The 46,225-nt window shown below is 66.0% G+C and carries 43 protein-coding genes, 1 tRNA gene, 2 rRNA genes, 1 pseudogene and 1 riboswitch; of the genes and pseudogenes, 21 read left to right on the top strand and 26 right to left on the bottom strand.

All coding sequences use genetic code 11. The annotated features are described in order from the left end of the window. The 3 genes from EAH68_RS13125 to EAH68_RS13115 all read left to right on the top strand — a co-directional run. Positions 1-1,967: ribosomal RNA gene (locus EAH68_RS13125) — 23S ribosomal RNA — on the top strand; the annotation flags it as partial. Positions 1,968-2,129: 162 nt separating this feature from the next. Further along, a 5S ribosomal RNA gene (gene rrf / locus EAH68_RS13120) occupies positions 2,130-2,247 on the top strand. Positions 2,248-2,534: 287 nt separating this feature from the next. Further along, positions 2,535-5,066 (top strand): ABC transporter permease, encoded by a 2,532-nt coding sequence (locus EAH68_RS13115; protein ID WP_126121792.1) that lies wholly within the window; start codon positions 2,535-2,537, stop codon positions 5,064-5,066. On the opposite strand, the gene EAH68_RS13110 is transcribed toward EAH68_RS13115, so the two are convergent. From EAH68_RS13110 to EAH68_RS13075, 8 genes and pseudogenes are all read right to left on the bottom strand, one after another. After that, a complete protein-coding gene (locus EAH68_RS13110; RefSeq protein WP_241228464.1) occupies positions 5,063-6,166 on the bottom strand; it encodes a pyridoxal phosphate-dependent aminotransferase in 1,104 nt (367 codons plus the stop codon). The two genes, EAH68_RS13115 and EAH68_RS13110, sit on opposite strands and share 4 nt — an antisense overlap. A 44-nt stretch (positions 6,167-6,210) precedes the next feature. Next, positions 6,211-6,858, bottom strand: a complete 648-nt coding sequence (locus EAH68_RS13105) for a DUF3239 domain-containing protein (protein WP_126121790.1) — start codon at positions 6,856-6,858, stop codon at positions 6,211-6,213. A 10-nt stretch (positions 6,859-6,868) separates the two neighbouring features. Beyond that, entirely contained in the window at positions 6,869-8,527 is a 1,659-nt protein-coding gene (locus EAH68_RS13100; RefSeq protein WP_126121789.1) for a DNA repair helicase XPB, read from the bottom strand. Between the two features lie 57 nt (positions 8,528-8,584). Beyond that, positions 8,585-9,754, bottom strand: a complete 1,170-nt coding sequence (locus EAH68_RS13095) for an ABC transporter permease (RefSeq protein ID WP_126121788.1) — start codon at positions 9,752-9,754, stop codon at positions 8,585-8,587. Continuing rightward, positions 9,751-10,632: an ABC transporter ATP-binding protein gene (locus EAH68_RS13090; protein ID WP_126121787.1), complete on the bottom strand. Its 882-nt coding sequence runs from the start codon at positions 10,630-10,632 to the stop codon at positions 9,751-9,753. The genes EAH68_RS13095 and EAH68_RS13090 overlap by 4 nt, the downstream gene beginning before the upstream one ends. 5 nt (positions 10,633-10,637) lie before the next feature. Then, positions 10,638-10,982 carry a hypothetical protein gene (locus tag EAH68_RS13085; RefSeq protein WP_126121786.1) on the bottom strand — a complete coding sequence of 115 codons (345 nt, stop codon included), beginning with the start codon at positions 10,980-10,982 and terminating at the stop codon, positions 10,638-10,640. A gap of 154 nt (positions 10,983-11,136) precedes the next feature. After that, positions 11,137-11,378: pseudogene (locus EAH68_RS13080) on the bottom strand (helix-turn-helix transcriptional regulator). A gap of 41 nt (positions 11,379-11,419) precedes the next feature. Beyond that, positions 11,420-13,678, bottom strand: coding sequence for a helicase-associated domain-containing protein (locus EAH68_RS13075; protein WP_164546501.1), 2,259 nt, complete (start codon positions 13,676-13,678; stop codon positions 11,420-11,422). 64 nt (positions 13,679-13,742) lie between these two features. On the opposite strand from EAH68_RS13075, the gene EAH68_RS13070 reads away from it, so the two are divergent. Continuing rightward, positions 13,743-13,937 (top strand): hypothetical protein, encoded by a 195-nt coding sequence (locus EAH68_RS13070; protein WP_126121783.1) that lies wholly within the window; start codon positions 13,743-13,745, stop codon positions 13,935-13,937. 134 nt (positions 13,938-14,071) lie between these two features. On the opposite strand, the gene EAH68_RS13065 is transcribed toward EAH68_RS13070, so the two are convergent. Beyond that, positions 14,072-14,704: a resuscitation-promoting factor Rpf1 domain-containing protein gene (locus EAH68_RS13065; protein ID WP_126121782.1), complete on the bottom strand. Its 633-nt coding sequence runs from the start codon at positions 14,702-14,704 to the stop codon at positions 14,072-14,074. Between the two features lie 8 nt (positions 14,705-14,712). After that, a riboswitch (cyclic di-AMP (ydaO/yuaA leader) is annotated at positions 14,713-14,908 on the bottom strand. Between the two features lie 328 nt (positions 14,909-15,236). Here EAH68_RS13065 and EAH68_RS13060 point away from each other — a divergent pair. Continuing rightward, complete coding sequence (locus EAH68_RS13060) at positions 15,237-15,620, top strand: cold-shock protein (protein ID WP_126121797.1); 384 nt, start codon at positions 15,237-15,239, stop codon at positions 15,618-15,620. Here EAH68_RS13060 and EAH68_RS13055 read toward each other — a convergent pair. Continuing rightward, positions 15,617-16,159 carry a DUF2771 domain-containing protein gene (locus EAH68_RS13055; protein ID WP_126121781.1) on the bottom strand — a complete coding sequence of 181 codons (543 nt, stop codon included), beginning with the start codon at positions 16,157-16,159 and terminating at the stop codon, positions 15,617-15,619. The two genes, EAH68_RS13060 and EAH68_RS13055, sit on opposite strands and share 4 nt — an antisense overlap. Before the next feature lie 11 nt (positions 16,160-16,170). Then, positions 16,171-16,944 (bottom strand): glutaminyl-peptide cyclotransferase, encoded by a 774-nt coding sequence (locus EAH68_RS13050; RefSeq protein WP_126121780.1) that lies wholly within the window; start codon positions 16,942-16,944, stop codon positions 16,171-16,173. On the opposite strand from EAH68_RS13050, the gene EAH68_RS13045 reads away from it, so the two are divergent. Then, positions 16,943-17,683, top strand: a complete 741-nt coding sequence (locus tag EAH68_RS13045) for a DUF3027 domain-containing protein (RefSeq protein WP_439647637.1) — start codon at positions 16,943-16,945, stop codon at positions 17,681-17,683. The two genes, EAH68_RS13050 and EAH68_RS13045, sit on opposite strands and share 2 nt — an antisense overlap. Positions 17,684-17,931: 248 nt before the next feature. Here EAH68_RS13045 and EAH68_RS13040 read toward each other — a convergent pair whose 3' ends face one another. Further along, a complete protein-coding gene (locus EAH68_RS13040; RefSeq protein WP_126121779.1) occupies positions 17,932-18,291 on the bottom strand; it encodes a WhiB family transcriptional regulator in 360 nt (119 codons plus the stop codon). A gap of 726 nt (positions 18,292-19,017) precedes the next feature. Between EAH68_RS13040 and EAH68_RS14790 the strand changes: the two genes are divergently transcribed. Continuing rightward, positions 19,018-19,185, top strand: a complete 168-nt coding sequence (locus EAH68_RS14790; RefSeq protein WP_164546500.1) for a hypothetical protein — start codon at positions 19,018-19,020, stop codon at positions 19,183-19,185. Positions 19,186-19,359: 174 nt separating this feature from the next. After that, positions 19,360-19,683 carry a hypothetical protein gene (locus EAH68_RS13035; protein WP_126121778.1) on the top strand — a complete coding sequence of 108 codons (324 nt, stop codon included), beginning with the start codon at positions 19,360-19,362 and terminating at the stop codon, positions 19,681-19,683. Positions 19,684-19,892: 209 nt separating this feature from the next. On the opposite strand, the gene EAH68_RS13030 is transcribed toward EAH68_RS13035, so the two are convergent. Together EAH68_RS13030 and EAH68_RS13025 are read right to left on the bottom strand one after the other, a co-directional pair. Beyond that, positions 19,893-20,993 (bottom strand): methyltransferase, encoded by a 1,101-nt coding sequence (locus EAH68_RS13030; protein WP_241228462.1) that lies wholly within the window; start codon positions 20,991-20,993, stop codon positions 19,893-19,895. Between the two features lie 451 nt (positions 20,994-21,444). Then, positions 21,445-22,155 carry an aminotransferase class IV gene (locus tag EAH68_RS13025; protein ID WP_164546499.1) on the bottom strand — a complete coding sequence of 237 codons (711 nt, stop codon included), beginning with the start codon at positions 22,153-22,155 and terminating at the stop codon, positions 21,445-21,447. 121 nt (positions 22,156-22,276) lie between these two features. On the opposite strand from EAH68_RS13025, the gene EAH68_RS13020 reads away from it, so the two are divergent. Together EAH68_RS13020 and EAH68_RS13015 are read left to right on the top strand one after the other, a co-directional pair. Then, entirely contained in the window at positions 22,277-23,737 is a 1,461-nt protein-coding gene (locus EAH68_RS13020; protein WP_126121775.1) for an NCS2 family permease, read from the top strand. Beyond that, a complete protein-coding gene (locus EAH68_RS13015) occupies positions 23,737-24,570 on the top strand; it encodes a TrmH family RNA methyltransferase (protein WP_126121774.1) in 834 nt (277 codons plus the stop codon). The genes EAH68_RS13020 and EAH68_RS13015 overlap by 1 nt, the downstream gene beginning before the upstream one ends. Here EAH68_RS13015 and EAH68_RS13010 read toward each other — a convergent pair. From EAH68_RS13010 to serC, 3 genes are all read right to left on the bottom strand, one after another. Beyond that, positions 24,552-25,391, bottom strand: coding sequence for a DUF6928 family protein (locus EAH68_RS13010; RefSeq protein ID WP_126121773.1), 840 nt, complete (start codon positions 25,389-25,391; stop codon positions 24,552-24,554). The two genes, EAH68_RS13015 and EAH68_RS13010, sit on opposite strands and share 19 nt — an antisense overlap. 12 nt (positions 25,392-25,403) lie before the next feature. Beyond that, positions 25,404-26,321, bottom strand: a complete 918-nt coding sequence (gene sepH / locus EAH68_RS13005) for a septation protein SepH (protein WP_126121772.1) — start codon at positions 26,319-26,321, stop codon at positions 25,404-25,406. A 102-nt stretch (positions 26,322-26,423) separates the two neighbouring features. Further along, a complete protein-coding gene (gene serC / locus EAH68_RS13000; RefSeq protein WP_126121771.1) occupies positions 26,424-27,554 on the bottom strand; it encodes a phosphoserine transaminase in 1,131 nt (376 codons plus the stop codon). Positions 27,555-28,059: 505 nt separating this feature from the next. Here serC and EAH68_RS12995 point away from each other — a divergent pair. The 6 genes from EAH68_RS12995 to EAH68_RS12970 all read left to right on the top strand — a co-directional run bounded on the left by EAH68_RS12995 (position 28,060) and on the right by EAH68_RS12970 (position 34,034). Further along, complete coding sequence (locus tag EAH68_RS12995; protein WP_126121770.1) at positions 28,060-29,352, top strand: citrate synthase; 1,293 nt, start codon at positions 28,060-28,062, stop codon at positions 29,350-29,352. 107 nt (positions 29,353-29,459) lie between these two features. Continuing rightward, positions 29,460-29,819 (top strand): FKBP-type peptidyl-prolyl cis-trans isomerase FkpA, encoded by a 360-nt coding sequence (gene fkpA, locus EAH68_RS12990; RefSeq protein WP_126121769.1) that lies wholly within the window; start codon positions 29,460-29,462, stop codon positions 29,817-29,819. 130 nt (positions 29,820-29,949) lie between these two features. Continuing rightward, entirely contained in the window at positions 29,950-30,798 is an 849-nt protein-coding gene (locus EAH68_RS12985) for an aldo/keto reductase (RefSeq protein WP_126121768.1), read from the top strand. A gap of 422 nt (positions 30,799-31,220) precedes the next feature. Then, entirely contained in the window at positions 31,221-31,502 is a 282-nt protein-coding gene (locus EAH68_RS12980) for a DUF485 domain-containing protein (RefSeq protein WP_126121767.1), read from the top strand. Positions 31,503-31,505: 3 nt separating this feature from the next. Then, complete coding sequence (locus EAH68_RS12975) at positions 31,506-33,146, top strand: monocarboxylic acid transporter (protein ID WP_126121766.1); 1,641 nt, start codon at positions 31,506-31,508, stop codon at positions 33,144-33,146. A gap of 90 nt (positions 33,147-33,236) precedes the next feature. After that, positions 33,237-34,034, top strand: coding sequence for a hypothetical protein (locus EAH68_RS12970; RefSeq protein WP_241228461.1), 798 nt, complete (start codon positions 33,237-33,239; stop codon positions 34,032-34,034). On the opposite strand, the gene EAH68_RS12965 is transcribed toward EAH68_RS12970, so the two are convergent. Next, positions 34,012-34,818 carry a DUF1906 domain-containing protein gene (locus EAH68_RS12965; RefSeq protein WP_126121795.1) on the bottom strand — a complete coding sequence of 269 codons (807 nt, stop codon included), beginning with the start codon at positions 34,816-34,818 and terminating at the stop codon, positions 34,012-34,014. The genes EAH68_RS12970 and EAH68_RS12965 overlap by 23 nt on opposite strands. A 146-nt stretch (positions 34,819-34,964) precedes the next feature. Continuing rightward, positions 34,965-35,037, bottom strand: a tRNA-Arg gene (locus EAH68_RS12960). Between the two features lie 104 nt (positions 35,038-35,141). On the opposite strand from EAH68_RS12960, the gene EAH68_RS12955 reads away from it, so the two are divergent. Continuing rightward, the gene (locus EAH68_RS12955; protein WP_126121764.1) at positions 35,142-35,426 is read left to right on the top strand and encodes a cg0963 family protein; all 285 of its coding nucleotides are present in this window, start codon (positions 35,142-35,144) and stop codon (positions 35,424-35,426) included. Here EAH68_RS12955 and EAH68_RS12950 read toward each other — a convergent pair. From EAH68_RS12950 to EAH68_RS12935, 4 genes are read right to left on the bottom strand one after another with little or no spacing between them, the layout of a single operon-like run. Continuing rightward, positions 35,423-35,695: a mycoredoxin gene (locus EAH68_RS12950; RefSeq protein ID WP_126121763.1), complete on the bottom strand. Its 273-nt coding sequence runs from the start codon at positions 35,693-35,695 to the stop codon at positions 35,423-35,425. The two genes, EAH68_RS12955 and EAH68_RS12950, sit on opposite strands and share 4 nt — an antisense overlap. After that, positions 35,692-36,228 carry a dihydrofolate reductase gene (locus tag EAH68_RS12945; protein WP_126121794.1) on the bottom strand — a complete coding sequence of 179 codons (537 nt, stop codon included), beginning with the start codon at positions 36,226-36,228 and terminating at the stop codon, positions 35,692-35,694. The genes EAH68_RS12950 and EAH68_RS12945 overlap by 4 nt, the downstream gene beginning before the upstream one ends. 5 nt (positions 36,229-36,233) lie before the next feature. Next, positions 36,234-37,040: a thymidylate synthase gene (locus EAH68_RS12940; protein ID WP_126121762.1), complete on the bottom strand. Its 807-nt coding sequence runs from the start codon at positions 37,038-37,040 to the stop codon at positions 36,234-36,236. Positions 37,041-37,050: 10 nt separating this feature from the next. After that, positions 37,051-37,809, bottom strand: coding sequence for a 3'(2'),5'-bisphosphate nucleotidase CysQ (locus EAH68_RS12935; protein WP_126121761.1), 759 nt, complete (start codon positions 37,807-37,809; stop codon positions 37,051-37,053). A gap of 34 nt (positions 37,810-37,843) precedes the next feature. Here EAH68_RS12935 and EAH68_RS12930 point away from each other — a divergent pair, with 34 nt between their 5' ends. Further along, positions 37,844-42,409, top strand: a complete 4,566-nt coding sequence (locus EAH68_RS12930; protein ID WP_206436420.1) for an ATP-dependent helicase — start codon at positions 37,844-37,846, stop codon at positions 42,407-42,409. Between the two features lie 183 nt (positions 42,410-42,592). After that, positions 42,593-43,432 (top strand): DNA-formamidopyrimidine glycosylase family protein, encoded by an 840-nt coding sequence (locus tag EAH68_RS12925; protein ID WP_126121760.1) that lies wholly within the window; start codon positions 42,593-42,595, stop codon positions 43,430-43,432. Here EAH68_RS12925 and EAH68_RS12920 read toward each other — a convergent pair. Then, on the bottom strand, positions 43,329-43,979 hold the full coding sequence (locus tag EAH68_RS12920; protein ID WP_126121759.1) for a DedA family protein: 651 nt from the start codon (positions 43,977-43,979) through the stop codon (positions 43,329-43,331). The genes EAH68_RS12925 and EAH68_RS12920 overlap by 104 nt on opposite strands. Positions 43,980-43,989: 10 nt before the next feature. After that, entirely contained in the window at positions 43,990-44,511 is a 522-nt protein-coding gene (locus tag EAH68_RS12915) for a DUF1707 SHOCT-like domain-containing protein (RefSeq protein WP_126121758.1), read from the bottom strand. A gap of 58 nt (positions 44,512-44,569) precedes the next feature. Between EAH68_RS12915 and EAH68_RS12910 the strand changes: the two genes are divergently transcribed. Together EAH68_RS12910 and EAH68_RS12905 are read left to right on the top strand one after the other, a co-directional pair. Continuing rightward, complete coding sequence (locus EAH68_RS12910) at positions 44,570-44,983, top strand: YccF domain-containing protein (protein ID WP_126121757.1); 414 nt, start codon at positions 44,570-44,572, stop codon at positions 44,981-44,983. Next, positions 44,878-45,558: a class I SAM-dependent methyltransferase gene (locus EAH68_RS12905; protein ID WP_126121756.1), complete on the top strand. Its 681-nt coding sequence runs from the start codon at positions 44,878-44,880 to the stop codon at positions 45,556-45,558. Before EAH68_RS12910 ends, EAH68_RS12905 begins: the two co-directional genes overlap by 106 nt. Here EAH68_RS12905 and EAH68_RS12900 read toward each other — a convergent pair. Next, on the bottom strand, positions 45,555-46,225 hold a 671-nt coding region (locus EAH68_RS12900), incomplete at its 5' end, for an HNH endonuclease (protein ID WP_164546498.1). The two genes, EAH68_RS12905 and EAH68_RS12900, sit on opposite strands and share 4 nt — an antisense overlap.

Here is a 46,225-nt window from a genome sequence, read left to right as displayed (position 1 = left end):
GTGGGATCGCGAAGACAGCCAGGAGGTTGGCTTAGAAGCAGCCATCCTTGAAAGAGTGCGTAATAGCTCACTGGTCGAGTGGTTCTGCGCCGACAATGTAATGGGGCTCAAGTACACCGCCGAAGCCGCGGCAACGACCCTTTGATGGGCGTTGGGTAGGGGAGCGTCGTGCATGGGGTGAAGCCATACCGTGAGGGGTGGTGGACTGTGTGCGAGTGAGAATGCAGGCATGAGTAACGATTTGGAAAGTGAGAATCTTTCCCGCCGGATGACTAAGGGTTCCTGGGTCAAGTTCGTCTTCCCAGGGTGAGTCGGGACCTAAGGCGAGGCCGACAGGCGTAGTCGATGGATAACGGGTTGATATTCCCGTACCCGTGTGTGTGCGACCAGTGGTGAATCAGTGATACTAACCACCCACAATCCTTCCGGGTCAGGCTTTGCCTGGTCTGGTTGGGGCGTGCGTGGGGCCTGAACTGGTAGTAGCCAAGTGATGGGGTGACGCAGTGGGGTAGCCGTGCCACTTATTGGATTGTGGTGTAAGCGTGTAGCACGAGGGGAGTGGTAAATCCGCCCCTCACATAAAGTGTGAGACGTGATGCGTAGCCCTTTTGGGGTGATGTCGGTGATCCCGTGCTGTCGAGAAAAGCCTCTAGCGATGTACATGCATGGCCCGTACCCTAAACCGACACAGGTGGTCAGGTAGAGAATACTAAGGCGTTCGGGTGAACTGTGGTTAAGGAACTCGGCAAAATGCCCCCGTAACTTCGGGAGAAGGGGGGCCCACACCGGTGACGGACTTTACGTCCTTGAGCTGGGGTGGGTCGCAGAGAATAGAGGGAAGCGACTGTTTATTAAAAACACAGGTCCGTGCGAAAACGTTGAAGTTGATGTATACGGACTGACGCCTGCCCGGTGCTGGAAGGTTAAGAGGACCGGTTAGCTGCCTTTGGGCGGCGAAGCTGAGAATTTAAGCCCCAGTAAACGGCGGTGGTAACTATAACCATCCTAAGGTAGCGAAATTCCTTGTCGGGTAAGTTCCGACCTGCACGAATGGCGTAACGACTTCCCTGCTGTCTCAACCACAGGCCCGGTGAAATTGCAGTACGAGTAAAGATGCTCGTTACGCGCGGCAGGACGAAAAGACCCCGGGACCTTCACTATAGCTTGGTATTGGTGTTCGGTTCGGTTTGTGTAGGATAGGTGGGAGACGTTGATCACATGACGCCAGTTGTGTGGGAGTCGTTGTTGAAATACCACTCTGATCGGATTGGATACCTCAACCTTGGCCCATGATCTGGGTCGGGGACAGTGCCTGGTGGGTAGTTTAACTGGGGCGGTTGCCTCCTAAATGGTAACGGAGGCGCCCAAAGGTTCCCTCAGCCTGGTTGGCAATCAGGTGGTGAGTGTAAGTGCACAAGGGAGCTTGACTGTGAGAGTGACAGCTCGAGCAGGGACGAAAGTCGGGACTAGTGATCCGGCACCTACTTGTGGATGTGGTGTCGCTCAACGGATAAAAGGTACCCCGGGGATAACAGGCTGATCTTCCCCAAGAGTCCATATCGACGGGATGGTTTGGCACCTCGATGTCGGCTCGTCGCATCCTGGGGCTGGAGTAGGTCCCAAGGGTTGGGCTGTTCGCCCATTAAAGCGGTACGCGAGCTGGGTTTAGAACGTCGTGAGACAGTTCGGTCTCTATCCGCCGCGCGCGTGGAAACTTAAGGAAGGCTGTCCCTAGTACGAGAGGACCGGGACGGACGTACCTCTGGTGTGCCAGTTGTTCCGCCAGGAGCAGGGCTGGTTGGCTACGTACGGAAGGGATAACCGCTGAAAGCATCTAAGCGGGAAGCCTGTTTCGAGATGAGGTTTCTGTTGAGGTTCCCCATAGATGATGGGGTTGATAGGCCGGATCTGGAAGCACAGTAATGTGTGGAGGTGACCGGTACTAATTGACCGACCAACAACACACCCCACATTGTGGGTGTGAGCACGTAACGTAACGAAAAAACACAATGGGTTTTGTGTTCGCGTCCATTATGCAGTGTCTGACACAGCACACCCCTGCACACAGTTGTGTGGGTGTTGCCGGGACATCACCGCACGCATCGTGTGGTTGGTTGTCCTGTGGGTGTGTCGGTGGTTGATAGCGGCAGGGAAACGCCCGGTCCCATTCCGAACCCGGAAGCTAAGCCTGCCCGCGCTGATGGTACTGCACTCGGGAGGGTGTGGGAGAGTAGGTTGCCGCCGACGCTAAAACTAAAAGAACAACTCAATACAGACGAAACACCCCGGTGGTGTGATCCCCTGTGAAACACAGACGGATCACGCAACCGGGGTTTTCGCGTTCCACAAACACGACGGATACCACAAGTTCGGACACAATTCACAACATTCCGGATGGATGTTGACGGTTGGAACGGGAAGAATAACAGGATAGACGAGAGGACTCGTCGCCGGCATCTGCGTGAGGAAATGAATACGACCATGGACCGACTCTGTCCTACCCCCCGCCCTGACAGGTCACGGGGAGTACGGGGATGACTTCACTGCCTATCCTGCAGAAGATCTCCCTGCGCAGCATCGCCGCCCACAGATTGCGACTGATCATGACGGTTCTGGCCGTGGTGCTGGGTACAAGTTTCGTGTCCGGGGGATTCATCCTCACCGCCTCGCTGTCGAAGGCCTTCGATGACATTACTGCGGCCAGCTACGAGGGCTCAGACGTCGTGCTCAACTCCACACCCGATCATCGGCTCACCCGCGCCATGGGGGAGGAGATCGAGGCCCTGCCGGGGGTGGAGAAGGTGGAGACCACCGATATCCAGCCAGTCGTGATCATCGGTCCGGACGATGCCCCCTACCAGTCCGGTGGTGCGGGTTCCTGGCTCCTGCCTTTCACCCAGCCGGAGGCTACAACGACGGGCGGCGTCACAATCATTGCGGGGCGGGCACCTGAGGAGTCCACTGAGGCAGTGGTGAACACCGCTGCGGCGGAGCGGGCCGGCATCAGCCTGGGGGACACCATCACGGTCATCGACACCTCGAAACGGACTGATTTCGAGATCGTCGGACTGACGGAGCTCCCCACCGCCACCGGCGGGTGGGCGGGCGTCCAGATTGCGGAGGAACTGTATCGCACGGAGTTCACGGACGGGGTGTCCACTGACCGGATCCTCGTCCGCGGGGAGGTCAGCCGCGATGCCCTGGCTGCCCGCTACCCCGGCTTCGACATCCTGACCTCAGAGGAGGCGTCCGCACAGGACTCCGAGCAGATCTCCTCGTTGCTGGCCTTCTTCACCTACATCCTCGTCGCCTTCGGGCTCATCGCCCTGCTGGTGGGGACGTTCATCATCTCGAACACGTTCTCCATGATCGTGGCGCAACGGACGAGGGAGTTCGCCCTCCTGCGTGCCATCGGCATGTCCCGTCCCCAGTTGACCAGCTCCGTGCTGGTGGAGGCAGCTTTCATCGGTGTCCTCGGTTCCGTCCTCGGCATCGGGGTGGGCATCGGTCTGGTGCGTCTCATCGTCACCGCAATGGAGGCATTCGGGCTCGGTTTCCCGGATTCTGGTCTGGGACTCGACGCAGCCAGCATCCTGGTTCCCCTGGGGGTGGGCATCGTGGTCACCCTGCTGAGCGCCTGGGTGCCCGCGCGTCGCGCCGGTGCGATCCGACCCGTGCAGGCCATGCGTTCCGGGGAGCAGTCGAGCACCCAGCCGGTGGGGGCACGCAGCATCCTGGGCGGGGTCCTGGCGGTGGCCGGTGTGGTCGCGACCGTGACGGCCGCTTTCATGACGGACTGGTCCACCACCACCCGGGCGGTGCTGACCGGCATCGGTGCCCTGACGCTCATTCTGGGTGCGCTGCTTCTCCAGGCGGGGCTGGCCCGCGGGATCTTCACCGCGCGCACACCGTTCCGGGCGGTGGTGCCCCTGCTGGCACGCACGAGCCTGGCCCGGAATCCGCGGCGTACCGCCGCCACAGCCTTTGCGCTCACTCTCGGGGTGGCGCTCGTCTCCGCCGTGGGCATCCTCGGGGCGTCGATGAAGCTCTCCGTCTACGGCTCCATCGACGAGGAGATGCGTGCCCAGACCGTGGTCTCGACGGGTCTCCTCTCCACCCAGGGCATCCCCGGACAGGTTGCCGACGAGATCAGCGCCATCGACGGGGTCGACGCTGTCGTGCCCAGCCTGTGGGCACCCCTCAGTGTCGCCGGTAGAACCGGGACCACCAGTGCGGCGGGCGCGGTGAGCAATGTCCTCACCGTGGATCCCACTCTCGCACTGCGCCTGGAGATCCTCGGCGGAGGTTTCGCGGATCTCACCACGGCACCTGGGGCGGGGCTCAGTAAGACGGTGGCGCGGGAGCTCGGCGTGTCCGTCGGTGACCTCGTGGAGATCGCCTCCCCGGTATCAGTGGCATCCCTGGAGGTGCCTGTCCGGGTGATCTGGGCGGACTCGGCCGCCTACACCCCCGTCGCCGTCACGGAGGCTGCCGCGGAGCAGATCCTGCCCGACCGCAGTTCGTGGATCATGCAGGACCTCTTCGTCACATTCACGGACGGCGCCGACGAAGCAGAGATGCACGAGCAGGTCCTCAGCACCACTGATCCCTACGGGGTACTGCAGGTGCTGACGAAGGAGGAGTACCGCCTGGCCAGCGCCGAGCAGATCGACCAGCTGCTCGCCCTGGTCTATGCGTTGCTGGCGTTGAGTGTGATCATCGCGGTGCTGGGGATCATCAACACGCTGGCGCTGTCGATCATGGAGCGCCGCCGTGAATTCGGCATGCTGCGGGCGGTGGGTATGCAGCGCAGCCAGATCCGGCGGATGGTCACCATCGAGTCGATCCACATCGCGGGCCTGGGCGCGACCGCGGGCATCATTCTCGGCGTGTGGCTGGGCTGGTGCTTCGTCCGCGCACTCGCTGACCAGGGGATCACCCGCTGGGCGATCCCGTGGGACCAGATGGCGGTGGTGCTGGTCGCTGCGGTGGTGGTGGGTGTGCTCGCCGCGATCTGGCCGGCGCGGCAGGCAGCGGCCACCGACCCGCTGGAGGCGGTCGGTTAGAGCTGCTGCAGCCGTTCCACGGCCAGCCGCAGGGTTTCGTGACGTTTGCCGAAGGCGAAGCGCACCTTCGTGCGCCAGGGCCCGGGATCGTCGCAGAAGACCTGGGCGGGGATGGCGGCGACACCGATGCGTTCGGGCAGGTCGAGGCAGAAGGCGACACCGTCGGTCTCCCCGAGCGGGGCGATGTCGGCCACCACGAAATAGGTGCCGTGGGTGTCGTGGACCTCCAGACCCGCGGAGCGCAGGCCGGCGACCAGCAGGTCACGGCCCCCGGCGAGTTCGACCACCATGTCGTTCAGCCACGCGGACTCCTCGTTGAGGGCATGCGCGACGGCGGGCTGGAAGGGCGTGGCGCCGACGAAGGACATGAACTGCTTGGCCTTGAGGACGGCGTCGAGAAGCGCGGCGGGAGCCAGCGCCCAGCCGGTCTTCCAGCCGGTGACGTTCCAGGTCTTCGCGGCCGAGGAGACGGTGACGGTGCGCTCGAACATGCCCGGCAGGGAGGCCAGGGCGGTGTGGGTGACCCCGTCGAAGAGGAGATTCTCGTAGACCTCATCGGCCAGCACCAGCAGGTTATGTTCCACACAGACGGCGGCGAGTTCCGTGAGCGCCTCGCGGGAGAAGACGGAACCGGTCGGGTTGTGCGGGGAGTTGACGATGATCATCGCGGTCCTCCCGGTGACGGCGGCGCGTACGGCGTCGACATCCACCGTCCAGCCGGCCCCGTCGGCGACGAGTGACACCGCCACCCGCTGCGCCCCGGCCAGGGCGATGGCGGCGGCGTAGGCATCGTAGTAAGGCTCCAGGACGATGACCTCGGAACCGGGTTCCACCAGGCCGAGGACCGTCGCGGAGATCGCCTCAGTGGCACCGACGGTGACCAGCACCTCCGTCTCCGGGTCGTAGCTGACCTGATGATCGCGGGAGCGTTGGGCAGCCACCGCCTCGCGGAGCACCGCCATGCCCCGGGCCGGGCCGTACTGGTTGTTACCGCCGCGGATCTGCTCGCACGCGATCTCCAGCATGCGGGGTGGGCCGTCGGAATCAGGGAAACCCTGGCCGAGGTTGACGGCATCGAATTCTGCGGCCTTCGCGCTCATCGTGGCGAAGACCGTCTCGCCGAACTGGCGGAGCCGGGCGACAGTCACAGCGCCAGGAGGTTGTAGCGGGTGGCCTTGACCTCATCGAGGCGTTTGCGGGCCTTGTCCAGACGCGTCCACTGGTCCTCCGGGATTGCCCGGCGGGCGGTGTTGACCACATCCTGGTCCGGGGTGCCCCAGGCGATGGGCATGGGGGAGATCTCATCCCAGTGCTCCTGGTCGCCCACGCTGCGCCGGCCCTGGACCGCGGCGACGGGGACCCGGGTGCCCAGCTTCGGCTCCTTGATGCCGTTGATGCGGGAGACGGTGCGCAGTGCGGCACCCCAGCGCGGCGGGAGCAGCGGGTCGACGTTGGTGTTCACCAGCGCCATGAGCACGTAGTCACGCTCGTTGACCTCGGCGACCACGGCCGGGGCCAGGGGATAGGCGTCGTAGAGCTCCTGTGGTTTGCCGACCTTGCGGGGCACCGCCACGGCGAGGAAGAAGCAGAGCAGGCCGAAGGTCAGCGAGATGATGCCGCCGACCAGCCCCCACACCTCACCTGCCCCCAGCCAGGCGAAGAGAACCACCGCCAGGCCGAGGAGGATGACACCGAAGACGATCGCTGACAGCTGCAGCCGTCGGGTGTCCCGGAGCATCTCGTTGTTCTTCTTCGCGAACGCCTCGTCCACCTCGAACCTGAAAACCTTCATGGGTGACAGCCTAACCAAGCTGGTCCAGGTCCTCCGCATCGACGATGCGGTAGGCATAACCCTGCTCGGCCAGGAAACGCTGGCGATGGGCCGCGTACTCCGCATCCAGGGTGTCCCGGGAGACCACGGAGTAGAAGTGGGCTTCGCCGCCGTCGGCCTTGGGACGCAGCAGCCGGCCGAGGCGCTGGGCCTCCTCCTGGCGGGAACCGAAGGTGCCGGAGACCTGGATCGCCACGGCGGCCTCCGGCAGGTCGATGGAGAAGTTCGCGACCTTGCTCACGATGAGGACGTTGATCTCCCCGGAACGGAATTTCCCGAAGAGTTCCTCGCGTTTCTTGTTGGGGGTGCGGCCTTCGATGACGGGGGCTTCGAAACGCGCGGCGAGTTCCTCCAGCTGATCGAGGTAGGCGCCGATGATCAGCGTGGGCTGACCGCGATGGCGTTCCAGGAGCTTATCGACGACGCGCATCTTGCCCTGCGCGCTCGCCGCCAGGCGGTAGCGGTCGGCGGTCTCCGCGGTGGCGTAGACCATCCGCTCGGAATCGGTCATGGTGGTGCGCACCTCCACGCACTCGGCGGAGGCGATGAAACCCATGGCCTCGATGTCGCGCCACGGGGCGTCGTACCGCTTCGGCCCGATGAGGGAGAAGACGTCGCCCTCGCGGCCGTCCTCGCGCACCAGCGTGGCCGTCAGCCCTAGGCGGCGGCGTGACTGCAGGTCGGAGGTCATGCGGAAGACCGGGGCGGGCAGGAGGTGGACCTCGTCGTAGATGATCAGCCCCCAGTCGCGGGAATCGAAGAGCTCCAGCGCGCGGTACTCACCCTTCGTCCTCCGGGTGACCACCTGGTAGGTGGCGATGGTGACGGGGCGGATCTCCTTCTTCTCACCGGAGTACTCGCCGATCTCCTCGGCGGTGAGCGTGGTGCGGCGCAGCAGTTCATCGCGCCACTGCCGGCCGGCGACGGTGTTGGTCACCAGGATCAGGGTGGTGGCCTGCGCGCGCGCCATGGAGGCCGCACCGACCATCGTCTTACCCGCCCCACACGGCAGGACCACCACGCCGGAGCCGCCCTCCCAGAAAGAGTCGGCGGCGTAGCGCTGGTAGTCGCGCAGTTCCCAGTTCTCGTTCTCCGTGGACAGGGCGATGGGGTGGGATTCGCCGTCGACGTAGCCGGCCAGGTCCTCCGCCGGCCAGCCGACCTTGAGCAGCTCCTGCTTGAGGCGGCCGCGCTCCGAGGGGTGGACGGGGATGTTCTCCGCGTCGACTGGTTCGCCGAGCATGGGCCGGATCTTCTTGTGCCGCTGCAGCTCAGCCAGGATCGCCGGCTCGGCGGACTCGAGGATGAGCCCGTGGGCGGGGTGCTTGTGCAGGCGGACGCGGCCGTAGCGGGACATCGTCTCGGCGACATCGACGAGCAGGGGCTGGGGCACCGGGAAACGGGAGTAGCGCTCCAGGACGTCGACGACCTCCTCCGCGTCATGTCCCGCGGCACGTGCGTTCCACAGCGCCAGCGGGGTGATGCGGTAGGTGTGAACGTGCTCCGGGGCGCGCTCGAGCTCGGCGAAGGGCGCGAGCCCGGCGCGCGCCTCATCCGCCTGTGCGTGGTCGATCTCCAGCAGAACGGTCTTGTCTGACTGGACGATCAGGGGGCCGTTCCCGAATGCCATGGAATGCTCCTTATCGACGGGTGTGCAGCATTCCATTATGGCAGGTCAGTCAAGTCCCTAGCGGGCCGTCAGCGCCTGGCGCCAGGTCATACGGCGGCCGTTGTTGAGGATGGCGGCCCGGTAGATGCGTGCCACCAGCCAGATGGCCAGCAGGTTGGTCAGCGCCAGGACCCCGTAGGACAGGGCGAGCTGGCCGAGGCCGAAGTTGCCGGCCGCATACTGCAGCGGGGCCACTGCCACGGACATCGGCGGGACCCAGGCCAGAACCTCCATCCAGGTGGAGTCGAGCGCATTGAAGCCGAAGGTGGCGGAATAGATGGTGGCGATCAGCAGGAGGAGGATCGGCATCTGCGTGGACTGCAGGTCCTCCGTGCGCTGCACCATCGCACCCGCCGCGGCGTAGAGGCTGCCGAAGAAGATCATGCCCAGCAGGAAGCCGACGAGCAGGACCGCGAGGATGCCCCAGTCGAATTCCAGGCCCTCCAGCAGACCGGAGAAGGCCAGGGCGGCACCGGCGATGACCACCATGACGGTGGTGGCCAGGAAGCCGAAGATGACGTTGCCGAGGATCTTGCCGGCCAGGAAATCCATTGGCCGCACACTGGCGAGGATGATCTCCACCACGCGCGAGGACTTCTCCGCGGTGACCCGGCCGCCGATGTTGCCGGCGAAGAGCATGACGGTGAACATGAGGACGACCACGCCGGCCAGCACGGTGAGCACGGCCGGGTAGTTGGTCTCGGCGGTGGCGTCGGCCCCGAGGTCCACGGGGATGACCGTGGTCGGTGGCAGGGCGGTGGCGAATTCCTCCGGGGTGAGCCCGAAACCGGCGAGTGCCTCCTCGGTGGCCTGTGAGTTCACCAGCTGGGTGGCCGCCCCCAGGACGGCGGGGGAGGGCGCCCCCTCCGCGAGCAGTTCCCAGCCCTGCCCGGTGGGGACCAGCGCGGCGTCGTCATCGCCCATCTCGAGTGAGGTCATTGCGTCCTCCCGGTCGGCGACATTGACGAAGATGACCTCTGATTCCTCCGGGGTGGGGACGTTCATCCCGACCACCGCGATGGAGGGTCGCCCGCCCTCACGCTCGGACAGCAGCGTGAGTGCTCCGATGCCGGCCAGGGTGAGCACCAGGGTGAGTACCACGGAGACCATGATGCCCTTGTTGCGGAGGGCCACCCGCATCTCCCGTTTTGCCACGGTGGTGATGGTGTTCATCGACGAGTAGCTCATGCGGCGATAACCTCCCGGAACAGGTCGGTCAGGTCTGGGATCAGACGGGTGAAGGCGTGGACGGGGCCGGCGGCGATGGCGGCCTGCAGGATCTGCTGGTCATTGGCCGGGTCGGCGGTCTCGAGGACGACCCCGTGGTCGGTCTCGCTGACCAGTTGCGTGCCTTCCGGGTACCAGCCGCGCGCCGGGGTGTGCACCTCGAAGCGGACGGGGCCGGACATGCGTAGTTCATCGACGGTGCCCTCCGTGACCATGGAACCCCGGGCGACGATACCCACCCGGTCGCTGAGGCGCTGCACCAGGTCGAGCTGGTGGGAGGAGAAGATCACCGGCACGCCCTGCCGGGCACGTTCGGTCAGCATCCGGCTCATCACCTCCACCGCGACGGGGTCGAGGCCGGAGAAGGGCTCATCGAGGATGAGCAGCTCCGGCTCGTGGATGAGAGAGGCCGCCAGCTGCACGCGCTGCTGGTTGCCCAGGGAGAGGTCGTCGAGTTTGTCGCCGGCACGCTCGCCCAGTCCGAGCTGCTCGAGCAGGGAGGTCGCCGAGTCGTGGGCCGACTTCCCGGACATGCCGTGCAGCCGCCCGAAGTAGGTCAGCTGGTCGGCGATGCCCTCCTTGCCGTAGAGGCCGCGCTCCTCCGGCATGTAGCCGATGCGGCGGCGGATGTCGTCGTTCATGGGGGTGTCGTCGAAGCGCACCTGACCGGAATCCGCGGAGAGCACGCCCAGCGCGATGCGCATGGTGGTCGATTTGCCTGCTCCGTTGGAACCGACGAAACCGTAGATCTCGCCGGGATTCACAGAGAAGGTCATGTCATTGAGCGCGCGGTTGTCCCCGAACGACTTGTTCAGGTGGTCGATGTGGAGTGTGGGCATGTCCTTCAGTATTCCTCTTCGGGGTCGGTGTCGGCGTCTTCCCGGTTGAAGTTCAGCGCGTAACCGACCACCGGCAGGGTGCCCACGGACAGGTACAGCATGATCATGTATATGCCGGCGAACACGGACATCGTGGCCACATCGATGTCCTTGCGGAACATGAAACCGAGGACGATCACCGCCGCCCCGCCGAGGATGAGCAGGTTCTCGAAGATCCGGAGACTGCGTCGGCGCCGGTCGGCGAGCACCTGTTCCGGTGCGGTGTCCTTCGCGTCGATGGAGGAGCGCAGCACCGTCCACGCCACCAGGGAGGCAAACAGGGCCGCGAAGTGGAACCACAGGAAGTGCATCCAGAGGAATGACCCGGCCAGGAAGACCATCGCCAGGGCGAGCCCGGTGAAGTAGACGGCTATCAGTGCACGGGTGGGGCGTGGCCGGCGCAGGCCCTCGAAGCGAGGGCGTTATCGGCGAGGTACTGCCACCGCCGTAGTCGGCTGTCGGACGTCATGACAGCTCCTGGGTGGGTCGGTAGAGTTCCGCGGACATCGGGTTGAACCTGTGCGGGAGAAGATCGCCTCCACGGGCAGTCCGAAGGTCTCGCAGATCCGCAGGACGAGGTCCAGGCTGGGGGAGTGGTCACCGCGCTCGAGCGCGCCGATGGTCTGGGGGTTGACATTGATCAGTTCAGCCAGCTGCACACGAACCCGATTAAATATCGGACTCTTCGGCTGTTTTCTCGGAGTCATGCAACATGGTGTTGCATAAACCCAACGATCCCGCAGTGCAGCTACCCCAGCAGGACCTCCGTGATGCGGTGCAGCATGAAGCGCTGCACCTGGCCGCTCACCTCATCGAGGGCGTCGACCTGCCCGCCCGTCACCGTCAGGGGGGTCACCGCGCGGTGCATGGCCCGCCCGTGCTTGTCGACGAACCCGAGCGTCACGGTCCGCCCGCCCCGCGCCGCCGCCTGCAGCAGCGCCAGGGTGGTGCGGGTGTCCGGGGCAGTGTGGGCCGTACCGGCCTCCTTCGCGCCGTCCGCCCGGCGGATCGCGGCGACCGCCGCGCTGATCCGGGACTCATCGAGCACCGGCGGTGCCTTCACCGGGATGTCGGGGGCGGGCAGGCGCGCGGGTTTCGGCCGGATGTCCAGTGCCGCGCCGGTGGCGTCCTCCGCGACCGGTTGGAAACCAGCCTCCCGCAGCTCGTCGATGACCTTCGCCAGGGGCGCCTGCGCCACCGCCACCGTCGGCGCGATGATCCGCAGTGCCACCCGCTCCGCGGCCGGTGTGCGGGCGGCCTCGGTGAGCAGCGCGGGGTCGTCGCAACGCAGGTAGCTCAGCGCCGGCCCACCCCGCAGGGTGCCGTGGCGGCGGGCGACGTCCTCGATGAGATAGAGGATCGACTGAGGGACCTCACCGAGGGAGTGGTCGGTGAGCCAGTCCCGCAGCTGCGTGGCCGTACGGCCGGTGTCCAACGCGCGGCGCACGGAGGTTTCCGTCACCCGGTAGACGCTGGCCAGCCCGGCGGACTCCAGCTCCCCGAGGAGGTCCAGCTCCGTCTGCAGGTCCCGCGACAGGGGACCGGGGGCCATGACCGTCATGTCGGCCTGCGGGATCACCCTCTCCACGGTGCTGGGGGTGACCTCCCCGGCCACGGCGAGAGCGTCTGCCGCAGGGTCGAGCAGCGCCCGCAGGACGGAGGTCGCCGTCCCCTGCGCCAGAGCGCCGATCCAACGGGCCTCCGCCACGATCTCGGAGATGGTCTCCTCCGGCAGGAGGGTGGCGGCCACGGGGCGGGTGAAGAAGAGGTCGTCGCGCATCTGCTCGTCCGTGACGTCCACACCGGGCGCCACGAGCGTATGGCGGGTGACCAGCAGACGGCGGTGTTCGGCGAGGTGCGGCCGTTTCATGGCGTCGCTGAGCAGCCGGACCGGCTGCCGCTTCTCATCCCGGGTGCCGATCAGCCACGGCGCCCAGGGTGAATCCAACCATCCGGAGAGCATGGCCACCCAACGTGTGGCCAGGTCGGAGTCCAACCACCCGTCGGCGGCCAGGGTGGGGGAGAGATAGTCGGACCCCTCATCATCGGCCGGCAGTGGATCCGGTTCCCCACGGCCGAGCAGTCCGGTCGCGGTCCCCAGGCTGACCAGGCGGTGGACTTCCGCCTCCTCCACGCTCAAGGCGCGGGCGAGCGTGGTCACGGTGCGTACCCCCACCCCACCCTCCTTCAACAGGGGGGCAGGGTTCTCGCCGAGCAGCTCGATGAGCTGCCGGAGGTTCCGGGCCACCTCCAGCCCCGCCCCCGCGCCGGCGTGGTCGGCGCGGTCGCGCCCCCGGTCGTCGGCACGCGTCTCCCCCAGCACCCGGGGCGAGGGCGTCAACGGCCGCTGGGTGATATCCCCGCCGCGCAGCAGCGCCCGTACCCGCCGGGGCAGCCGCACGGTGCCGGCATCCACCCGTACGAGCAGCCCGGCATTGATCAGCTGCGGGACGGGGTGGCCCGGGTCGGCGTCCACCGCCGCATGCTTCGTGCGACCCACCCCTCCTGAGTTGAGCAGCGTGTCCAGGATCGCCCGCTGTGGCTGGTTCAGCTTCTCTATCACCGCCAGTTCCATCACTGCGGGGGCATCATCCAGCAGCTGCCAGTCCTGCGGCAGGGCTGCCATGGCCTCCGCAGTGATCCGCAGGGACTGCCCGGAGCCGTAGCACAGGGCCAGTTCCCGTAGCCGGCGTAGCGCCTGTTCCACCTGGGCCGGGGCGGCGGTGGTCGCCGCACAGACCCGGTTGATGACGTCAGTCGTCGCCACCGGCTCCAGCTCCGCGCCGAGGTCGGCGGCCGCCTCCAGGGCCGCCAGTTCCAGGGCGTTCAGGGTGCGCACGGCCCGGCCCACGGAGGCCCGCAGCTCAAGGCGGGCGGCGAGAGGGGTGATTCCCGGGGGTAGCGGAAGAACCACATCGGGGCGGGCACGGAGCAGATTCGCCAGCTCGCGGTCATCACACTGGGCCAGCCAGGTGCGGAAATCGGGGCTTTCGGGGGTGGCAGACATGGTGCAACTGATTTTAGTTGCAGTTCAAGTTACTTTTCCGCCGTAGTTTTGCAACAATAAGACCATGGCTAACGTTGAGAAGAAGGGCTATGTCGATCCGGGCTGGCCGAAGCACATCCCGCGGACTGACGGCCACGTGGTGACCGAAATTACCTCCACCCTGGCTGGTGCGTCCAGCCCCTACGGTGACGACCTGGTCCTTCCGCGCCCCGCGGAAGAGCTGGGCTACGTCCACCCGTACACCCGCTTCAACAAGTAGGGGTCCGGGACACTTCCCAGACGCAGACTGATCCCCCGCGCACCTTCCTGGTGCGCGGGGGATCAGTCTCTGGAGGGGGAAAGCGGAAAAGCCGCCGATCTCAGGCTGAGGTCGGCGGCTTCTGACGTGGTTTTCTAGAGACCCACGACAGCGTCGATGGTGCCGCGGTTCGCACCGTAGAAGGCGTTGAAGTCATGGCGGTTGGCGTTGTAGGTGGCGTCGAGGGCAGCCGGGACGCCGACACCGTACTGGGCCAGGGAGTCGCGGACGAGGCCGTAGACGGCGTCGACGGCGAGCTCATCGGAGGACGCGCCGGAGATCACGGACTGCTCCTCCGACTGGGCGACGATCTGCTGGACCTGGGCCGGGGCGGATGCCTCGGTGGTCGGCGCGGTGCGCGGGGTCGGGGCGGAGTTCAGGCCCAGACGTGCGGAGCATGCGGGCCATGCGCCCCAGCCCTGGCCGGCGAGGGTCTTCTCGGCGACGGCGATCTGCTGCTCGCGGGTGGCCTGGTTGGCGGTGGCCGCGTACTGGGTGCCACCGTAGGCGGCCCAGGTGGAGGGGGAGAACTGCAGGCCACCGTGGTAGCCGTTGCCGGTGTTGATGTTCCAGTCACCGCCGGCCTCGCACTGTGCGAGACGGTCCCAGTCGGAGTCCGGGGCGGCGGCGGCGGCCGGTGCCAGCAGGGCTGCGGCGGTGCCGAATGCGGCGGTGGTGGCGGCGAGCTTGGCCGCGACGGAAACGGTCTTACGGGTATGACGTGCCATGATTGCTGTGTTCCTCTCATGTTCACGCCTGCGAGGTGAGCTGTCGGGTTCGGGCGGAGGATCACTGTGCCCGGCCCCACTGTCGTGGGGCTTCACCCCGAGGGCAACGGCTGTACTTCTCTGACCGTCGACCGGTGCGGACCTGGCTGGCCCGCGGTGGTTTCCCCGCCCCTGTCCACATGTATTCTCAAGTGTCTGGTGCACTCTGCTGCGCGGCCGCCCGCCTCCCGGACAGGGCTCGGCGTGGGTGGCGAGGAACGGTACTGCGCGGTGCCTGCCCGATACGATAACGGTTTATAACGTTTCAGTCACGCTAGGCGAACGAATTGGTATGGATTTCATGGCGGGGCGGAAAATTGTCCCCAGAAATCCCAGCTCAAGGCGCCGCGCCCCCCGAATGTGATTTGTGTCATATCGCGTCGGGCCTACTGTTTTCCCGCCGGAATCCCCTCCCCGCAGAAATAACTTCTCCCCACCCCGGAGGGGTATACTGACGCCTTCACTATTCAACAGCTAAGGACAGGTGAGCATTGTGCCGATCGGCAAGGTGAAGTGGTACGACGCCGATAAGGGCTTCGGATTCGTCTCCAACCCCGGGGATGAGGATGTGTTCGTGGGCAAGCAGGTGCTGCCCGAGGGGGTCGACGAGCTGGTCCCCGGCCAGCGCATCGAGTTCGACTTCGCCGCCGGCCGCCGCGGACCGCAGGCCCTGCGGGTGAAGATCCTGGACACCCCACGCCGTCGACCCGTGCAGCGTCGCAAGCCCGAGGAGCTGGGCAGCCTGGTCCAGGACCTCATGACCGTCCTGGAGATCCAGGTCCAGCCGGGCCTGGCCGCCGGACGCTACCCCGACCGCCAGACCGGTCGGCAGGTCGCGGAGATCCTGCGCGCCGTGGCGAAGGAACTCGACAGCTAGTCCGCCGCCGGGTCCGCCATGGTGCTCAGGGACCACACCGTGGCGTAGGGGGTCTCCTCCCCCTCGGCGTCGGGACCGATCTGGGCGGAGGAGATCTCCACGATCATGAGGCGGGGACGGGGGTCACCCTCATTCAGCGGGTCGACGGAACCGGGGATCTCCACCTGCTCGGTGTCGTAGGGGCCGTGCAGCTGCTGGTCATTGACCGCCGGATCGTCGTAGATCATCAGCAGCTGCCAGTCATGGTCGTGGATCGGCTCGGGGATCTCCAGCACCAGAGTGTCATCCGGGCCCACCGGCAGGTTGGGCACCTCACCCTCCGGACACTCCAGGCCGGGCTCACACACGAGGTACGGCGAAACCTCGAGGGAGGTGTCACCCACGCGGGCCGTGACGGTGATGTCCTGCGGGGCGGGGCCGGGCCGGTTGTTCCACCAGTTCTGGGCGAGGACCGCCGCGACGATGATGATCACCACGGCGATCAGGAGAGCGAGAAACTGCAGCAGCGACCTCTGCCGCGCCTTCTTGGGGGTGGACATGGCTCCTCATCCTACTGGGCGGGGATGAGCTCGACCTCGTAGAGGTCGGGCCAGCGTTTCCCACCGACCAGGAAACGGTCGGTGCCCGGCACATGCGCGATTCCGTTGAGGACGTGGTCGGCGGCGGGTTCGGCATTGTTGGGCAGGCCGGCGGCGTCGATGACGGCTGTCACGGTGCCGTCGGCGTCGATACGCAGTATGTCGGTGGTGAGGAATACGTTGGCGTAGATGTCCCCGTCGACGCACTCGAGCTCGTTGAGATTCTCCTGCGGGAGACCGTCGGCGGTGACCTGGAATCGGTCGAGTTCCGCGAAGGTCCCGGGGTCGAGCCGGCGGAGGGTGTCGGTGCCGTCGGACATGATCAGCTCCTCCCCGGTCGAGCACAGCCCCCAGCCCTCGCCAGGGTAGGGGACGCGGTCGATCTCCTCGAGTGTGTCCGCATCGCGTTTGACCGCCACCTGTCCCCGCCAGGTCAGTTGCCAGATGTGTCCGCCGTGACGGGTGATCCCCTCACCGAAGCGCTCCGGCTCCAACCCGGCGGAGGCCAGCTCCTGCCCCTCGAGGGTGGTGCGGTAGATGCGTGATTCCCCGTATTCGCCCGTGCCCACCAGCAGCGTGCCCCCCTCCTCGAGCTCCAGGCCCTGGGTGAAGCTGCTCGCGTCGAAGGGGTGGACCGCCACGATCCGCGGTACCAGCTGCTCCACTTCCACGGGTTCCCCCGCGCAGGAGACGAGACCTGCAGTGGATGATATGAGGAGCGTTGCAGTGGCTTCCCTGAGACCCATGGGTTACATCATGCCGCACATGGCCCATAATGGGGGCGTGTCCTCCTCTCATCGTCGCAGGAAATCTGCCCAGCAGCGCAGTCCGCTTCTCGACGCCCGCGCCGTCGAACTCGCCCGCACCGCCCTGGAGGAACTCGGGGACGGGCCAGTCGGCGAGCACATCGGGGTCCAGGGGCTGACGAAGAACGTCGCCACCCACCGTTTCGCCGCGGATGTGCCCGGCTACAGCGGCTGGGAGTGGAATGCCGTCCTGGCCTGCGCCTCCGGTTCCCGCCACGTCACCGTCAATGAACTCGCCCTCGTGCCCGCCCCCACCGGGGAGGCTCTCCGCGCACCCGAGTGGGTGCCGTGGATCGACCGGATCCGCCCCGGCGACCTCGGCCCCGGCGACCTCATGCCACCCGAGCCGGGGGACGAGCGTCTCACCGAGGCCGAGGACGGCCGTCTCGTCCTGTCGAAGAAGGGGCTGGAGAACGCCAGACAGCGCTGGCGCACGGGCGATTACGGCCCCAACAGCGAATTCGCGGAGAAGGCGACCCTGCACTGCCGCACCTGCGCCTTCTTCGTGCCCGCGGGGGAGGTGCTGGGGGAGAACTTCGGTGCGTGCGCCAACGAGTTCTCGGCGGACGGCCACATTGTCCACGCCACCTACGGCTGCGGAGCACACTCCGACACCCCGCCGGACACTCTCATCGAGGAAGCCCCCGATGCCTTCGACGATGAGTATCCGATCTTCTAGTACCGCGTCGTTAATTCGTTGCAGGTATCGGGCGTGGCGGATGCCTTCCCCTCCGGCGTTGGACAGCATTGGACACCGCGCACGGCGATGGGTCCACGGCAGTCTCCCACCCGCACTTCACGCTCAATCCAGGCGGTGGCAGCGCGGTTGGCCGCGTACCGTGGTGCGCGCCAATCACCCCACCTACTTCTGCCTCCGCCCGTCAGTCGCCGGCGATTGATAATCCAGGGGGTTGCAGTAGCGTGGACTCAGATGCCGTGCAGCTCACCGCCGGCGGCGAGATACTCCGCCCAATTTTCCACCTGAGGATTCTGCCGCAGCAGGGCACGGCGCTGACGTTCCGTCAGGCCACCCCACACGCCGAATTCCTCCTGTTTATCCAGCGCCTCGGCCCGGCACTGCTTCAGGACCGGGCAGGGTCGGCAGATCGCCACCGCCTTTCGCTGCTGTGCACCGCGCACGAAAAGCTCCTCAGGATCCCCTTGGCGACACCTGGCGTTGATTACCCAGTCCTCCCTCTCGTCAGCAACTCCCTGGCTACCCGGACGCGCGGAATCACCCCACACAGGGAAATGGGGCTCACTGGTGCAGTACAGGGACGTGGGCATCTGGTTCTCCTCTGTGGGACCCGAACCCGGATCCGCTTGATCAAGCTTGTTGGTTACCTGTCATCAAAATAATAAGTAACTGTGCATGTGTCGAGGGCCCCTCCCCCGGGAGGTGCCCCCGTTACTTTCCTCCCTGGACAAAGGGGGAGGGTCGCGGGTGAGTTGCTACGCTAACGCATACTTCGGATGGCGGGCTGGGCAATGGGTACCGTCTTTGATCGCCATTTCCTTGAGGAAATCACCCGCTGGGTGGTGCGACAGTACCGCCGCTACGGGTGAGCTCTCGAGGCCTCGAAAAGATAGGGTTTTCCGCCTCGGATCTTGGCGGATCTCCCCAGTATCTATCCGCTTCACGACGCCGAAGAAGGTTGCGATACTCCTTTGGCGCGATGTGTCTGCAGCTGCCGGTAAGGGGTAGATATCTAACAGGGCGAGGGGTCCTTATGCGCTTCAGTGTGGTCTCTTGGCTAGGGTCTTGCTCAGGGGGCGGGGCCTGCCTGAAGCTGTACGTTACGCCAGGTAGGTGTCCTCTTGGCTTTCTCGGGTGACGTTTCCAGAACAAGCAATTGAATATAAAATATTAGTTGACGTAGAATGTATTAGAGTTTAATTATCTTTGCTGGTGCGGGAAGCCTGCCTCTTGATGTGCTTGCGGAGTATTCAGACGCGGCTGTGTATGTGGATGGGATGACAGATGGGGCCACTGCCCGCGAGGTGATCGACAGGGTGATCACCGTGGCCGGCCTCATCGGCCTTACCGGGGTTCATGTCTGGGCGGAAACCGAGGCGCTTCCTCATCTCGCGGTGGTTGCGGCCGGGATCAGGGATCTTCCGGAGGGTTTCCAGCTGCGTCAGATTTCTGAGCGGCCCGTCGACATTATGGAGGGGGTCTGACATGGCTGTCACACCACCTGCTGGGCGACCTGGCCGCTGCGGGATAAGCCGCTGGCGGCAATCAGCGGTGCCTTTCCCGGATGCGGGTCCCTGGAACAGACCACCGCTGTGCAGGTGACGGTGAGTGGACGCTCAGGGCAGGTCGACACGCAGCGGGTAAGTCAGGAAAGGTGCTTGTATTTTGACGGCTGGCTCAGCGCCGGTGACGAGGTTGTCCTGCGGGATTCCGAAGGGGAGATACTGGGGGTATCGGAACTTGCAGCCGATGAACACGTGTCGGCCAGTCCCCAGGGGCCTGATGGGACCATCGTGGTGTGTTCCTGGGAGGCGAGCTTGGAGGGTGCTCCGGTCAACCGCTTTGCCTATACCCTTGAGGTCGCTGATTTCGACGACGTGACACTGTCACCAGAAAGCGTGGCGCAGGGCGAAGTCAGTCCTCTACCGCGAAGCGCGATGGGCATGCTGGCCGGGGACGACGTGCTTTTCGAGGTCCGTTGAGGCTTTTTGTCAGGCCGGGATGTTAACCCTTGCGCCCCGAAAGCGTGGAGTGCGCACACGCCTTATGGACTCCGTGCAGGGACACTTGTGAACCTGACATCGACCAGGACCGTACTTGGCCACCGCATCTGCGGCACTCAGTCCGCTGGACGCAGTACACCATGTGGTGCTTCACGTACGGCCGTCCGGTCAGATCATATGGGGGATGTTCACCGCCGCGGCACAGATCCTTTTGTTTGCAGTCTCCATAGCGAGGTGACTTCCCTCGAGCGTGCGGCGTGTAGAAGGTCTGAGCTATCTTTCGCTCGCCTATGGGTGGGCGCCGTGTCGAGCCGATCGATCACGTGAAGCCCAGCCTCATCAATTGCGTCCAGAAGCATCTGTCGACTGCGTAAGCCAAGCAGCTCGGCGAGATCAGAGAGGATCAACCAACCCTCTCCGTCATCGGTGAGGTGATGCGGCAACCCGGTCAGAAATTGCAGCAGCATTTTGCTACCGGGGTCATATACTGCTGCATCGAGTGTGGTTGCTGCGCTGCCCGGCAACCACGGTGGGTTGCAGACGATGAGCGGCGCCCGTCCTGCAGGGAACATACTGGTCAACTGAGCCTCTGCGGCGCCTTGCATGCCCAGTCGGGCGAAGTTGTCGTTCGCGCAGTCCACCGCACGCTGGTTGAGGTCTGTTCCCAGCACCTTTTTCACGCCACGGTTCACGAGTACTGCGGCCAGTACTCCAGTGCCGGTGCCGACATCGAACGCTAAATTCCGACTGTTCAGCGGTGCCTGGGCAACAAGATCCACATACTCGTGACGGGTGGGCAGAAACGTACCGTAGTGAGGGTGGATCTTCGCGTTCAAAGCGGGAACGTCCACGCCGTTCAAGAACCATTGATAGGCACTTTGTACCCCGATCAACTCCTGCAGACTCACCACGGCACCCTCTTCGCTGGAGCTGTGATGCTGTCCGTATCCGAACTCAACCGCCGGACCAACTTGCGGGGCGCGAGGCAAGGGCACTATTGCACTCCCGCTCTGTGTGTCAAAGGTGAGCGGCACCAGAACCAACGACATCATCCGCGAACGTTGGGCTCTGGCCTGACGGATACGGTAAAATTCCTCTGCACCGGTCATGGCGGGCTGACCTGCTGCCCGCCCACGGCCCTTTGCTAGGCGTCGATCCAGTGCACTTAAAATTTGTTTTGCGTTATAGAAGTCGCCCAGCCATAGCATTGCCGTGCCCTGAGCTGCATACCTCATTGCCTGAACTGCGGTGAGCCGGTCATCGACCGCGACAAGTTTCTTGGGCGCCACCCGGTCATTTGCAGACCACCACATGGCTGAACCTGGCACCCCGTCGTGTTCCCATGTCAGCAACTCTGCTGCAGAAGTCTGGTCCGGAGTAATGGGAATCAACCTCGTTCACTAACGGTGCTTCAGCAGTTTGCGGCTGCTGGCACCTGCAGGCACGCCCACCCGCTTGTCGTGTCCGCGACGATGGCCAGCGTGAATATTGCCGAAAATAGGCGCGGTTGCATCATCATAACAGGATGACGCTCCCGCCCGGACTGGTGTCGGGAGACTTATCGTCAGTACCACCCGTGGAGTACGCCGACTCCGGTATCGGGGTGTGGCCAGGAATGACGCCTGCTTGCATACCCGGGTCGTGGGAGTGGATCTGCCGCGTGACCGTCGGGGAGTCCTCACATGCCTTGAACACGAAGCCGAAAAATATCAGGGCCGGTTGTCCCGACACCCCGATCTTCTAGACCTGTCCGGCCCGCTCCCACATCCGCTGGTTGATCTCCCGGTGGGTGGGAGCGCCCAAGCGTGGGGCGCTGAGGCTGCTCGGGGCCAGCACGGAGCCGTATTCCAGCCAGCCGGTGACCTTGCGCACACCTTCCATGGAACTGAGCAGCCAGGTCTCGTTGCTGCGCAGCTGCAGCATGGTCAGCCCCTCCGGATGCTCGACAATCCTGAGTCCCGCGCCGGTGAGCAGCTCCAGGGCCGCCTCCAGCGTCACCGAATCCGAGGCGCGCTGGTGGGCGGAGACGTTGACGGTGCCCTCCTTCAGATCCAGGAAGAGCACAGCGGAGAAGACCCCCGAGATGACATTGCCGCGTTCGTCGATGAGCAGGCCGGCATCGGAACCGGAGTGGCGGAGCATGTTCAGGTGCCGGATCTGCCAGCCGAAGTCCGGGCCCTTGCGGGTGGGGTGACGACGCTGGTCGAGGATCCCCTCGGCGTCGACGGTGATCTCCTCCGCCGGCATGATCGAGGGGTGGAGTTCCACGGTCACCGTCGTCTGGCCGACGCGGATGGCGGGACGGAAGATTCCGGGGCCGGCCTCACGGAGTTTCACACGAACCTCGTCGACGAGTGCTGGGTTGTAAGTGGTCTCCTCACGGAGGCGGTTGAGGTGGGCTTCCAGGTTGGCGACGCGGCCGTCGCGCATGAGGAAGGTCGACACGTACATCACGGGGCGGGCTCCTTGCAGTCGACCCATAATCTACCCAAATGTTGTGTAATTCAAATCCAGGTGGGAGATTTACGAGGTAAAGAGAACTTCAATTGAATCCGGAACAGGGGAACCGCGTATGACCACCGGGGTACAGAATAAGGACCGGAGTGCCCTCGACAGGTACTTCCACATCACCGAGCGTGGCTCGACCATCGGCACAGAGATCCGCGCCGGGGTGGTCACGTTCTTCGCGATGGCCTACATCGTCATCCTCAACCCGCTGATCATCGGCACCACCGAAGACATCAACGGCACCACCCTGGGGATCTCCCAGGTTGCCGCCGCCACAGCGCTGGCAGCCGGTGTGATGACGATCGGTTTCGGCCTGATCGCCCGCTACCCCTTCGGCATCGCCGCGGGCCTCGGCCTCAACACGCTCGTCGCCGTCACCCTCGTCGCGGGGGAGGGGCTGACCTGGCCCGAGGCGATGGGACTGGTTGTCCTCGACGGTGTGGTCATCGTCCTGCTGGCGATCTCGGGTTTCCGTACCGCTGTCTTCCGGGCGATCCCGCCGTCGATGAAGGCGGCCATGGGCGTCGGTATCGGCATGTTCATCTCCATCATCGGCTTCGTCGACGCCGGTTTCGTCCGCCGCATTCCTGATGCCGCGGGCACCACCGTGCCCGTCGGCCTCGGCATTGACGGTTCCATCTCCTCCTGGCCGACGGTCACCTTCGTCCTCGGCCTGATCATCTGTGGATTCCTCGTCGTGCGGAAGGTCCGCGGCGGGTTGTTCCTGGGTATCCTGTCCACCACGATCATCGCCATGATCGTCGAGGCCCTGACCGGTGCGGGCCCCTCCTTCGTCGAGGGTGAGGCCAACCCCGCCGGCTGGTCCCTGGCGGTGCCCGTCGTCCCGGAGGGTTTCGGCGGTCTGCCCGACCTCTCCCTGGTCGGCGCGGTCGACCTCTTCGGGGCCTTCACACGCATCGGCGTCATCGCCGCCACCCTGCTGGTGTTCACCCTGGTCCTGGCGAACTTCTTCGATGCGATGGGCACCATGACCGCACTGGGCAAGCAGGGCAACCTGGTCAACGAGAACGGTGAGCTGCCCGACATGAAGAGGGCCCTGGTCGTCGAGGGCTTCGGCGCCATCGTCGGTGGTGCGACCTCCTCCTCCTCAGCCACCGTCTACGCGGACTCCGCCGCCGGAGTCGGCGACGGTGCGCGCACCGGCCTGGCCAACATCGTCACCGGTGTGCTCTTCCTGCTGGCCATGTTCCTCACCCCGCTCTATGAGGTGGTGCCCATCGAGGCCGCCGCCCCCGTGCTGGTCATCGTCGGTGCGATGATGATGGCCCAGGTCACCGACATTGAGTGGACCAAATTCCACATCGCCCTGCCGGCCTTCCTGACCATCGTGGTCATGCCCTTCACCTACTCCATCGCCAACGGCATCGGCGTCGGCTTCATCGCCTTCGCCCTCATGTCTGTCGCGGCAGGAAAGGCCCGGGAGGTCCACTGGATCATGTGGCTGGTCTCCGCCCTGTTCATCGTCTACTTCGGCATGGACCCGATCCTCGAGGCGATCGGCTGATGCGGATCCGGATCGACGATCCCGCGGACCCGCGTCTCGATGACGTCCGCGACCTCAACCGCTCCGACGCTGCAGAGCGTCGCCTGGTGATTGCCGAGGGGCCGCTGGTGGTGGGACGTCTCCTGGAGTCCCGCTTCCCGGTCCGCTGCCTCGTCGGCTTCCCCGGCAGAATCGACAGCTTCCTCGCCGAGAACGATGTCCCCGCCGACCTGCCCGTCTACGAGGTCAGCCGGGAGGTGCTCGCTGAGGTCGCCGGCTTCGACATGCACCGCGGTCTCCTCGCCGCCGCGGACCGGGCCCCCGAACCGGAGCTCGGGGAGGTCCTGGCTGAGGCACGGACTGTTGTCGTGCTCGAGGGGGTCGGCGACCACGAGAACATCGGCTCGATGTTCCGCAACGCCGCCGGCATGGGCATCGACGCGGTGCTCTTCGGTAACGGCTGCGGCGACCCGCTCTACCGGCGGGTGGTCCGTGTGTCCATGGGGCATGTGCTGCGCATGCCGTTCGCCCACCTGGCAGGCACCTACACCACCTGGCAGCGTTCTCTGCAGCAGCTCACCGACGCCGGTTTCCACCTCGTCTCCCTGACACCTGATCCGGGGGCGGCGCACCTGGCGGACGCGCTCGTGGATGAGCAGGGGCAGCCGTGGGGGAAGGTGGCGCTGCTCGTCGGCGCGGAAGGGCCGGGTCTCACCGAGCATGCCATGCGGGTAACCGACATCCGGGCCCGGATCCCCATGGCGCCGGGCACCGACTCACTCAACCTGGCCACCTCGGCGGCGATCGCCTTCTACGAACGCGATCGCTCGCTGCTTCAGCCCCGGTCGGAGTGACGGATCTTCTCCGTCACCCACGAGCGGGCCAGCCGTAACCGGCGGCTGAGCCCCGTACCCGTGCGCCGCACCGCTGCCACCGATTCATCCGCCCACCGGGGCAGCCGGTCCCGCTCCTCCTCGGCGGCAAACTCGTAGTCGTCATAACCGCCGGTGACCTGCGGCTCTGAGGGCTCGCGCGCGGCGCGCTCCCGTTCGAGCCGCGGACCGTCGACCTCCCGGGGGGCGGGCCGGCCGTCGACCGCATACGCCACGATGTGGATGTCGGGCCCCTCCGGCGTGATGTCGATCCCCAGCCAGGAACGCCGGGCCTCCGCGACCAGATCCACAGGTTCGAAAGGCAGGGCGATGCCGCCGGCGCTCTCGGCCTTCTCACCGGCCCAGTAGGGGGCCTCGAAAGGCTCCGGCAGGCCGACGTCCTCGTAGGTGCGGGTCCGCTCCGCGCACAGCGAACGCTTGAGTACCCCACCCTGCCAGTGTGCCAGCGCGCCGTAGCCGGTCGCGGGGTTCACCCCGAAGGCGTACACATCGGCAGCGGGCACGGATTCCAGCAGCCGGCGGTCGAGCTCCGAGAGTGCGGGGGTGTCCGTCAGGACCGTCTGCACGATGGTGACCCCCGGGAAGCCCGCCACGTAGAACTCACCCGCCGAGGCCTGCGCTGAGCGGTTCAACGCGAACTCGCCGATCGGCGTGATCGGCCACGCCGGATTGAGCTGGGCCAGGTATTTCCGGCCGAAGCCGCGGTCCGCCCGCGGTTCCGCGGTGATCACCCCCGCAGGGTCAGCGGCCGTGACAAACCACAGGGTGACGACAGTCTCCACGACCCACCGCCCCTAGTTCCGCGGACGCTTCGTGTTCGCGCGTACGCCCAACAGCACGTCCTCCCAGTGGGGGGTCACTGCTTTACGACGCCGCCGCGCCGTCGGCGCCTTCTCCTCAGTCTGGAAATCCTCGCCCTCCAGCTCCTCGGTCACCGGGGCCTCCGGGGGCAGCTGCTCCCCGTCGGAGGTGTCCTCGTCATGGTCCTCCTCGTAGCGGTTGCCCCGACCCACGGAAGTCAGGGAACGCACGGGCTGCACGAAGTCAGGATCCGTCAGGTCAGCGGCCACCGGGTTGCGGGCCTCGGCCGTCGTCTGTGAGGTCGGGTGGGCGCTGATCGACCACTCGGCCTCGTTCTCCGACAGGCCGACGGTCCAGGTCACCCGGGCCACCCAGGTGCCGTCCGCCTCCCGGTAGGCATCCCAGGAGGTGTCTGCGACGGAATGCCCGCGGGCGGCGAAGGCGGCGGCCAGGACCTCCCACAGCGTCAGCTTCGCCGGACCGTCCTCCCGGATCGGATGGGCCTGCTTCGCCATCTCCGCCATGCGGGAACGCTCCAGCAGCACCGGATGCGCGAAGGCCTCCACGCGGGATACCGCCACCCTCATCTCTGCGGCGAGTTCCTCCACCGACGATCCACCCCGGATGCGTCCCTGGATCTCCCTGGGGCGCATGGTCAACGGGGAGGTCAGGAGGGGATCGCGCTCGGGCAGGGCACGCGGAGGTTCCGCAACCACCACGGGGGCGGGTTCCGGCAGGGGCTCCGGCTCGGGCCCGGGTGGGGCAGCGATCCCGGGCTCCCGACCACTCAGGAGGTTCTGCCCGGCGGCGTCAAGCTGTGTGACATCCAGGAAGAACTGATCGCCGTCCACGGTGCGCAGCACCAGTGAGGTGGACGTCGATTCATCAGGGACGAGGAACAGCTCGCGCATGCGTTCTCCTTCAGGACAGCTCACGTGATGTGTTCCACCCTAACGCAGACATGCGCCGGACCGTGTGATGTCCGACGCATGTTGATCTGTGCAGCAGCCTGACTACTTGGCTGCGACGCCCGAATCCAGGACGTGGTCGATGGCCTTGGTCAGGGTCACGACGTCAGCGGGGTCGATCGCCGGGAACATGCCGATGCGCAGCTGGTTGCGGCCCAGCTTGCGGTAGGGCTCGACGTCCAGGATGCCGTTGGTGCGCAGGACCTTGGCGATGACGGCGGCGTCGATGGAGTCGTCGAAGTCGATGGTGCCGACGACCAGGGAACGCTTGGCCGCATCCGTGACGTACGGGGTGGTCTCCTCGCGGGCCTCGGCCCAGGAGTAGAGAGCGTCGGAGGAGGCGGTGGTGCGGGCGACCATGCCGTCCAGGCCGCCGTTGTCGTTCATCCACTTGACCTGGTTGTCCAGCATGAGCAGGGTGCCCACTGCCGGGGTGTTGTAGGTCTGGTTCTTCAGGGAGTTGTCCACCGCGGTCTGCAGGTCCAGGAATGCCGGGATGAAGCGGCCGGAGTCCTTGATCTTCGCGATGCGTTCGATCGCGGCCGGGGACATGGCTGCCAGCCAGATGCCACCGTCGGAGGCGAAGCACTTCTGCGGGGAGAAGTAGTAGACGTCGGTCTGGGAGATGTCGACGGGCAGACCGCCGGCGCCGGAGGTGGCATCGATGGTGATCAGGGAACCCTCCGAGCCTTCCGGACGGATGATCGGAACCATGGCGCCGGTGGAGGTCTCGTTGTGGGCCCAGCCAATGACGTCAGCACCCTCGATGGCCTGCGGGGCCGGGGCGTCGCCGGCCGGGGCCTCGATGACGGTGGGCTCATCCAGCCACGGTGCCTGCTTGGCGGCCTTCGCGAACTTGGAGGAGAACTCGCCGTAGGACAGGTGGCCGGACTTCTTCTCGATGAGGCCGAAGGTCGCGGCATCCCAGAAGGCGGTGGCGCCGCCCAGGGAGAGGATGATCTCGTAGCCCTCCGGCAGGGAGAACAGCTCGGCCAGGCCCTCGCGCACGGAGCCGACGACGTTCTTCACGGCCGGCTGGCGGTGGGAGGTGCCGATGATGTCACGGCCACCGTCGACGATGGCCTGGATCTGCTCCGGACGGACCTTGGACGGGCCGCAGCCGAAACGACCGTCGGCGGGGATGAGGTCGGCGGGGAGGGTGGGGAACTCGGTCATGGGGATGACGTCCCTTTCATGGTCTCTGGGATGGCTGTCCAAACTAGAACAACCCTAGTATCTCCCTGCCAGCCGTCGGACCGGAACCCGGGTGTGTCCCGCAGCATCACAACGGGGGTAGCGGGTGGGGGAGTGAAACAGTCGCAACCTCGCAAATTCCATGGGGGTGACCTGCTTCTGCCAAATATGTTGCCGCCATCACATGATTTGCTAAACTGTGCCGTGGCCCACCTGGCTGGCGCGTGGACTGCTTCCGAGGGAGCAGCGGAAATGCCCTGGCGTGGGATACATAACTGCACAAAGGTGGCCTCGCCGGTTATTCCCGCACTCACATGAGTGGGGGAGGTGGCGGGAATACCGGCGGCACCATCGTGATAGCGTCACCTAAACTCATACATGACTCACCGTCATGTCGGGACTACGGTGAATGTCACATCACCAAAGTTCTGATGGCGGCTGACCCCGACGCGGGGCAAGGTCGAAAACGAAGTCTGAAAGGTACACAGTGGCTACTGACAACAAGGACAAGGCCGTACTCCACTACCCGGGCGGTGAGTACGAACTCGACATCATCAAGGCCACCGAGGGCAACGATGGCGTCGTCCTCGGCAAGATGCTGGCTGACACGGGCCTGGTCACCTTCGACCCCGGCTACGTCTCCACCGGTTCCTGCGAGTCCGCGATCACCTACATCGACGGTGAGAACGGCATCCTGCGCCACCGTGGTTACGACATCGCCGACCTGGCGGAGAACGCCACCTTCAACGAGGTCTCCTACCTCCTGATCAACGGTGAGCTGCCGACCGTCGATGAGCTGCACAAGTTCTCCGACGACATCCGCCACCACACCCTGCTGGATGAGGACTTCAAGTCCCAGTTCAACGTCTTCCCGCGGGATGCCCATCCGATGTCCGTCCTGGCGTCGTCGGTCAACATACTGTCCACCTACTACCAGGACCAGCTGGACCCGATGAACGAGGCCCACCTGGACAAGGCGACCGTCCGTCTCATGGCCAAGGTGCCGATGCTGGCCGCCTACGCCTACCGTGCCTCCAAGGGTGCCCCGTACATGTACCCGGATAACTCCCTCAATGCGCGCGAGAACTTCCTGCGCATGATGTTCGGCTACCCGACCGAGCCGTACGAGGTCGACCCGATCATGGTCAAGGCACTGGACAAGCTCCTCATCCTGCACGCGGATCACGAGCAGAACTGCTCCACCTCCACCGTCCGCATGATCGGCTCCGCCCAGGCCAACATGTTCGTCTCCATCGCCGGCGGCATCAACGCGCTCTCCGGACCGCTGCACGGTGGCGCCAACCAGGCCGTCCTCGAGATGCTTGAGGAGATCGACGCCAACGGTGGCGACGCCACCGACTTCATGAACCGCGTGAAGAACAAGGAGGACGGCGTCCGCCTCATGGGCTTCGGCCACCGCGTCTACCGCAACTACGACCCGCGTGCGGCGATCGTCAAGGAGACCGCCCACGAGATCCTCGAGCACCTCGGTGGCGACCACCTCCTCGATCTCGCCATGAAGCTCGAGGACATCGCCCTCAACGACGAGTACTTCATCTCCCGCAAGCTGTACCCGAACGTCGACTTCTACACCGGCCTGATCTACCGCGCCATGGGCTTCCCGACGGACTTCTTCACCGTCCTCTTCGCCATCGGCCGCCTGCCGGGCTGGATCGCCCACTACCGCGAGCAGCTGGCCACCACCAACAAGATCAACCGCCCGCGTCAGATCTACACCGGCAACACCCTGCGCACCGTCACCCCGCGTGAGGATCGCTAGAAACACCGGCTGATCCGTGTGTCGGGAAATCGGGCACAACGTCACCTCTATACTGGTGTCGTTGTGCCCGGTTTTTCATGAGTACTCATAATAAGGAGCAATACCCCATGACCAAGCCCCAGATTGAAGCCCAGTCCGGTCCCGCCCCGGAGGATCTCGTTTCCGTCGACCTCGTCGTCGGTGACGGTGCGGAGGCCAAGGCCGGTGGGCTCGTCGAAGTCCACTATGTCGGCGTGGACTTCGAGTCGGGTCAGGAGTTCGACTCCTCCTGGGACCGCGGCCAGTCCATTGAGTTCCCGCTGAACGGGCTCATCGCCGGCTGGCAGGAGGGCATCCCGGGCATGAAGGTCGGTGGCCGCCGCCAGCTGACCATCCCGCCGGAGAAGGCCTACGGCCCGGCGGGTGGCGGACATCCTCTGTCCGGACGCACCCTCGTATTCATCATCGACCTGATCAGCGTCGGTTAGATCGGGTGGAGTCCCGGGGCCGTGGTCACCGTTCAGGTGGTGACCACGGCCCTCTGCGTTGCAGGGGTGCCGCGGGGGTGTGATGCGGAAGGTCTCTACGGAGCAGGGTGAATGGGGGCACAATGAGGGCATGGCTACAGTAACGCTCAATGACGGCACGGACATCCCCCAGATCGGAATGGGGACCTGGGGCATTCAGGGGGAGGAGGGCCTGCGCCTGGTCCGGGCAGCGATTGAGCTGGGTTACCGGCACTTCGACACTGCATCCGCATACGGCAACGAGGAGGTCGTCGGCAGGGCGGTCACGGACGCCATCGCCGCCGGCGATGTGACCCGTGAGGAGCTGTTCATCACCACCAAGGTGTGGCAGGACGAGCAGGGTACGGACGCCGTCCCCCTGGCATTCCGCGCTTCCCTGGACCGGCTGGGCCTGGACTATGTGGACCTCTATCTGGTGCACTGGCCTGCTCCGGAGCTGGGGAGGTACGTGGAGAGCTTCGAGGCGATCGCCCGCCTCCAGGGACTGGGACTGGTCCAGTCGATCGGTGTCTCCAATTTCTATGAGGAGATCCTCCGGGAGGTGGTGGAGAAGGCGGGCATCGTCCCTGCCGTCAACCAGGTGGAGCTCCACCCGGGTTTCTCCCAGGCGCCCCTGCGGGAGCTGCATACTGCACTCGGTGTGACGACGGCTGCCTGGTCCCCGCTGGGGCGCGGCAGACTGCTGTCGAACCCTGTTCTCGATGCCGTGGCCCGTGCTGTCGGTCGGTCAGCTGCCCAGGTGGCTCTGCGGTGGGTCATGCAGTTGGGCTGCGTGGCCATTCCCGGGGCCTCCCATCCGAAGCGGCTCGCGCAGAATCTGGCGGCAGCTGACTTCACACTCAGTCGTGAGCAGATGGCGGCGATCACGGGGCTGGGCGGGGAATCCGGCTTCGGCAGATTCTTCGAGGATCCGCGGACCTTCGGGAATCCGGGATTCTGAAAGGATGCTGAAGGCATGCGTAGTGTGAATCTCTGTTTAGGGTATGGGTTATGTTTGCGAAGATCATTGCCTCTGCAAAAATCGCATTCACAAACTTTGCCGACCACTGTGAGTTCCCGGTCGGGGGTGGTCGTAGCATCAATAAACGTGCAGGTGGCCGCAGTGGGCGGGGGTGGGGGGTGATGAGATCTCGAACAAAGTGACCTGTTCACTTCAGTGTTGCAGTGTGAGCCAGGTAACTTACATTTGCAGGACAGGGTGTGATCGCTCGCACAGGGTATGGCCCTGAGGGAGAACCCACCAGTAGCTAGACTCCCCGGTGTAGCCGGGGCCGACACGAAAGAGAGATCATTGTGAGCGCGACTCCTCCAGTTGTACGACCGGATGGCCGGCGCGAGCCGACGTCCGAGGACTTCATCGAGATGCATGCGAGCCCGCAGTTCCAGGAACTGCGCTCGGTTTTCCGCAGGTTCAGCTTCCCGATGGCCGTGGCGTTCTTCGTCTGGTACATCGTCTACCTCCTGGTGGCCACGTTTGCCGCTGACTGGATGGCCACCCCGATCGGCGGCGGCTTCAACTACGGCATCGTCTTCGGCCTCCTCCAGTTCGCCACCACGTTCCTGATCACCTGGATCTACGTGCAGTACTCAAACAAGCAGATCGAGCCGCGGACGGCCGCCATCCGCCAGCAGATGGAGGGTTAAACAATGGACATCACCTACCTCGCACAGGAGAGCACCGGAAACCCGATCCTCAACATCGCGGTTTTCGTCGTGTTCATCGTCGTCACCATGACCGTGGTCCTGCGTGCCGGCAAGAGCACCAAGGAGGCCTCCGATTTCTACACCGGTGGCGCCTCCTTCACCGGCACCCAGAACGGCCTGGCCATCGCGGGTGACTACCTCTCCGCGGCCTCCTTCCTGGGTATCGTCGGTTCCATCGCCCTCAACGGCTACGACGGCTTCCTCTACTCCATCGGTTTCTTCGTCGCCTGGCTGGTCGCCCTGCTGCTCGTCGCTGAGCCGCTGCGTAACGTCGGCCGCTTCACCATGGCCGACGTGCTCTCCTTCCGCCTGCGCCAGAAGCCGGTCCGTGTGGCCGCCGCCATCGCGACCCTCGCGGTCTCCATCTTCTACCTCATCGCCCAGATGGCCGGCGCCGGTTCGCTGGTCTCCGTGCTGCTGAACATGCACGAGCTGTGGCAGCAGGCCATCGTCGTCGCCGTCGTCGGTGTGATCATGACCGCCTACGTCCTCGTCGGCGGCATGAAGGGCACCACCTACGTCCAGATGATCAAGGCCGTCCTCCTCATCGGTGGCGTCGCCGTCATGACCATCTGGGTCTTCGTCGCCATCCGCGGTGGCTTCTCCACACTGTTCAACGACGCCATCACCGCACACGCCGTCTCCGATGTCATCCAGACGAAGGGCTACGCAGCCGAGGACATCATGAAGCCGGGCCTCCAGTACGGCGCGTCCTTCACCAAGCAGCTCGACTTCATCTCCCTGGGTCTGTCCCTGGTCCTCGGTACCGCCGGCCTGCCGCACGTGCTCATGCGCTTCTACACGGTCCCGACCGCCAAGGAAGCCCGTAAGTCCGTGACCGTCGCCATCGTCCTCATCGGTATCTTCTACCTCATGGCCATGGTCCTCGGCTACGGTGCCGCCGCCCTCGTCGGCCCGGACCGCATCCTTGCTGCGCCGGGTGCCGCGAACGCCGCCGCCCCGCTGCTGGCACTGGAGCTCGGTGGTTCCATCTTCATGGCCCTGATCTCCGCGGTCGCCTTCGCCACCGTCCTCGCGGTCGTCGCCGGCCTGGCCATCACCGCCTCGGCATCTGTCGCCCACGACGTCTACTCCTCGGTCTTCCGCGACGGCAAGGCCACTGAGGAGGAGACCGTGCGTGTCTCCCGCATCACCGTGGTCATCCTGGGTCTGGTCTCCATCGTCCTGGGTATCCTCGCGATGCAGCAGAACGTCGCCTTCCTGGTGTCGCTGGCCTTCGCCGTCGCCGCCTCCGCGAACGTGCCGACCATCCTGTTCTCCCTGTACTGGAGGCGCTTCAACACCGCCGGTGCTGTCGCCTCCATGTACACCGGTGTCGTCTCCGCGCTGGTCCTGATCGCCCTGTCCCCGGCGGTCTCCGGCGCCCCGACCGCCATGTTCCCGAACGCCGACTGGTCGATCTTCCCGCTCACCAGCCCGGGCCTGGTCTCCATCCCGCTGGCCTTCCTGGCAGGTATCATCGCCACCCTGGCCACCAAGCCGGACAACCTGGACCACCTCGCAGCTGAGATGGAGGTCCGCTCCCTCACCGGTGTCGGCGTCGAGGCCCCGGTTGACCACTAGTCACCCGTAGCCCCCGCTGCACCAGCGCCGCCCTCACGGTCACCGTGAGGGCGGCGCTATCCTTTTGATGTGTCAAGAACCTCAGCTGGCGTGCGACCCTTCCCCGTGGTGGTGGTCGCACTCATCATCGTGATCGTCATCACCATTCCCCTCGTGGTCTCCTTCGGCCTGCACCGGGAAGGGGAGGTGGCGGGGGCGGCGGACGTCGAGAAGCGGGAGGTGGATATCCGGCCGGTGACCGCCTCGGGGCCCGACCTCGCCTCCTTCGTGGAGAACCCCACCGGCTCCCAGATCAGCTTCCACCGGCTCTCCGACGACCATCGCACGGGCACCGCCACGGAACGTTTCGCCCGGCCCGCGCTGAGCCTGATCAAGCTTTACATAGCCGAGTACGTCATTGAGCACGGCACGTTCGCCGAGCAGTACGCGGCGATCGACATGATCAGTTCCTCCGACGACCGGACGGCAGGGGAGCTCTACCGGAAGTATCCCGAGTCCATCGGGGAGGTTGCCCGGGAGTACGGGCTGCTGTCCACCCGGGCGCATGACCGTTGGGGATATTCGGTCACCTCGACCTACGACGTGGTGGGCTTCATCGTCCAGCTCATGGAGAAGGACCCCATGCATCCGATCCTGGTTGCCATGGCGGAGGCGACCCCCGTCGCCGCCGACGGCTACGGCCAGGACTTCGGTACCTCGGTGCTGCCCGGGGTGATCGGCACCAAGTGGGGATGGTCGGACAACCGGGATCTGCACTCCTCGGTGTCCTTCGGCGAGAATTTCGTCGTCGCTGCCGCGGTGACAGGTAGCGCCGACGATCTCACGGAACTCGTCGAAGCCCGGCTGGCCGACGAGGTTGCGGCGGCTACTGGGCAGACAGGTTCCTGAGGGCGTCGATGCCCTGCTGGATCTGCGCCGGGCTGATGGTGCCGGTGTCGGAGACGGCCGGTGCGGCCTGACCCGGGATCCACTGACCCCAGTCCTGCGCGTAGACGTTGTTGATGTCGATGCCGATGCCGCCGATCCGGTCCTTGTCGATGCGCACCTGGTGCAGGGTGGTGCGCGGGTGAATCCGGCCACCAGAGCCCCAGTTGTGCATCCAGAAGTACTGGCCGAGGCCGTCGGCGACGGCCCAGTCCACGACGTTGTAGTTGCCGTACACGCCGGTCTGGTATCCGGCGGCCTCCAGCGCAGCCTGGAAGGCCTGCAGGTAGGGGCGGATCTGGTTGTCGTACTGGGCGCGGGTGGGGTTGTCGTCGATGGCGATGTAGATCGGCCGGCCGGTCGGACCGCCCGCTGCCCGGTGGTAGGCGATCGCCTGCGGGGCGTGTGTGACGACGCCCGCCGCACCCTGCTTCCAGTCCGCCGTAGCGTCCTTGCCGTACTGGTAGACCGAGGCGACACCGAGGCCGTGGTTGGCGAAGTCCTGGGTCTCCTCGGCGGCGACCGGCTTGCCCAGCATCCATTCCGCGCCGGGGCGGCGGTCGGAGACGTAGCGGACGGCGCCCAGGTGGCCCGCTGCCTTGACGGCAGCAGCGGAGGGGACTCCCGCAGAGTAGTCGATGACGGTGCCCAGGACGGGGCCCAGGGCGTGTGCCTGGGGCAGGGTGGCGCCGACGGCACCGGCGGCCACCGCGACAGCGGCGGCGCGCAGGAATCCACGGCGATTCATGGAGGGGGTGATGGACACAGAAATGCTCCCTATAGATGAACAACAGTCACATAAACAACATCCGTCACGTTAGCAACCTGGGAGGGGTGGCGCCAGAGAAAAACCCCCTGATCGGCATCACTGCAGATCAGGGGGTATTTTTACTGCGCCCCAGAGAGGAATCGAACCTCCGACACCCGCTTTAGGAGAGCGGTGCTCTATCCACTGAGCTACTGGGGCAACGTCGACAAGAGTACCGCACGTGGGGCGGGTGTCGGTAACCGGACCCGGCCCAACTATCCTGAGAGGTACCTATACTGTTCCAGCCAGAAAGGACCACAATCGTGGCCCAGAACGAGCCGACCTTCATCGACGTCCAGCGACGGGATATCGTCGCCGAGATCGTGACCAAGGATGGTGTCCCGGTGCTGTCCATCGACAAGCAGCTGCCGGGTGGTTCATCCAAGCGGCTGCTGCTGCTCAACAAGGTTGATGCCAAGCAGCTCGCCGAGGTCCTCGAGCACTACCTCAAGCAGGTGTACTCCCTGGAACTGGCCGGTCTCAACGCATCGCTGTCTCCGCAGGACATGCTCGCCCTCTTCGGTGAAGAGGACGAGGACGAGGACTAGCCGGCTGCGCCGGCCGTGAGTTCCTCGAGCTTGCGACGCACGGCGGATGCCTCCGGGTTGGTGGCGTGGGTGCCGTCGGAGTACTGCACCGTCGGCACCACCCGGTTGCCGTCGTTGACGGACTCGACCCAGGACGCAGCCTCGGCGTCCTCCTCCACGTTGACCACCGTATAGGGGGTTTCGGTGCGGTCCAGACGCTTGATCAGGTTGGTGCAGTAGGGGCACCAGGTGGTGGCGTAGATCGTGATGTGGTTGTTTTCGGCCGTCATGCGGCCTCCTTTCTCTCGTACCGCAGGAAACGGTACCTCAGGGGCAGATCGCTGGGACCATCGCCGACGACAAGGTGGCCCTCCTCGGAATTCAGCCAGCCGGTGTCGGTGACCAGACCGAATTCGTGGGGGATGGCGGGGGCGTGGACCGCGCGGTCACCGAGGACATCACCGAGGTGCGCCCCGATGAGGGTGACCTCGAGGACGTCGACCTCGTCGATGGTGGCGGCGTAGAGCTGGCCGCCGCCCATGATCCAGACCTCGGGGGCGTCGATAACCTCGGGCAGGTCGTTGACCACCTTGCCGCCGCAGGACCAGTCGCCGGCCTCGCGGCTGCACAGGATGAAGTTCTCCCGCTTCGGCAGGGGACGGAACTTCTCCGGCAGGCTCAGCCAGGTGCGCCGGCCCATGATGACGGGATGACCCTGGGTCACCTCCCGGAAGTGGGCGAGATCCTCGGGGACGTGCCAGGGCATCCCGGCCCCGTCGCCGATGATGCCGTCGAGGGACTGCGCCCAGATGGCGCCGAGCATGGACATCAGACCGAGACCCTGCCCCGGATCGTCGGGTGCGGGTCGTAGCCGACCACCTCGATGTCCTCGAAGCCGTAGTCGAAGATGCTCTCCGCCTTGCGCAGGTTCAGCTGCGGGTAGGGGCGGGGCTCGCGGGAGAGCTGCTCGCGGACCTGCCCCAGGTGGTCGTTGTAGATGTGGCAGTCGCCGCCGGTCCAGATCAGTTCGCCGACGTCCAGGCCCGCCTGCTGGGCGAACATGTGGGCCAGCAGGGCGTAGGAGGCGATGTTGAAGGGCACCCCGAGGAACATGTCCGCGGACCGCTGGTAGACCTGCAGCGAGAGGCGCCCGTCCACGACATAGAGCTGGAACAGCAGGTGGCAGGGGAGCAGGGCCATCTTGTCCAGCTCGGAGACGTTCCAGGCGGAGACGACGTTGCGGCGGGAATCGGGGTTGGAGCGCAGGGTTTCCAGGGCGCCGGCGATCTGGTCGATGTGGGCGCCGTCGGGGGTGGGCCAGGAACGCCACTGCACGCCGTAGACGGGGCCGAGTTCGCCGTCGGCGTCGGCCCACTCGTTCCAGATACGGACGTTGTTGTCCTGCAGCCAGGTGATGTTGGAGTCACCGCGCAGGAACCACAACAGCTCGCCGACCACGGCGTGGAGGTGGACCTTCTTGGTGGTCAGCAGCGGGAAGGAATCAGCCAGGTTGTAGCGCAGCTGCCGGCCGAACACACTGAGGGTGCCGGTCCCGGTGCGGTCGCCCTTGGGTGCGCCCTCCTCGAGGATCTCGCGGAGGAGGTCTTCGTAGGGCGTAGGGATGGAGACAGTCATGCCAGCCACCTTAGTAGCGACCGTTCTCCTCCTTGAAAGCCGCCGCCATCGCGAGGATGTCCCCGGCCAGTTCCGGGCGGCAGATGAGGATGTCCGGCATGTAGGTGTCGCGGTTGTTGTACGTCAGCTCGGTACCGTCGAGGCGGGAGCAGTGCAGACCGGCGGCAGTTGCCACACCAACCGGGGCAGCGGAGTCCCACTCATACTGGCCACCGGCGTGGATGTAGGCGTCGTAGTCACCGAGCAGGACGTGCATGGCCTTGGCTCCCGCGGAACCGATGGCGGCCGTCTCGAAACCGAGCTGCTCCGCGATGTGGAGGGCCACCTGCGGGGGCCGGTTGTGGGAGAGGGCTAGCTTCTTCGCATACGGACCGGTCACTGCCCGGGATTCAGAGGAGCTGAAGACCACACCCAGATCCGGCAGCGCGACGGCAGCGTGGGTGGGCCGCCCCTTCTCGACGAGCGCGATATGCACCGCCCAGTCCTGGCGCCCGGTGGCGAACTCCTTGGTGCCGTCCAACGGGTCAATGATCCACACCCGGTCCTTGTCCAGCCGCTCCGGGGTGTCCGCCATCTCCTCGGAGAGGAAACCGTCGTCCGGGCGGTGCTGACGCAGGACACGCGCGATCCAGTTCTGGGCGAGTTCATCGCCTGCGTCCCCGAGGTTGCGTCCCCGCAGTGCACCGACGTTGCGGACCCCCTTGAGAATCTCCCCCGTGCCCTGCGCGAGCATGTGGGTGAGACGGGCGTCATCCAGGTGAGCTGTCATGAATCCGACCTTACCGCGCGCGGTAGAGTTGGGCATGGCCCAAAGCATCCTCTCCAGGTTCCGCCCCCAGGTGGCCACCTGGTTCGGGGAGGTCTTCGCGGCGCCGACTCCCGTGCAGGAGTCAGCGTGGTCGGCGATCTCCGACGGTGACAACGCACTGGTGGTGGCGCCCACCGGTTCCGGCAAGACCCTCGCGGCGTTCCTGTGGGCGCTGAACAACCTCGTGGAACGCGCGGGGCAGCTGGCGCTCCCGGTGGGGGAGGGGGCGTCGGCAAGCGGGGACGGGGTGAAGGTCCTCTACATCTCGCCGCTGAAGGCCCTGGGCGTGGACGTGGAGAACAACCTCCGCGCCCCACTGACGGGTATCAGCCGCGTGGCGGAACGTCTCGGACTGGACGCCCCGGAGATCTCCGTGGCGGTGCGCTCCGGCGACACCCCTGCCGCGGAACGCAGCCGGCAGCTGCGCCGCCCGCCGGACATCCTCATCACCACCCCGGAATCGGCCTACCTCATGATGACGTCGAAGGCCGCCGGGATCCTCAAGACCGTGGACACCGTCATCATCGACGAGATCCACGCCCTGGCCGGCACCAAGCGCGGCGTGCACCTGGCGCTGACCCTGGAACGTCTCGCCCGGCTCACCGGCGGTTTCCAGCGCATCGGGCTCTCAGCGACGGTCCGACCCCTGACCACGGTGGCGAATTTCCTGGGCGGCGACCGCCCCGTGGAGATCATCGCCCCGCCCGCGGACAAAGCCTGGGACCTGCAGGTGCGCGTCGGGGTGGAGGACATGTCGGACCTGCCCGTCCCGGAGCTGGGCTCCACCATCGGTGAGGCCACCATCGACGACCAGCTCAACCCCGAACCGGCGCAGCCGAAGTCGATCTGGCCCTACATCGAGCAGGAGGTCTATGAGGAGGTGATGGGGCACCGCTCGACGCTGGTCTTCGTCAACTCGCGGCGCTCCGCGGAGCGGCTGACCAGCCGACTCAACGAGATCCACGCGGAGATCCACGACCCGGAGGCGTTGTCCCCGCCGACCAGACGCCCGCCTGCCCAGATCATGGTGCCGGCCGACACCGCCGGTGCCGCCCCACCACTCATCGCCCGCGCCCACCACGGCTCCGTGTCCAAGGACGAGCGCGCCGTGACGGAGCAGATGCTCAAGGAGGGCTCACTCAAGGCCGTGGTGGCCACCAGCTCCCTGGAGCTGGGCATCGACATGGGTGCGGTGGATCTGGTCGTCCAGGTGGAGTCCCCGCCGAGCGTGGCCTCCGGGCTGCAGCGCGTGGGCCGTGCCGGACACTCCGTGGGCGCGGTCTCCGAGGGCTCCTTCCACCCCAAGCACCGCACCGACCTGGTGCAGTCGGCGGTCACGGTCGAGCGGATGCGCCAGGGCATGATCGAGGAACTCCACGTGCCCGCCAACCCGCTCGACGTGCTCGCCCAGCAGACCGTGGCCGCCGTCGCCGTCGAGGACCTCGACGTCGAGGAGTGGTACGCGCTGGTGCGCCGCGCCTGGCCCTACCGGGAACTGGCCCGCGACGTCTTCGACGCCGTCATCGACCTGGTCAGCGGCGTGTACCCCTCGACCGACTTCGCAGAGCTGCGTCCCCGCGTGGTCTTCGACCGCGTCACCGGGATGCTCTCCGCCCGGCCCGGCGCGCAGCGGGTCGCGGTCATCTCCGGCGGCACGATCCCGGACCGCGGCATGTTCGGGGTGTTCCTCCTCGGCGGGGAAGGGGCTCCGCGCCGGGTGGGGGAACTGGATGAGGAGATGGTCTACGAGTCCCGGGTCGGTGACGTGTTCACCCTCGGGGCCTCCAGTTGGCGGATCGAGAACATCACCCGTGACCAGGTGCTGGTCAGTCCCGCGCCGGGGCACACCGGCCGGCTGCCGTTCTGGACGGGGGATGCCGCCGGGCGCCCCTATGAGCTGGGTCTGGCGCTGGGGGCCTACCGCCGGGAGGTCCACGCCGATCCGTCCCGCATCGCGGACCTGGATGATCATGCGCGGACCAACCTGCTGGCCTTCCTGACGGAGCAGCACGAGGCGACCGGTGTGATCCCGGATGAGAGGACCCTGGTGCTGGAACGGTTCCGGGATGAGCTCGGCGACTGGCGGGTCGTGCTGCACACCCCCTTCGGCCGCGGGGTCAACGCCGCGTGGGCGCTGGCGATCGGGGCGCGTTTCGACATTGACGTGCAGGCCGTCGCCGGGGATGACGGCATCGTGCTGCGCCTGCCCGACGGGGCGGTGGAACCGGACGGGTCGATCTTCCTCTTCGACGCCGATGACATCACTGAGCTGGTCACCGAGCAGGTGGGCAATTCCGCGTTGTTCGCCTCCCGGTTCCGGGAGTGCGCCGCCCGCGCGCTGCTCCTGCCGCGGCGCCACCCGGGTAAACGCGCCCCCTTGTGGCAGCAGCGCCAGCGTGCGGAGCAGCTGCTGGATGTGGCCCGGAAGTACCCGAGTTTCCCCATCATCCTGGAGACGGTCCGCGAGTGCCTCCAGGATGTCTACGACCTGCCGGCGCTGACGCAGGTGTGCCGGGATCTGGGTACCCGCCGGATCCGCATCACCGAGGTGACCACCGACCAGCCCAGCCCCTTCGCCTCCTCGCTGCTGTTCAACTACACCGGCGCCTTCATGTATGAGGGCGACAGCCCGCTGGCGGAGAAGCGTGCCGCCGCGTTGGCACTCGACCCGACGCTGCTGGCCAAGCTGCTGGGCACGGTGGAGCTGCGGGAGCTGCTCGACCCGGAGATCATCGCCGAGGTCCATGAGCAGCTGCGGCGCCGCGGGGACCGGCGGGCGCGTTCCCCGGAGGAATTCGCCGACACGCTGCGCGTACTCGGTCCCATACCCGTCGACGAGCTGGCGCACCACACCACCTTCAGCGGCGGGCTGGACAGCCTCGGCGACCGGATCATGGAGGTCCGGATCGGCGGTCGGGCACATCTCGCCCAGACCCCGGACGCGCCGCTGCTGCGGGATGCGCTGGGTGTCCCTGTTCCGCCCGGCATCCCCGCGCAGGTGGACACGATCCTCGATGCGTTGGAGCAGCTGGTCTCTCGCTGGGTGCGCACGCGCGGGCCCTTCGTCCTGCGTGACCTCGCGGCTGATTTCGGGCTCGCGGTCAGCGCCGCGCATTCCGCGCTCCAGCCCCTGCTTGCCGACGCCCGCGTCATCGAGGGACGTTTCCGCCAGGGTATCGAGGAGCAGGAGTACTGCGCCGCGGACGCGCTCAACATCATCCGCCGCCGTTCGCTGGCCGCCGCCCGGGCTGCCACTCAGCCGGTGTCCCAGTCCGCCTACGCGCGTTTCCTCGTTGACTGGCAGCAGGTTGCCCCGGTGGGGCAGCGGCCCACTCTGCGCGGGGCGGACGGTGTGTTCACCGTCCTGGAGCAGCTCGCTGGGGCCCGCCTGCCCGCCAGCGCCTGGGAATCGATCGTCCTGCCCTCCCGGGTCGCGGACTACTCTCCCCTTTTCCTCGACGAACTCACCTCCTCGGGGGAGATCCTCATCGCCGGGGCGGGTACCGCAGCGGCCCGCGACCCGTGGATCATGCTCCTGCCTGCCGATTACGCCGCCGAGCTCGTCCCAGAGGTGGAGGCCGCGGGGTTGACCTTCATCCAGGAACGCGTCGTGGAGATCCTCCGCCGCGGCGGAGGTTTCCTCTTCGCTGACCTGCAGCGGGAACTGACCGATCTGGTCACCTCCGCCGAGCTGCGGGAGGCGGTCTGGGGGCTGGTCGACGCCGGCCTGGTCAGTCCCGACAGCTTCGCCCCGGTCCGTGCCCGCCTCGCCACCACCGGTGGCACCACCGCCCACCGGGCCCGCCGCCGACCCAACCGCTCCCGCCTGCGTCACGGCCCGCCCCTGGACATGGGCGGGCGCTGGGCTCTGACCGTGCCCGCCAGCACGGAGGCCACAGCCCGCTCCGTGGTCCAGGGGGAGACCTGGCTGGACCGCTACGGCGTGGTCACCCGCGGCAGCGTCGTCGCCGAGGACGTCCTCGGTGGTTTCGCCCTGGCATACAAGGTACTCAGCGGTTTCGAGGAATCCGGCAAGGCGATGCGCGGCTACCTCGTGGAAGGGCTCGGCGCCTCGCAGTTCTCCACCCCCGCGGTCATCGACCGGCTCCGCGGCATGGACAACGGTGGATTCCCACCTGACCTGCAGAACCCGGACGTCCACGTTCTCGCCGCCGCTGATCCCGCCAACCCCTACGGCGCGGCCCTGCCCTGGCCGGAGACCGGGCCGAGCCGCGCCGCCGGGGCACTCGTCGTGCTCGCCGACGGCCTCCTCCTGGCCCACGTCACCCGTGGCGGGCGCACCCTCACCCTCTTCGATGACGTCAACACCGACCTCGTGGTCGGTGCTCTGGCCGCCGCCGTGGATCAGCCGCTGACGGTGGAGAAGATCAACGGCGAGTCCGCCTTCGACTCCCCGCTGCTGGGCGCGCTGCGGGAGGCGGGGGCGTCGATAAGCCCGCGGGGCGTGCGGATCGGGGGGCGCAGCACCCCACCGCGTGCCCCCGGAAAGGGGAGACGGGTGACGGATGTTATCGGCGATCTGAGCTTCAACGACGAATAACCGCAGGTCATCTTCCTCCTCCCACTGCAGTGGGCATACCTGCGGTGGCACGATCAGAAGTCCCATCCGATAATTCCGATCGGGGGAAATAATCGCCACGAGGCACGGCCCCGGAACCGGCAGAAGGGAAGCTCGGGGGATGACGGTTCCAGGATCGTGCCTCGTGGCAGTAGCCTGAGGGACGTGCCCGAAGGTGATTCCGTCCTCCAGCTCTCCCGGCGCCTGCAGATCATGACCGGCCGGGAGGTCCTCCACACCTCACTGCGCGTGCCCTCCGTCGCCACCGTCAGCTTCACCGGCGAGACCGTCGACCGCGTGTGGCCCTACGGAAAACACCTGTTCATGCAGTTCGGTGACCGCATCCTGCACACCCATCTGAAGATGGAGGGCACCTGGGCGCTCCACCGCGTCGGCGACCGTTGGCGCAAACCCGGTCATACAGCCCGCGTCGTGCTCCAGCTGTCCGACCCGGAGCCCATCGAGGTCGTCGGACACTCCCTCGGCCTGGTCCGGGTATTCCCGCTCGACCACTACCACGAGCAGATCAGCCGTCTCGGCCCCGACGTCCTGGCACCCGACTGGGACCGCGCGGAGGCCCACCGGCGGGTGAGCGCGGTACCGCAACGCAGCATCGGTGAGGCCCTGCTCGACCAGTACAACCTCGCCGGTGTGGGCAACGAATACCGCGCCGAGATCTGCTTCCTCTGTGGCATCCACCCCGCCCGACCCGTCGGGGAGGTCGATGTGGATCACGTGCTCGACGTGACCCGGCGGATAATGTGGGCCAACCGCGACGCCCCCGTGCGCGTGACCACCGGTATCCGCCGCGCCGGGGAGACCACCTGGGTGTTCGGCCGCCACCGCCGCCCCTGCCGGCGCTGCGGCACCCCGATTCAGCGCGCCATGCTCGGCGAGAGGATCATCTGGTGGTGTCCCTCCTGCCAGCCTGCCGAGCCTGATTTCGTCGCCGTGCCCGTCGCACCAAATGGACCAGCACCACGAGGACGACGATACCGACGCTGATGTAGACCCCCGTGGAGTACTTGTCGACGATGGACTCCACCAGGTGGTAGCGGTCGCCCAGCCACACACCGGCTGCCAGCAGCAGGGCGTTCCACAACGCGGAGCCGACCAACGTCATCAGGCCGAAGACCACCGGGTTCATCCGGTCGATGCCCGCCGGGATGGAGATCAGCGAACGGACGCCCGGCACCAACCGGCCGAAGAACACCGAGGTCTTGCCGTATTTCGTGAACCACCGCAGAGACTTGTCCACGTCCTCCGGCTCGACCAGCCACATCCGGTCGGCGATCTGCCGGAGCCGCTCCGCCCCGATCGCCGCACCCAGCCAGTACAGCAGATAGGCACCGACCACTGAACCTGCCGTGGCCCAGATGAAGGCGGCCCAGATGTTGAGCTCGCCGCGGGAGGCGGTGAAACCGGCCAGCGGCAGTACCACCTCGGAGGGGATGGGCGGGAAGAGGTTCTCAAGGAGGATCGCGATACCGACCCCCGGTGCCCCGAGAGTCTCCATGAGGGAGACGACCCATTCGACGACAGAGCTGAACATGCGTGGCACGTTACTCCTGCTCCAGCTCCTTCATCCGTTGCGTGACCCGCCGCAACCGCTCCTTCCTGGCGAGTTCCTCAGCTTCTTTCAGCTCCTTGTAGGCTTCCTCGTCCGCATCCGAGAAACCGTGGATCATCCGCGGCAGCGGCATGGTGACGAACAGCGTCAACCACACCATCCACGCCCAGCTGGCACTGAACACGAAGGTCAGCACCAGGAATGTCGCCAGCGTCAGCGTGAAGATGACGCCGGTCAGGCTCTCCACCCGCTTCCCCGACTTCTTCAGCTGTGCGAGCTCCCGCTCCTCACTCCGCTTCTCGACGACCCCGTGATTCTCCGTCAGCGCCTGCTCCAGCTGCCCCGGAAGATCATGGAAAAGGGGACGAAGATCACCCCTCGTCTTCGCCTGGGTGATGGCGAAGGAGCGCTCGTCGAACTCCGTGGCGTCGAGACGCCCCTCCGTGAAGTGGGACGCCAGCGAACTCATGGCGGTGAGCCGCTCATTATCAGACAGTCGCAGGTTTTCGTCCATGAAACCATGCTACGTCCGTGACTGACGAAGGTCGCGGCTCTTCACTACATTGGGGACTGTGAAGCTGTTGCTCAACATCATCTGGTTCATCACCGGCGGTTTCCTCCTCGCCGCCGGCTACCTCTTCTTCGGCCTCCTGGCCTGCCTCCTGGTGGTGACCATCCCGGCCGGCATCGCCTCCTTCCGGATGGCCAGCTACGCCCTCGCCCCCTTCGGCCGTTCCGTGGTCCAGCCGGTGGGCGGGGTCGGCGGGCTGTCCACCTTCAGCAACATCATCTGGTTCCTTGTGGCTGGTCTGTGGCTGGCACTGGGCCACATCACCACCGCGGCCGCCCAGGCAGTCACCATCATCGGCATCCCCCTGGCGTGGGCGAACATCAAGATGATCCCGGTGACCTGCTTCCCCTTCGGCAGGGAGATCGTCCCCTCGGACCGCATCCCCTACGGTTACGAACCCATGGTGAAGCTCTGAGTTCCACCAACTGGAGCCACAACGATCATTTCCACGGCTGGGTACTGCGCTCGCTTCCCGACGCCCGCTCCCACGCCCTCGACCTCGGTTGCGGCTCAGGCCGCCTGGTCCGCCAGCTCGCTTCCTGCTTCGAGACGGTGACCGGTGTGGACTCGGATCCCAGGATCATTCAAGGCGTGGAGGTGCCCGTCAATGCCAGGTTGTTCGCCTCCGACGCATTGGCTGTCCAGGAACGTGCCGACCTGATCACCATGATCGCGGTCCTCCACCATCTGCCTCTCCGGTCTGCTCTAGAACATGTGGCAGACCTGCTCAACCCCGGAGGCCGTTTCCTCTGCGTGGGGCTGGCTCGTCCCCGGAACCTGGTGGACTGGGTCTGGGAGGCGGGCAATGTGGTGGCAAATCCGCTTATTGGTCTGCTGAAGTATGAGAAAGCAACCCCGTCCCCGGCCAGGATCGCCGCGCCTTCGCTGACCCTCGAGGAGATTGACCAGGTCGGATCCGAGGTGATGCCAGGGCTGAGGATCCGCCGCCGGGAGGGCTTCCGTCATACTCTGATGTGGAGCAAGCCCTAGAACGGCGGGGGATGATCCTCAGTGGATTGGTGTCCCCCGGGTGGGGCCCGGTCCGGATCGGTGTCATCGGGCGGGTCGGGGCCGGTACCGGTCTCCTCCGTCCGGGCGCGGGCACCTTCCTGATACGCCTCGAATTCCTGCGCCGCCGCGCGGGCTGCTGCCCGTTCACTCCGGCGCTGCCGGCGTTGCGTGTAGGTCTGCACCCAGCGTTTCTCCACCGGCGCCAACGGCCCCTCCGCATGATCCACCGCCCACGTCCCGTCGGCGAACAGCCAGAACACATCCCCGGTCACCGGATCCAGCAGATAGGTGGCCTGGACATCAGTTTTGCGGTTGTGGTGGTGCCGGCACAGCATCACCATGTTCGCTGCTGTCGTGGGCCCACCCTCATGGTGGTTGATCCGGTGGTCATTATCCCCACCGAACGCGGGTGTCCCGCAGCCCGGCCACCGGCAGCACCAGTCCCGACCCACCAGAAACGCCCGGATCGCAGGTGTCGGGGCATAGGCCGGGGCGTGGGTGGTGGCGGCGGCATCCATGTCGGTGGTCGTCGTCGACATGGCCAGCAGACGGGCGGCGGCCTGTTCGGTGAGCACACCTGTCAGCGGGTGGAACACCGGCGCACCGGGGACATCACGGGCGGTGTAGAGGTGGGTGGTCACCGAGG

It is taken from the genome of Corynebacterium hylobatis (assembly GCF_003955685.1).
In the GTDB taxonomy this organism is placed as follows: Bacteria; Actinomycetota; Actinomycetes; order Mycobacteriales; family Mycobacteriaceae; genus Corynebacterium; species Corynebacterium hylobatis.
Note: the sequence above shows the minus strand (reverse complement) of the source record. Positions and strands in the feature narration are given on the sequence as shown.

Coding starts and splice junctions, on each gene's coding strand:
- EAH68_RS13115 (WP_126121792.1), top strand. CDS start 2,535: ATGACTTCACTGCCTATCCTGCAGAAGATCTCCCTGCGCAGCATCGCC.
- EAH68_RS13110 (WP_241228464.1), bottom strand. CDS start 6,166: ATGAGCGCGAAGGCCGCAGAATTCGATGCCGTCAACCTCGGCCAGGGT.
- EAH68_RS13105 (WP_126121790.1), bottom strand. CDS start 6,858: ATGAAGGTTTTCAGGTTCGAGGTGGACGAGGCGTTCGCGAAGAAGAAC.
- EAH68_RS13100 (WP_126121789.1), bottom strand. CDS start 8,527: ATGGCATTCGGGAACGGCCCCCTGATCGTCCAGTCAGACAAGACCGTT.
- EAH68_RS13095 (WP_126121788.1), bottom strand. CDS start 9,754: ATGAGCTACTCGTCGATGAACACCATCACCACCGTGGCAAAACGGGAG.
- EAH68_RS13090 (WP_126121787.1), bottom strand. CDS start 10,632: ATGCCCACACTCCACATCGACCACCTGAACAAGTCGTTCGGGGACAAC.
- EAH68_RS13085 (WP_126121786.1), bottom strand. CDS start 10,982: ATGCACTTCCTGTGGTTCCACTTCGCGGCCCTGTTTGCCTCCCTGGTG.
- EAH68_RS13075 (WP_164546501.1), bottom strand. CDS start 13,678: ATGTCTGCCACCCCCGAAAGCCCCGATTTCCGCACCTGGCTGGCCCAG.
- EAH68_RS13070 (WP_126121783.1), top strand. CDS start 13,743: ATGGCTAACGTTGAGAAGAAGGGCTATGTCGATCCGGGCTGGCCGAAG.
- EAH68_RS13065 (WP_126121782.1), bottom strand. CDS start 14,704: ATGGCACGTCATACCCGTAAGACCGTTTCCGTCGCGGCCAAGCTCGCC.
- EAH68_RS13055 (WP_126121781.1), bottom strand. CDS start 16,159: ATGTCCACCCCCAAGAAGGCGCGGCAGAGGTCGCTGCTGCAGTTTCTC.
- EAH68_RS13045 (WP_439647637.1), top strand. CDS start 16,943: ATGGGTTACATCATGCCGCACATGGCCCATAATGGGGGCGTGTCCTCC.
- EAH68_RS13050 (WP_126121780.1), bottom strand. CDS start 16,944: ATGGGTCTCAGGGAAGCCACTGCAACGCTCCTCATATCATCCACTGCA.
- EAH68_RS13040 (WP_126121779.1), bottom strand. CDS start 18,291: ATGCCCACGTCCCTGTACTGCACCAGTGAGCCCCATTTCCCTGTGTGG.
- EAH68_RS13025 (WP_164546499.1), bottom strand. CDS start 22,155: ATGTACGTGTCGACCTTCCTCATGCGCGACGGCCGCGTCGCCAACCTG.
- EAH68_RS13020 (WP_126121775.1), top strand. CDS start 22,277: ATGACCACCGGGGTACAGAATAAGGACCGGAGTGCCCTCGACAGGTAC.
- EAH68_RS13015 (WP_126121774.1), top strand. CDS start 23,737: ATGCGGATCCGGATCGACGATCCCGCGGACCCGCGTCTCGATGACGTC.
- sepH (WP_126121772.1), bottom strand. CDS start 26,321: ATGCGCGAGCTGTTCCTCGTCCCTGATGAATCGACGTCCACCTCACTG.
- serC (WP_126121771.1), bottom strand. CDS start 27,554: ATGACCGAGTTCCCCACCCTCCCCGCCGACCTCATCCCCGCCGACGGT.
- fkpA (WP_126121769.1), top strand. CDS start 29,460: ATGACCAAGCCCCAGATTGAAGCCCAGTCCGGTCCCGCCCCGGAGGAT.
- EAH68_RS12985 (WP_126121768.1), top strand. CDS start 29,950: ATGGCTACAGTAACGCTCAATGACGGCACGGACATCCCCCAGATCGGA.
- EAH68_RS12980 (WP_126121767.1), top strand. CDS start 31,221: ATGCATGCGAGCCCGCAGTTCCAGGAACTGCGCTCGGTTTTCCGCAGG.
- EAH68_RS12975 (WP_126121766.1), top strand. CDS start 31,506: ATGGACATCACCTACCTCGCACAGGAGAGCACCGGAAACCCGATCCTC.
- EAH68_RS12965 (WP_126121795.1), bottom strand. CDS start 34,818: ATGAATCGCCGTGGATTCCTGCGCGCCGCCGCTGTCGCGGTGGCCGCC.
- EAH68_RS12950 (WP_126121763.1), bottom strand. CDS start 35,695: ATGACGGCCGAAAACAACCACATCACGATCTACGCCACCACCTGGTGC.
- EAH68_RS12945 (WP_126121794.1), bottom strand. CDS start 36,228: ATGCTCGGCGCCATCTGGGCGCAGTCCCTCGACGGCATCATCGGCGAC.
- EAH68_RS12940 (WP_126121762.1), bottom strand. CDS start 37,040: ATGACTGTCTCCATCCCTACGCCCTACGAAGACCTCCTCCGCGAGATC.
- EAH68_RS12935 (WP_126121761.1), bottom strand. CDS start 37,809: ATGACAGCTCACCTGGATGACGCCCGTCTCACCCACATGCTCGCGCAG.
- EAH68_RS12930 (WP_206436420.1), top strand. CDS start 37,844: ATGGCCCAAAGCATCCTCTCCAGGTTCCGCCCCCAGGTGGCCACCTGG.
- EAH68_RS12920 (WP_126121759.1), bottom strand. CDS start 43,979: ATGTTCAGCTCTGTCGTCGAATGGGTCGTCTCCCTCATGGAGACTCTC.
- EAH68_RS12915 (WP_126121758.1), bottom strand. CDS start 44,511: ATGGACGAAAACCTGCGACTGTCTGATAATGAGCGGCTCACCGCCATG.